General features: G+C 60.9%; 51 protein-coding genes and 1 pseudogene (1 of these 52 running past the window's edge). 31 read left to right on the top strand and 21 right to left on the bottom strand.

Annotated features, from left to right (window positions below):
• The 3 genes and pseudogenes from aroQ to gcbA all read right to left on the bottom strand — a co-directional run.
• Window positions 1-435 (bottom strand): type II 3-dehydroquinate dehydratase (gene aroQ, locus ACIOWA_RS10105; RefSeq protein ID WP_401159610.1); only part of this gene is annotated, 435 nt, incomplete at its 3' end.
• A 237-nt stretch (window positions 436-672) separates the two neighbouring features.
• Window positions 673-1,179 (bottom strand): annotated as a pseudogene (locus ACIOWA_RS10110) (methyl-accepting chemotaxis protein); the annotation flags it as partial.
• 1,491 nt (window positions 1,180-2,670) lie between these two features.
• Window positions 2,671-4,341, bottom strand: a complete 1,671-nt coding sequence (gene gcbA / locus ACIOWA_RS10115) for a diguanylate cyclase GcbA (RefSeq protein ID WP_339431849.1) — start codon at window positions 4,339-4,341, stop codon at window positions 2,671-2,673.
• Between the two features lie 436 nt (window positions 4,342-4,777).
• Here gcbA and ACIOWA_RS10120 point away from each other — a divergent pair, with 436 nt between their 5' ends.
• The 7 genes from ACIOWA_RS10120 (at window position 4,778) to ACIOWA_RS10150 (ending at window position 12,364) form a co-directional block, all read left to right on the top strand.
• Entirely contained in the window at window positions 4,778-5,845 is a 1,068-nt protein-coding gene (locus tag ACIOWA_RS10120; RefSeq protein WP_339431850.1) for a DUF2333 family protein, read from the top strand.
• Window positions 5,846-5,848: 3 nt separating this feature from the next.
• Window positions 5,849-6,406 carry an NUDIX hydrolase gene (locus ACIOWA_RS10125; protein WP_339431851.1) on the top strand — a complete coding sequence of 186 codons (558 nt, stop codon included), beginning with the start codon at window positions 5,849-5,851 and terminating at the stop codon, window positions 6,404-6,406.
• Between the two features lie 187 nt (window positions 6,407-6,593).
• A complete protein-coding gene (locus ACIOWA_RS10130; RefSeq protein ID WP_007914613.1) occupies window positions 6,594-6,965 on the top strand; it encodes a translation initiation factor Sui1 in 372 nt (123 codons plus the stop codon).
• A gap of 218 nt (window positions 6,966-7,183) precedes the next feature.
• On the top strand, window positions 7,184-9,097 hold the full coding sequence (speA, locus tag ACIOWA_RS10135) for an arginine decarboxylase (protein WP_401159615.1): 1,914 nt from the start codon (window positions 7,184-7,186) through the stop codon (window positions 9,095-9,097).
• A 233-nt stretch (window positions 9,098-9,330) separates the two neighbouring features.
• The gene (locus tag ACIOWA_RS10140) at window positions 9,331-10,680 is read left to right on the top strand and encodes a contractile injection system protein, VgrG/Pvc8 family (protein ID WP_339431853.1); all 1,350 of its coding nucleotides are present in this window, start codon (window positions 9,331-9,333) and stop codon (window positions 10,678-10,680) included.
• A complete protein-coding gene (locus ACIOWA_RS10145) occupies window positions 10,677-11,471 on the top strand; it encodes a DUF4123 domain-containing protein (protein WP_339538194.1) in 795 nt (264 codons plus the stop codon). Before ACIOWA_RS10140 ends, ACIOWA_RS10145 begins: the two co-directional genes overlap by 4 nt.
• 17 nt (window positions 11,472-11,488) lie before the next feature.
• Window positions 11,489-12,364 (top strand): alpha/beta hydrolase, encoded by an 876-nt coding sequence (locus tag ACIOWA_RS10150; protein ID WP_401159620.1) that lies wholly within the window; start codon window positions 11,489-11,491, stop codon window positions 12,362-12,364.
• Here the strand turns inward: ACIOWA_RS10150 and ACIOWA_RS10155 are convergent.
• Both ACIOWA_RS10155 and ACIOWA_RS10160 read right to left on the bottom strand, forming a co-directional pair.
• Window positions 12,358-13,707, bottom strand: coding sequence for an MATE family efflux transporter (locus ACIOWA_RS10155; protein WP_401159623.1), 1,350 nt, complete (start codon window positions 13,705-13,707; stop codon window positions 12,358-12,360). The two genes, ACIOWA_RS10150 and ACIOWA_RS10155, sit on opposite strands and share 7 nt — an antisense overlap.
• A 100-nt stretch (window positions 13,708-13,807) precedes the next feature.
• Window positions 13,808-14,101: a hypothetical protein gene (locus ACIOWA_RS10160; RefSeq protein ID WP_339431857.1), complete on the bottom strand. Its 294-nt coding sequence runs from the start codon at window positions 14,099-14,101 to the stop codon at window positions 13,808-13,810.
• Window positions 14,102-14,249: 148 nt separating this feature from the next.
• Between ACIOWA_RS10160 and ACIOWA_RS10165 the strand changes: the two genes are divergently transcribed.
• The 5 genes from ACIOWA_RS10165 to ACIOWA_RS10185 all read left to right on the top strand — a co-directional run bounded on the left by ACIOWA_RS10165 (window position 14,250) and on the right by ACIOWA_RS10185 (window position 18,676).
• Window positions 14,250-14,552, top strand: a complete 303-nt coding sequence (locus tag ACIOWA_RS10165; protein WP_221732792.1) for a MazG-like family protein — start codon at window positions 14,250-14,252, stop codon at window positions 14,550-14,552.
• Window positions 14,552-15,301, top strand: coding sequence for a methyltransferase (locus ACIOWA_RS10170; protein ID WP_339431858.1), 750 nt, complete (start codon window positions 14,552-14,554; stop codon window positions 15,299-15,301). Before ACIOWA_RS10165 ends, ACIOWA_RS10170 begins: the two co-directional genes overlap by 1 nt.
• Window positions 15,302-15,313: 12 nt before the next feature.
• A complete protein-coding gene (locus ACIOWA_RS10175; RefSeq protein ID WP_339464617.1) occupies window positions 15,314-15,925 on the top strand; it encodes a DUF4136 domain-containing protein in 612 nt (203 codons plus the stop codon).
• A gap of 54 nt (window positions 15,926-15,979) precedes the next feature.
• On the top strand, window positions 15,980-16,537 hold the full coding sequence (locus tag ACIOWA_RS10180) for a DUF4136 domain-containing protein (protein WP_401159628.1): 558 nt from the start codon (window positions 15,980-15,982) through the stop codon (window positions 16,535-16,537).
• Window positions 16,538-16,678: 141 nt separating this feature from the next.
• Window positions 16,679-18,676, top strand: coding sequence for a pilus assembly protein TadG-related protein (locus ACIOWA_RS10185; protein ID WP_401159631.1), 1,998 nt, complete (start codon window positions 16,679-16,681; stop codon window positions 18,674-18,676).
• Here ACIOWA_RS10185 and ACIOWA_RS10190 read toward each other — a convergent pair.
• Both ACIOWA_RS10190 and ACIOWA_RS10195 read right to left on the bottom strand, forming a co-directional pair.
• The gene (locus ACIOWA_RS10190) at window positions 18,661-21,408 is read right to left on the bottom strand and encodes a PAS domain-containing protein (RefSeq protein WP_401159634.1); all 2,748 of its coding nucleotides are present in this window, start codon (window positions 21,406-21,408) and stop codon (window positions 18,661-18,663) included. The two genes, ACIOWA_RS10185 and ACIOWA_RS10190, sit on opposite strands and share 16 nt — an antisense overlap.
• Window positions 21,405-21,845 (bottom strand): TadE/TadG family type IV pilus assembly protein, encoded by a 441-nt coding sequence (locus ACIOWA_RS10195; protein ID WP_339431863.1) that lies wholly within the window; start codon window positions 21,843-21,845, stop codon window positions 21,405-21,407. The genes ACIOWA_RS10190 and ACIOWA_RS10195 overlap by 4 nt, the downstream gene beginning before the upstream one ends.
• A gap of 75 nt (window positions 21,846-21,920) precedes the next feature.
• Here ACIOWA_RS10195 and ACIOWA_RS10200 point away from each other — a divergent pair, with 75 nt between their 5' ends.
• Window positions 21,921-22,391 (top strand): prepilin peptidase, encoded by a 471-nt coding sequence (locus tag ACIOWA_RS10200; protein WP_401159637.1) that lies wholly within the window; start codon window positions 21,921-21,923, stop codon window positions 22,389-22,391.
• Window positions 22,392-22,516: 125 nt separating this feature from the next.
• Window positions 22,517-23,293: a response regulator transcription factor gene (locus ACIOWA_RS10205; RefSeq protein WP_339431865.1), complete on the top strand. Its 777-nt coding sequence runs from the start codon at window positions 22,517-22,519 to the stop codon at window positions 23,291-23,293.
• Between the two features lie 37 nt (window positions 23,294-23,330).
• On the opposite strand, the gene ACIOWA_RS10210 is transcribed toward ACIOWA_RS10205, so the two are convergent.
• Window positions 23,331-23,738, bottom strand: a complete 408-nt coding sequence (locus ACIOWA_RS10210) for a response regulator (RefSeq protein WP_401159640.1) — start codon at window positions 23,736-23,738, stop codon at window positions 23,331-23,333.
• 59 nt (window positions 23,739-23,797) lie between these two features.
• Window positions 23,798-24,001, bottom strand: a complete 204-nt coding sequence (locus ACIOWA_RS10215; protein WP_221732782.1) for a Flp family type IVb pilin — start codon at window positions 23,999-24,001, stop codon at window positions 23,798-23,800.
• 339 nt (window positions 24,002-24,340) lie between these two features.
• Here ACIOWA_RS10215 and cpaB point away from each other — a divergent pair, with 339 nt between their 5' ends.
• The 9 genes from cpaB to ACIOWA_RS10260 all read left to right on the top strand — a co-directional run bounded on the left by cpaB (window position 24,341) and on the right by ACIOWA_RS10260 (window position 34,524).
• Entirely contained in the window at window positions 24,341-25,288 is a 948-nt protein-coding gene (cpaB, locus tag ACIOWA_RS10220; RefSeq protein ID WP_339538189.1) for a Flp pilus assembly protein CpaB, read from the top strand.
• A gap of 21 nt (window positions 25,289-25,309) precedes the next feature.
• Window positions 25,310-26,560 carry a type II and III secretion system protein family protein gene (locus ACIOWA_RS10225; protein ID WP_339431869.1) on the top strand — a complete coding sequence of 417 codons (1,251 nt, stop codon included), beginning with the start codon at window positions 25,310-25,312 and terminating at the stop codon, window positions 26,558-26,560.
• A complete protein-coding gene (locus ACIOWA_RS10230; RefSeq protein ID WP_221732779.1) occupies window positions 26,557-27,747 on the top strand; it encodes a pilus assembly protein in 1,191 nt (396 codons plus the stop codon). The genes ACIOWA_RS10225 and ACIOWA_RS10230 overlap by 4 nt, the downstream gene beginning before the upstream one ends.
• Window positions 27,744-29,015 (top strand): CpaF family protein, encoded by a 1,272-nt coding sequence (locus tag ACIOWA_RS10235; RefSeq protein ID WP_339431871.1) that lies wholly within the window; start codon window positions 27,744-27,746, stop codon window positions 29,013-29,015. The genes ACIOWA_RS10230 and ACIOWA_RS10235 overlap by 4 nt, the downstream gene beginning before the upstream one ends.
• A 10-nt stretch (window positions 29,016-29,025) precedes the next feature.
• Window positions 29,026-29,910, top strand: coding sequence for a type II secretion system F family protein (locus ACIOWA_RS10240; RefSeq protein ID WP_339431872.1), 885 nt, complete (start codon window positions 29,026-29,028; stop codon window positions 29,908-29,910).
• The gene (locus ACIOWA_RS10245) at window positions 29,907-30,797 is read left to right on the top strand and encodes a type II secretion system F family protein (protein WP_221732776.1); all 891 of its coding nucleotides are present in this window, start codon (window positions 29,907-29,909) and stop codon (window positions 30,795-30,797) included. Before ACIOWA_RS10240 ends, ACIOWA_RS10245 begins: the two co-directional genes overlap by 4 nt.
• A gap of 10 nt (window positions 30,798-30,807) precedes the next feature.
• The gene (locus tag ACIOWA_RS10250; RefSeq protein ID WP_339431874.1) at window positions 30,808-31,497 is read left to right on the top strand and encodes a hypothetical protein; all 690 of its coding nucleotides are present in this window, start codon (window positions 30,808-30,810) and stop codon (window positions 31,495-31,497) included.
• A gap of 11 nt (window positions 31,498-31,508) precedes the next feature.
• Complete coding sequence (locus ACIOWA_RS10255) at window positions 31,509-31,787, top strand: DUF3613 domain-containing protein (RefSeq protein WP_339464623.1); 279 nt, start codon at window positions 31,509-31,511, stop codon at window positions 31,785-31,787.
• A gap of 340 nt (window positions 31,788-32,127) precedes the next feature.
• Window positions 32,128-34,524 (top strand): autotransporter outer membrane beta-barrel domain-containing protein, encoded by a 2,397-nt coding sequence (locus ACIOWA_RS10260; protein WP_339464625.1) that lies wholly within the window; start codon window positions 32,128-32,130, stop codon window positions 34,522-34,524.
• A gap of 138 nt (window positions 34,525-34,662) precedes the next feature.
• On the opposite strand, the gene ACIOWA_RS10265 is transcribed toward ACIOWA_RS10260, so the two are convergent.
• The 4 genes from ACIOWA_RS10265 to ACIOWA_RS10280 form a co-directional block, all read right to left on the bottom strand.
• The gene (locus ACIOWA_RS10265; protein WP_401159648.1) at window positions 34,663-36,333 is read right to left on the bottom strand and encodes a ShlB/FhaC/HecB family hemolysin secretion/activation protein; all 1,671 of its coding nucleotides are present in this window, start codon (window positions 36,331-36,333) and stop codon (window positions 34,663-34,665) included.
• A 134-nt stretch (window positions 36,334-36,467) separates the two neighbouring features.
• Window positions 36,468-38,024 (bottom strand): collagen-like triple helix repeat-containing protein, encoded by a 1,557-nt coding sequence (locus ACIOWA_RS10270; protein WP_401159651.1) that lies wholly within the window; start codon window positions 38,022-38,024, stop codon window positions 36,468-36,470.
• Window positions 38,025-38,327: 303 nt separating this feature from the next.
• Complete coding sequence (locus ACIOWA_RS10275) at window positions 38,328-39,182, bottom strand: MaoC family dehydratase (RefSeq protein ID WP_401159654.1); 855 nt, start codon at window positions 39,180-39,182, stop codon at window positions 38,328-38,330.
• 2 nt (window positions 39,183-39,184) lie between these two features.
• Window positions 39,185-40,537 (bottom strand): 3-oxoacyl-ACP reductase, encoded by a 1,353-nt coding sequence (locus tag ACIOWA_RS10280; protein WP_339431879.1) that lies wholly within the window; start codon window positions 40,535-40,537, stop codon window positions 39,185-39,187.
• 171 nt (window positions 40,538-40,708) lie between these two features.
• Between ACIOWA_RS10280 and ACIOWA_RS10285 the strand changes: the two genes are divergently transcribed.
• The 3 genes from ACIOWA_RS10285 (at window position 40,709) to ACIOWA_RS10295 (ending at window position 44,547) form a co-directional block, all read left to right on the top strand.
• Window positions 40,709-41,986: an acetyl-CoA C-acetyltransferase gene (locus ACIOWA_RS10285; RefSeq protein WP_339464630.1), complete on the top strand. Its 1,278-nt coding sequence runs from the start codon at window positions 40,709-40,711 to the stop codon at window positions 41,984-41,986.
• A gap of 232 nt (window positions 41,987-42,218) precedes the next feature.
• Window positions 42,219-43,115, top strand: a complete 897-nt coding sequence (locus ACIOWA_RS10290) for a PA4780 family RIO1-like protein kinase (protein WP_339431881.1) — start codon at window positions 42,219-42,221, stop codon at window positions 43,113-43,115.
• Between the two features lie 223 nt (window positions 43,116-43,338).
• On the top strand, window positions 43,339-44,547 hold the full coding sequence (locus ACIOWA_RS10295) for an MFS transporter (protein WP_401159658.1): 1,209 nt from the start codon (window positions 43,339-43,341) through the stop codon (window positions 44,545-44,547).
• Here ACIOWA_RS10295 and cueR read toward each other — a convergent pair.
• The 3 genes from cueR to ACIOWA_RS10310 form a co-directional block, all read right to left on the bottom strand.
• Entirely contained in the window at window positions 44,501-44,914 is a 414-nt protein-coding gene (gene cueR, locus ACIOWA_RS10300; protein ID WP_339431883.1) for a Cu(I)-responsive transcriptional regulator, read from the bottom strand. The two genes, ACIOWA_RS10295 and cueR, sit on opposite strands and share 47 nt — an antisense overlap.
• Entirely contained in the window at window positions 44,911-47,304 is a 2,394-nt protein-coding gene (locus ACIOWA_RS10305) for a heavy metal translocating P-type ATPase (protein ID WP_401159662.1), read from the bottom strand. The genes cueR and ACIOWA_RS10305 overlap by 4 nt, the downstream gene beginning before the upstream one ends.
• 194 nt (window positions 47,305-47,498) lie before the next feature.
• The gene (locus ACIOWA_RS10310) at window positions 47,499-47,882 is read right to left on the bottom strand and encodes a hypothetical protein (protein WP_221734181.1); all 384 of its coding nucleotides are present in this window, start codon (window positions 47,880-47,882) and stop codon (window positions 47,499-47,501) included.
• Window positions 47,883-48,030: 148 nt separating this feature from the next.
• Here ACIOWA_RS10310 and ACIOWA_RS10315 point away from each other — a divergent pair, with 148 nt between their 5' ends.
• Both ACIOWA_RS10315 and ACIOWA_RS10320 read left to right on the top strand, forming a co-directional pair.
• A complete protein-coding gene (locus ACIOWA_RS10315; RefSeq protein WP_221734180.1) occupies window positions 48,031-48,228 on the top strand; it encodes a cation transporter in 198 nt (65 codons plus the stop codon).
• Between the two features lie 89 nt (window positions 48,229-48,317).
• Window positions 48,318-49,520, top strand: coding sequence for a multidrug effflux MFS transporter (locus ACIOWA_RS10320; protein WP_339431885.1), 1,203 nt, complete (start codon window positions 48,318-48,320; stop codon window positions 49,518-49,520).
• 7 nt (window positions 49,521-49,527) lie between these two features.
• Here the strand turns inward: ACIOWA_RS10320 and ACIOWA_RS10325 are convergent, their stop codons facing one another.
• From ACIOWA_RS10325 to ACIOWA_RS10335, 3 genes are all read right to left on the bottom strand, one after another.
• Entirely contained in the window at window positions 49,528-49,701 is a 174-nt protein-coding gene (locus ACIOWA_RS10325; RefSeq protein ID WP_339431886.1) for a hypothetical protein, read from the bottom strand.
• A 165-nt stretch (window positions 49,702-49,866) separates the two neighbouring features.
• Window positions 49,867-50,880 (bottom strand): zinc-binding alcohol dehydrogenase family protein, encoded by a 1,014-nt coding sequence (locus tag ACIOWA_RS10330; RefSeq protein WP_401159666.1) that lies wholly within the window; start codon window positions 50,878-50,880, stop codon window positions 49,867-49,869.
• A 32-nt stretch (window positions 50,881-50,912) separates the two neighbouring features.
• Window positions 50,913-51,206, bottom strand: a complete 294-nt coding sequence (locus tag ACIOWA_RS10335; RefSeq protein WP_339431888.1) for a putative quinol monooxygenase — start codon at window positions 51,204-51,206, stop codon at window positions 50,913-50,915.
• A 120-nt stretch (window positions 51,207-51,326) separates the two neighbouring features.
• Here ACIOWA_RS10335 and ACIOWA_RS10340 point away from each other — a divergent pair, with 120 nt between their 5' ends.
• From ACIOWA_RS10340 to ACIOWA_RS10350, 3 genes are all read left to right on the top strand, one after another.
• Entirely contained in the window at window positions 51,327-52,256 is a 930-nt protein-coding gene (locus ACIOWA_RS10340; RefSeq protein ID WP_221734175.1) for a LysR family transcriptional regulator, read from the top strand.
• 316 nt (window positions 52,257-52,572) lie between these two features.
• Window positions 52,573-53,304 (top strand): helix-turn-helix transcriptional regulator, encoded by a 732-nt coding sequence (locus ACIOWA_RS10345; RefSeq protein ID WP_339431889.1) that lies wholly within the window; start codon window positions 52,573-52,575, stop codon window positions 53,302-53,304.
• A 129-nt stretch (window positions 53,305-53,433) separates the two neighbouring features.
• Complete coding sequence (locus ACIOWA_RS10350) at window positions 53,434-54,816, top strand: MFS transporter (RefSeq protein WP_339494004.1); 1,383 nt, start codon at window positions 53,434-53,436, stop codon at window positions 54,814-54,816.
• 115 nt (window positions 54,817-54,931) lie between these two features.
• Here ACIOWA_RS10350 and ACIOWA_RS10355 read toward each other — a convergent pair whose 3' ends face one another.
• Window positions 54,932-55,885, bottom strand: a complete 954-nt coding sequence (locus ACIOWA_RS10355; protein ID WP_401159671.1) for an adenosine deaminase — start codon at window positions 55,883-55,885, stop codon at window positions 54,932-54,934.
• An 80-nt stretch (window positions 55,886-55,965) separates the two neighbouring features.
• Window positions 55,966-56,432 carry the end of an isopenicillin N synthase family dioxygenase gene (locus ACIOWA_RS10360; RefSeq protein WP_401159674.1) on the bottom strand. Its footprint extends 499 nt past the window's final position, so 467 of the gene's 966 nt are visible here — the last part of the coding sequence; its start codon lies off the right edge, out of view; the stop codon is at window positions 55,966-55,968.

Below are 56,432 nucleotides of genomic sequence, written 5' to 3' on the forward strand. Positions count from 1 at the left end.
TTCAAGCTGCTCTAGTGCAGCCTCCAGGGCCAGTCGGTAACCGCTGGCGCCAAGGCCGCAGATCACTCCTACCGCTACGTCGGAGAAGTAAGAGTGATGGCGGAAAGGTTCGCGTTTGTGCACGTTGGACAAATGCACTTCGATGAATGGGATGCTCACTCCCAGCAGCGCGTCACGTAATGCGACACTTGTGTGCGTAAAAGCCGCTGGATTGATCAGGATGAAGTCCACCCCTTCGCCGCGAGCGGCGTGGATGCGGTCGATCAATTCGTACTCGGCATTGCTTTGCAGATACAGCAGATGATGGCCTGCTTCGCGGGCGCGGCGTTCCAGGTCCTGATTGATCTGCGCCAGGGTCGTCGACCCATAGGTGCCCGGTTCACGGGTGCCGAGCAGGTTCAGGTTGGGGCCGTGCAGCACCAGTAGGGTTGCCATCCGCGTAGTCCTTGTCATGAGTGAGCAATCGTCAGAACCCGGCGACTATGCCGCAAAGGCTTTGTGACTGTCCAGTTCTATGCAATAGCCAGCACGATGGCCGATGTTTGCGCGAAATTTGTGACCGTGTCATTAAATCCGGTCATTTGTGATGGTTGGACGCCTTCGTGAGCAAGCTCGCACAGGATTGTGAACAACACCGATTGATTGTGGGAGATTGCCCGCAAAGGCGATCGATCAAACGCGGAAGGCCTGAACGGCTGTATGCAGTTGCCCGCCCAGCACCAGCAGGTTCTCACCCTGTTCACGTCCCTGACCGATTCGCAGCAAGTTATCCCCACCCAGTTGATGAATCCGTTCGCTGTGATCGCGAATCTCGCTGACCGCGCCGCTCTGCTGGGCGGTGACATCGGCAATGCGAATTGCCGTGTCGGAAATGGTCTGGATCGCGCCAACGATTTTATCCAGCGCGCCATCCGCCGCTTGCGCCTGATTGGCCGTGGCTTCGGCGTGTTCGACCTGCGCGCGCATGCCTTCGACCGATTGCCGGGCGGCGGTTTGCAGGCCAGCGATCAGTGTTTGGATTTCTGCCGTCGCTCCCGCCGTCCGCTGCGCGAGCGAGCGCACTTCCTCGGCCACCACGGCGAAACCGCGGCCCATTTCTCCGGCGCGTGCCGCTTCAATCGCTGCGTTCAGCGCCAGCAGGTTGGTCTGGTCGGCAATCGAGCGGATCACCGTCAGTACGCCGCCAATGGTCGCCGACTCTTCGGCCAGATGCTCGATCATCTGCGCGTTGCCCTGCACTTCACCCACCAGCGCGTGCAGTCCCGTCAGGCTCTGGCCGATGACGGTCTGGCCGTGTTCGACGGCCAGGCCTGCATGGCGACTGGCATCTGCTGCCTGCTGAGCATCGTCGGCGACTTGCTGGATGGTGGCCTCAAGTTCGCCGAGAGAGTCACGGATCAGCGCCGTATCACCGGCCTGATGTTCGGCGCCGCTGTGCAAATCGTTGCTCAGTTCGGCGAGGGTCCGACTGCTGCCCGCCACTTGCTCGGCATTGCCGCGAATGGTGCCGACCAGATCGACCAGATAGGCACGCAGGCGGTTGAGCGAGGCTTCGATGTCGTGCAGTTCGCGGTTGGTTTTGCCCAACTGAATGTCACGGCTGAAATCGCCTTCGGCCCAGGTCGACAGTGCAGGTGCCAGGTGGGTCAGGGTGCGGGCCAGCCGTCGCTGCAGGGTATCGATCAGCAGCGCAATCAACAGAATCAAGCCGATCATCGCGCCCTGCATGAGTCGCACTTCGCCCTGGATTTGTCCGTGCTGGGCGCGCACCACCGGCTCCAGTCCGGCGATGGCTTGCTGCACGGCGGCGATTTTCAAGTGTGTGGCGCTGCTCAGGTCCGTGCGTTTCTGGATCTGCTCGCGGGTGCGTTCCAGCTCCGCCGGGTAGCGGCCGAGCAGGCTGTTGAGTTCACGCTTGAGGCCGACACCGGCGTCTTCGGCGACGGTTTTTTCGGTGTTCTCGATGCCCATCATCGCGGCGAAGTCATCGCTGTTCGATTCATTGCTGGCGACCACGCCGAGCAGGGGCAGGGCGTCGATCACCTGCGCCTGGGCGCGGATGTTGCTGACTTCTCGCTCAACGTCGGCGGCTAGTTCGCTGCGTCCGCTGCTGACCAGTTTGTCCCGCGCCAACGACAGTTTGCCCACGTGCTGAGACGCGACGAGGAGCGGCGTCAGGTAGGCCGCGTTGCCATTGGCGTAAGAGCTGAGTTGCTCGAGGCTGGCGCTCAGTTCGCGTTCGGCCTGCAGCAGTAATGCCTGCGGATCACCGGCCAGTTTGCCGGCAGCGAGCAGATCGGTTTTGCTGAATTCTTCGAGGCTCGACAGGCTCGGGTGCAGCGTGTCGGCCAGTGCCTTAGGCCAGTCGCCGAGTTCTTTTTGCAAGCCTTCGATGGCCTGGCTGGCGCTGCTCAGGCGCAGTGCATCGCCACTGGCAAGGTAGTCCTCGACATTGCGCGCCACCTCGTTCTGAAATTGCTGCGACAGTCCCAGATAACGCTCCATCAGCAGATACGGACGCTCCAGGGCTTTTTGCGACCACCACAGGGTGGCGCCGAGTGCCACGCACACGGCGACCAGCAGCAGAGTATTGAGATTGGTGAGCAACTTCAGGCGCATGACGGCTACCAACGGCAGAAATGGTAAGCGCCTGAATTTATTGCGGTTCTATTACAAGGTTATGACCGAATCGGTTGATTCCGATGAAAAGATGGCACTTTGCTTTGAGTCCCGCGCGGCCTGCACCCGATTACGTCCCGCACCCTTGGCGCGGTACAGCGCTTCGTCGGCTTGGCTGGCCATCATCAGGCTGTCGGAATCGTCATGCATTTCCACCACGCCCGCGCTGAAGGTGCACCACAAGTCTTGCGGTTGCGCAGGGTAGTGGATTTCGGCAAAGCGTTGACGAATCTCGTCGAGCACTTTGTGCGCGGCTTCGATATCGGTGTCAGGCATGACGATGGCGAATTCTTCGCCGCCGTACCGGCCGATGAAATCGGTTTTGCGCAGACGTTGCTTGAGAAACAGTGCGAGGCTTTTGATCACGCGGTCGCCCATTGGGTGGCCGTGGCTGTCATTGACCCGTTTGAAGTGGTCGATGTCGAGCATCGCAAAGCTCAGCGGCTTGTTCTCGCGGCGGGCGCGGAACGAGCAGTCTTCGAGCAACTGCAGAATGTGCGTGTGGTTGTACAAACCGGTCAGGCTGTCGCGCACCATCCGCGCCTTGAGGTTGCGCGCTCGGGCGGCGCGGTTGCGCACGGTGGTGATCAGGTGGCGTGGCTTGATCGGTTTGGTCAGGAAGTCGTCGCCGCCCTCGCTCATGGCGTCGAGCTGTTTATCCAGATCGTCTTCGGCCGACAGGTAAATGATCGGCACACTGACGTAGCGGTCGTTGTGGCGGATCACCTTGGCCAACTCAGTGCCTGTGCAGGCCGGCATGTACATGTCGAGGATGATCAGGTCTGGCTGGAAATCCGCCAGTTCGGCCATGGCCTGAATTGGTTCGATCAGCGTGCGGGTGACGATCCCGGCGCTGTTGAGCAGGCGTTCGGTGTGCAAGGCCTGGGCGCGGGAATCATCGATGATCAGCACTTTATAAGGTTCGTACTGAGCGACGCAGGTGAGGACTTCGATCTTCTCCAGCAGGCTCGACGCTTCGAGGGTGCCGGTGAGAAATTCCTGACCGCCGGCGCGCACGGCGGCGAGACGGGTCGGGGTGTCGGTTTCGTGCAGGCTGAAGAACAGCAACGGTAGCGGCTCGTCCAGGCCCACTTGCGCTTCGGCGGCGAGCTTCAGACCCACGCCAGCGCCGCTGAAATCCACGTCCATGACGATCGCGGCCGGCAAACGCTCGACCATCGAGGAGCGAAACGCTGGCACGCTATCAAGCGCCTGAGCGCTCAGGCCGAAAAATTCCAGTTGTTTGGCCAGCCGCTCTGCGCGGTCGTGGTCCTGCAGCATGACGTAGATCGGTTTGCGCAGCGGCGGCAGAAAGGTCTGGTCGAGTTGGTCGCCATGGCGCAGGCCGGTGCGCGACAGGCGCTGCATCAGGCGATTGAGTTCAGTGATCAATCCGCTGCTCAGTCGGCCACGATTGGCATCCACCGCTTCCAGCGATTGACCGATGTGGCGCGCAAGCTGGGTGTGTTCGGGCTGTTCGAAGCGCTCGGCAAAACGCAGCAGGCGCAAGTTGGCCTCGCTCAGTTCGGCGAGGTCGACGGTGGACCACTCACTGCGTTGCAGGCGCTGCCATATCTCAAGAATCTGACGTGCCTGATGAATTACCCGCTGGGCAAAGTGGTGCTTGAGACGCTCACGGCTGGGGTCTTCTGGCTCGGTCATATCCTGACTACTAGTTAGGCTGCATGCTGAGATCGACTGGTGGCTCTATGCTAGCACCTCTTTTCCCTTAGACGAGTGTCATGAGTCAATAATCTGCAGTGCGTCACTATTCAGTTCCTGACCCGTTGGTTTTGTTTTTGACCTGTTCATCGGCGAAGTCCCGTTGAATCGGCAATTTGCTGTGTGATCTGCTTAACTCTGAGTGATTTTCAGGTGCCCATCTCATCAGTGCAGTGAATGCGCTGTGCGAGGGTTTTCACTGCCCTGAGACGCTATGGATGTGGGGAGTCGGTATCAGGGAAACCCTTAGTTCAAATGTTGCTTCATTCGCTCGAACGAATTACTGCTTATCTTTAATGGCGGGTGCCGGCCCAAGGCACGTTGTTGTATGGTTGTGGTCGAACCGTTGAACCCAAGTGATTGAAAGGATATCGCCATGCTGGACTGGAAAAACCGCGCGGGCAGCGCGCCTGAACGTGCTGCCGAGCCGAAGTCGGCAACCCGCAGCTATGCCGGCGGGGTGTTGTTCAGCCGTGCGCTGGCCACGCTGGTCGGCATCTATCTATTGGTGACCATCGGCCTTGGCTGGTACTGGAGCCAGGAGCCGGCGCTGTTTGCGGTGGCACAAAACGCGCAGGTGGCTGCCGAGAAAGAAGGCAAGCAAATGGTGATCGGCTACACCACCGTCGAAACCCTCAAGACCGTTGCCAGCACCTTGCTCGACAAACCGGGCGGTTACATTTCCAATGACCGCTTCCCGCCAGGCCTGTGGATGGACAACACGCCGAGCTGGGAATATGGCGTACTGGTGCAAGTGCGCGACTTGACCCGTGCCCTGCGCAAAGACTTCGCCCGTTCGCAATCGCAGTCGGCGGAAGATGCCGATCTGGCCAAGGCCGAACCGCGTTTCAACTTCGACAACAAGAGCTGGATCCTGCCATCCAGTGAGTCGGAGTATCAGGAAGGCATCAACTCCTTGAGCCGTTATCAGGCACGCTTGTCTGATCCGACCCAGAAAAACGCGCTGTTCTACGCCCGTGCCGATAACCTGAACAACTGGCTGGGCGATGTCGGCACCCGCTTGGGTTCGCTGTCGCAACGGCTTTCGGCAAGCGTTGGCCGGGTCAAACTCAACACCGCGCTGAAAACCGAAGCGCCGGCCGTTGGCCAAGTGCCGCAGGTCGACGAAGAAGTTGTCGAAACCCCGTGGATGCAGATCGACAATGTTTTCTACGAAGCTCGCGGTCAGGCCTGGGCGCTGTCGCACTTGCTGCGCGCCATCGAAGTCGACTTCGCCGACGTGCTGGCGAAGAAGAACGCCACCGTCAGCGTGCGTCAGATCATCCGCGAACTGGAAGCCTCGCAGGAGCCTGTCTGGAGCCCGATGATCCTCAACGGCAGTGGCTTCGGCGTGTTGGCCAACCATTCGCTGGTCATGGCCAACTATATTTCCCGGGCCAACGCCGCCGTCATCGATTTGCGTCAACTGCTCAATCAGGGCTGATTCATGACTCAGAGCGCCAAAGAGGCGGCGCATCGCGCTGCCTCGGATGCCGAACACATTGCCTGGGTTGACGAGCAGGACAACCTGCTCGGTGCCTTGGTACGTGCCGATTTGCGCGATAGAGGGCTGATCGGTCGCGGCACTTACATCATGCTGTTCAATTCTGCCGGCGACCTTTGCGTACACCGGCGCACGTTGAGCAAGGCCATTTATCCCGGTTACTGGGACGTGGCGGCCGGCGGCATGGTTCAGGCGAATGAGACTTACGCCGAGTCGGCGGCCCGTGAGCTGGAAGAGGAACTGGGTGTGAGCGGCGTTGAACTTACCGCTCACGACCATTTCTACTTCGAAGACACCGGCAACCGTCTGTGGTGTTCGGCGTTTTCCGCGGTGTGGGATGGTCCGCTGATCCTGCAGCCCGAGGAAGTGCTGGAAGCGCGCTTCATTCCCGTCGAACAAGTGATGCGCGAAATCGAGCAAAAGCCTTATTGCCCGGACTCTTTAGCTGCGCTCAAGCGCTATCTGAAGGCTCAGCAAAGCGACGTCGCAAAGAACACATAAATTGGCGCTGATTGGCTCTTAGCAATCGGCGTTTTTGCCGTTACACTGCGCGACCTTTTCAAGCTGTACCGGACTGCTTTCAGTGAAGCGTCGGTGCAGTAGCGCTGCCCCTGCCTGAGTGGGGCTTCGCGGTCGATAACCTTGCCCAAGGTTGCGATCAGTCTTTGTCCTCCCAAGAGGATTGCCGGTGGCCAAAAAAGCCGCATCCTTCGCCGCCCTAGGTGGCCTGGTATTTTCCACCGACGCAGGTCGTCATTGCCCGGAATGCAGTAAACCGGTGGACGCCTGTATCTGCAAACAAACCGTGATCCCGGCCGGTGACGGCATTGCCCGCGTGCGTCGCGAGAGCAAGGGCCGTGGCGGCAAGACGGTGACCACCATCACCGGCGTGCCGCTGGCTGAAGACGCGCTCAAAGAGTTGGCGACAACGTTGAAGAAACGTTGCGGCACCGGTGGGGCGTTGAAAGACGGGATCATCGAAATCCAGGGCGATCATGTCGAGCTACTCTTGGCTGAGCTGATCAAGCACGGTTTCAAAGCGAAGAAGTCCGGCGGCTAGCAGCCTCTGTGAAACCCACCTGCGGCTTGATCCGGTTCTGAACAGTTTCAGCATCGGCGTCGTCTCCATGGTTTCACAGAGCCTGTTCATGACCGGTTTCTAAACTCCACGCTGTCAGCGCGGTCTACCGCCGCGCTGACGAACCGTCATTTTCATTCTTTAGACTGCGCCGGCCTGAGATCAGGCGACGCACTATGACTTCTTTATAGGGGACTTCGATGTCCGTAAGACGCACACGCAAAGAAGATGGCAGCCAATGGACAGTTGCGGACAGCCGCAGTGTTTACGGGATTCGCCATTGGGGGGCCGGGTATTTCGCGATCAATGACGCCGGTCGCGTCGAAGTTCGTCCGAACGGCCCGAACAGTTCGCCTATCGACTTGTTCGAGCAAGTCGACCAACTGCGCCAAAGCGGTTTGTCCTTGCCGTTGCTGGTTCGCTTCCCCGACATCCTGCAAGACCGTGTCCGTCAACTGACCGGTGCTTTCGATGCGAACATCGAGCGCCTGGAGTACCAGAGCAAGTACACCGCGCTGTACCCGATCAAGGTTAACCAGCAAGAAGCGGTGATCGAGAACATCATCGCCACTCAGGACGTCTCCATCGGTCTGGAAGCCGGCTCCAAGCCTGAGCTGCTGGCCGTGCTGGCACTGGCGCCGAAGGGCGGCACCATCGTCTGCAACGGTTACAAGGACCGCGAGTTCATTCGTCTGGCGCTGATGGGCCAGAAGCTCGGTCACAACGTGTTCATCGTCATCGAAAAAGAGTCCGAAGTCGCGCTGGTGATCGACGAAGCCGCCTCGCTCAAGGTCAAGCCACAGGTCGGCCTGCGCGTGCGTCTGTCGTCGCTGGCGTCGTCCAAGTGGGCGGACACCGGTGGTGAGAAGTCCAAGTTCGGTCTGTCGGCGGCGCAACTGCTGTCGGTGGTCGAGCGCTTCCGCGCGGCCGGCCTGGATCAAGGCATTCGCCTGCTGCACTTTCACATGGGTTCGCAGATTGCCAACCTGGCTGACTATCAGCACGGCTTCAAGGAAGCGATCCGTTACTACGGCGAGCTGCGCAATCTTGGTCTGCCGGTCGATCACATCGATGTGGGCGGCGGTCTGGGCGTCGACTACGACGGCACGCACTCGCGCAACGCCAGTTCGATCAACTACGACATGGATGATTACGCCGGTGTCGTGGTCGGGATGCTCAAGGAGTTCTGCGACGCGCAGAGCCTGCCGCACCCGCACATCTTCTCCGAAAGCGGCCGTTCGCTGACCGCGCACCACGCGATGCTGGTGGTGCAGGTAACCGACGTCGAGAAACACAACGACGACGTGCCGAAGATCGAGAACAAGGAATCGCTGCCGGAAACCGTGCAGTGGCTGGTTGACCTGCTGGGTCCGACCGACATTGAAATGGTCACCGAAACCTACTGGCGCGCCACGCACTACATGAGCGACGTGGCAGCTCAGTACGCCGACGGCAAACTGACCCTGGCCGAGAAAGCCCTGGCCGAGCAGTGCTACTTCGCCGTGTGCCGTCGCCTGCACAACTCGCTGAAAGCCCGTCAGCGTTCGCACCGTCAGGTACTCGACGAGCTCAACGACAAGCTGGCCGACAAGTACATCTGCAACTTCTCGGTGTTCCAGAGCCTGCCGGACACCTGGGCCATTGATCAGGTACTGCCGATCATCCCGCTGCACCGCCTCGACGAAGAGCCGCTGCGTCGTGCCGTGCTGCAGGATCTGACCTGCGACTCCGATGGCAAGATCAACCAGTACGTCGACGAGCAGAGCATCGAGACCAGCCTGCCCGTGCACGGCCTGAACGAAGGTGAAGACTACTTGCTGGGTGTGTTCCTGGTCGGCGCCTATCAGGAAATCCTCGGCGACATGCACAACCTGTTCGGTGACACCGATTCGGTGAACATCTACCAGAACGCCGATGGCAGCGTGTACCACGCCGGCATCGAAACCCACGACACCATCGAAGACATGCTGCGTTACGTGCACTTGTCGCCGGAAGAACTGATGACTCACTACCGCGACAAATGCGCCAGTGCCCGCATCAGTGCCAGCGAACGTACGCAATTTCTCGATGCCTTGCGTCTGGGCCTGACCCGCTCCTCCTACCTGTCCTCCTGAGGCCAGGTTGCAATCTCGCCGGGTTGTCTGAAATTTTCCCAAACGCTGCGGAAAAATCGGATGGCTCGGTGGGATACATCCCAAAATCTTCGCGAAATGCTTGGCTATCCAGGCCGGCAAAGTCATCCGGTCTGCTTTTCGCGTAGGTCATTTCCTAAGTTGTACTTCGGCACTCTACTCGGCACGGGGTCTCGGCGAGAATCCCCGACCGCCCCTCCTGTAGAGATCCGCCCATGTTCGATCCAGTCAACGAGTCGTCGTTTCGTCTCGATGTAGCGGGCCTGTCCGCCCCTTTCGAAGTCCTGGCCTTTACCGGTAGCGAAGCCCTCAGCGAGCCTTTTGCGTTCGAGATCGATGTGTTGATCGACGATCCGCAGCTGGATCTCGCCGGCCTGCTTTACCGTTCGGCGTTCCTGTGTTTCGGACCGTCGGGGGAGGGCTTGCACGGGCAGTTGCAGAGTCTTGTCCAGCATGAGCACGGGCACGGTTCGCGGCTGAGCCGGATCCGTCTGGGGCCGAAACTCGGTTGCCTCGATCTGCGTATCAGTCAGCGGATATTCAGTGGCCGAACGGTGCCGCAGATCATCGATCAGGTACTCAGGGAACACGGGATTGTCGGCGCTCAGCGACGCTTCGCGTTGCGCGGCGACTACCCGGCCCGCACGTTCTGCACGCAATACCGTGAGTCCGATCTGCAACTGCTCCAGCGCTTGTGCGCGCAGGCACGGATTCACTATTTCTTTGAACACGCGCACGACCGGCATTGCCTGGTGTTCGGCGATGATCCGGCACAGTTGCCATTGGCTGACGTCGCGCAGTATCAAGGCGAGCACGCCGATCCTTTTTCTTCTCCCGCGGTACACCATTGGCAATTGCTGGAATCGTTTCAGGGCGAGGGCGCGTGGCAGGCGCCAAATGCCGAAGGACGCAGTGATTTGGCGGCGTTGCGCAGCGGTCAATGGCTGCGCCTGGCCGATCATCCGTTCGCCGAGTGCAATCGCCATTGGTTGTTGACGCGGATTGAACATAGCGCGGATCCGGCCCTTGATCTGCCCTATGCCAACCGACTGTTCGGCGCGCTGCAGTTGCCGCCGTCTGCGGCGGCCGCAATGCCGTCGAGACCACGCATGCACAGCCTGCAGCGGGCCTGGGTGGTGACGGTCGATGAGCCGCAGCCTGACTGCAGGCGGCCGGTGGCGGTGCAGTTCGATTGGCTCTATCAGGGCGAAGGTGCGGCGCCGAGTCATTGTTGGCTGCCGCTCGCACCGGCCTTGGCCGATGCGCCGTTGGCGGCGCTGAGCGATGGCGTGGAAGTGGTGGTGAGTTTCTTTGAGGGCGATCCAGATCAACCGGTGATCAGCGGCGTTCTCCTGCCGTCGGTCATGGAGGCGCAGATCAGCGATGAGCCGCCGGTGCCTGTGCCGGACCGGCTGGTGAGTGAAGGCTTGCAGCAACTGCTGACGTCGGGCGAACCATTATTGCTGCTGTGCCTGATTCCGGGAGGTGGCAGTTTCAGCCACTGCGCAGAGTCGGTCTGCAGTTGTCGGCTGGTCGCGGCGCTTGAACAGAGCGGCGCAACATGAGTGGCGCGGCGCATGAGCCGACGGCGCAATGGCTGTTGCTCGACGGCGCGGATGCCGCGCGGGCATTGACGGTATTGCATCAGGGCTTCCCCGGAGTGCGGCGCTTCAGGCTGTTTGACGGTACCGAGTTTCAACCGGTCAGTGAGCACGGTCCGGTGCTGGTCGACTTGCACGATTGCCCGGCATTGGCGTCGTTGTGTCACAGCGACCCGGATACCTGGCGCGGTCTGCTGCTGGGCAGCGAGGCAACGGCGCAGGAGCTGCTCAGCCACTTGCAGCGCATGCTCACGGTCTCGTTCGGCTTGAGCCATCGGGCCTTGCTCAGCTATTACAACCGCCAGACCGCGAGCTATTTTTTCGACGCCTGCGACGCTGGCGAATTGAGTCGCTGGCTCGGGCCGATCCGCCTGTTGCGTTGGTTCGGTGGCACCTGGGCCGACTACGCGATTGGCAGTCAGGGTTGGCAGCAGTTGCGTAACCCCGGGCTGGCCGTCGAGCCACTGAACATCGAAGAAAACCTCACCCGTCGTCAGCGCGAGCGCCTGCAAACCTGCCTGCTGGAGCAGCACATCTGGCGCTGGTGCCAATCGTTGGGAACCGATTACGCGGCAATGGCCTCCCATGTCCAGCAAGGCCTGGAGCTGGGGTTCAGCGACCGCACCGTGCTCGATGGCTGGTTGTGGCTACGCTTGCTGCATCCGCGTGCCGTGCTGGTGCCTCCCCCGGTGGGGCTGACCCAGCAGGAGCGGCTTGACCATGTACGTCGCCAGTGGCACGGCGATCAATTTTGAGATGAGGTTCTGCGCGTATGGCAGGTTTTTTCCGGCAAGGGTTCGGCGCAATGCTGGGGGGCGTGTTGCTGTTGGCACTGAGCGGTTGTTCACCGGTCAAACTGCTCAATGCGCTGACCCCGGACACCACGTTCGACAAAACCACGGGCATTGCTTATGGCGACGATCCCCGGCAGAAGCTCGATGTGTATGTGCCGCATCATGCGTTGCCGGATGCGCCGGTGGTGGTGTTTTTCTACGGTGGCAGTTGGAACAGTGGCGAGCGTGAAGACTACACGTTTGTCGGTGAGGCGCTGGCATCGCGGGGGATAGTCGCGGTGGTGGCGGATTATCGCTTGTATCCGCAGGTGCGTTACCCGCAGTTCTTGCAGGACGGCGCCCGGGCGGTTGCCTGGACCAAAACGCACATCCGCGAGTTTTCCGGCAATCCGCAGCGCTTGTATCTGATGGGCCACAGCTCCGGTGGCTACAACGCGGCGATGCTGGCGCTGGACAAGGACTGGCTCGCGGCGGTGGGCATGTCGCCCGGTGACATCAGCGGCTGGATCGGTCTGGCCGGGCCTTATGATTTTCTGCCGATCAAGAATCCAGACGTGCGCCCGGTGTTTTTCTGGCCGGACTCACCGCCGCAATCGCAGCCTATCAATCACGTCAGTCGCCACGCTCCACCGGCTCTGCTGATCGCCGCGAACAAAGATGATCTGGTCAACCCGACACGCAACACCGGCGGCCTTGCGCGCAAACTGCGCGAGGTCGGGGTGCCGGTGCAGGATTTGTATTACTCGCGGCCCAATCACATAACGCTGGTGGCGACGCTGTCACGGCCACTGCGTCGACTGGCGCCGGTGCTTGATCAAGTGGTCGGGTTCATCGAACACACGCCGACTCAGTGAGTCGCGCCGCTGAACCAACCGTCGTTGCGCTTGAGCCAGAGGGCTTGCGCGCCGAGGGTGAGACTGCGCAGCACCATGAACAACAGAAACGTTATCCACAGACCGTGATTGCCCAAACCTTGCAGCGCCCACGCGAACGGCACCAGCAGTAGCACTGTCAGCAGCATGCCGTTGCGCATTTCGCGCGCACGGGTGGCACCGATGAACAGACCGTCGAGCAGGTAACTCCAGACCGCAATCAACGGCAGCACGGCGAGGTAGGGCAGATAAACGAACGCCGTGTCGCGCACGCTCTGGATGTTGGTCTGCATTTCGATAAACACATGCCCCGCCAGCAAAAACAGCGTGGCGAATCCGAGGCTGGCGATCAGCGACCAACCGCCGGCCACCACCAGAGAACGGCGCAACGCGAGGCGATCACGGGCACCGATGGCGTGTCCACACAACGCCTCGACCGCGTGTGCCAGACCGTCCAGCGCATGAGCAGTCAGCAGCAGGCCGTTGAGCAGCAATGCGTTGGCCGCGACAGTGGCATCGCCGAGACGAGCGCCTTGCACGGTGATCATGAAAAACACTGATTGCAGCGCCAGGCTGCGGATGAAAATGTCGCGATTGACCGCCAGTAGCGGGCGCCAGCTCTGCCACACCTTGAGGGCGGCCCAGACAATATGCCCCGGATAGGCGCGCAATGCTTTGCGGGTCAGCATTAGCCCCAGAAGGGCACCGCTCCATTCGGCGATCACGGAAGCCCGAGCCGAGCCGACCACGCCCCAGTCCAGCCCCATGACGAACCACAGGTTTAGCACGATGTTGATCAGGTTGGTGGTCAGCAGTATCGCCAGCGGCGCCCGGGCGTTCTGCGTGCCGAGGAACCAGCCGACCAGCGCGTAACTGGCCAGCGCGGCGGGCAAGCCGAACAACCGGGTGTGGAAAAAGTCGCGGGTCAGTTGATCAAGTTCCGCCGACGGTTGCATGAAGTGCAACGCCACGCCGCTGAACGGTACGCCCAAAGTGCCGAGCACCAGCGACAGTCCCAGCGCCAGCAGCAGACCTTGCAACAGAATTTGCCGCAACGCCGCGCCATCACTGCGCCCGGCCGCTTGCGCGGCGAAGCCTGTGGTGCCCATGCGCAGAAAACCCATGGCCCAGGCGAGAAAGGTGTACAGGCTGGCGCCCACCGCCACCGCACCCAATTGATGGGCGTGAGGCAGGTGGCCGATGACGGTGCTGTCGACCAGCGCCACCAGTGGTACGGAAATATTGGAAAGGATCATCGGCGCAGCAAGCGCCCAGACCTTGCGGTGAGTCGGGCGATCACGCCAGTCGGCAATCAGGTTGGACATGCGGGCTCCTTGGGGGAGCGGGGATTGTAGCGATTGATGCGGGTTGCAAGGCGATCAATTGTGGGGGCGAGCCTGCTCGCTCCCACAGGGTTTTGCGGTGTCAGTGGATGATCCAGCTCAGCAGCCATAACCCCAGCAGCAACCAGATGATCCCGGCAATGATCGATGCATTCATGAATGCGCGGATCGCGGACCACAGCAGCATCAAGCCGACGATCAGCGCGATGATGCTGATGATCGACGTATCCATGCCCAAGGTCCTGGCCAAACCGTCGACAAAGTTGCCGCCGGCATTGCTCAACAGGTTGAACAGCCCGCTGAGGCCATCAACGATAAAGCGGATGACCGAGCCGAGTGCCTGGCCGAGCCATTCGAAAAAGCTTTCTACCTGCATGTGTGCATCCTGATGAAAGAGCTGAGCCTTGGGCCACAACGTGGGTGGCCGAGTTCCCTGCAACTATAGAGGGTTTGCCTCAATCCTGTGACAGCCCCTTGCCTTCAACCGGCATCCCCCCGAAGCTATACGCCTTCAGGAGAGCCCGATGAACCTTGTTGAACTGACCGAACGCCTGCACGCCATTCGCGACCGCAATGACTGGCGGCAATTTCACAGCCCGAAAAACCTCGCCATGGCCGCCAGTGTCGAGATGTCCGAACTGGTGGAAATCTTCCAGTGGCTGAGCGAAGACCAGTCGCGTCAGTTGCCGGCGGACAAACTGGCCCACGCCGGGCAGGAAGTCGGCGATATCGTCCTGTATCTGTTACTGCTGTGCAGCGAGTTGGGGTTGGACATGAATGACGTGGTGCGCAGCAAGCTCGCCGACAGCGAACGGCGGTTCAGCTGATGAGCGACCGGCATTTCGATCAGTTGGCGACCCGTTTCGCCGAAAAAATCTACGGCGGTGCCAAAGGCGCGATTCGCCTCGCAGTGTTGCAGGCGGACCTTGCCGAAGCGCTGCCGGATCGACCGTTGCGCGTATTGGACATCGGTGGCGGGTTGGGCCACATGTCGCTGTGGCTGGCCGAGCGCGGGCATGATGTGACCTTTACCGAGCCGGCCGAGCCGATGCTTGAAGGTGCGCGCCAGCGGTTTGCCGATGCCGGGCAAACCGCGACGTTCATTCAGGCGCCGTGGCAGGAACTGCTCGGGCAACTGACCGAACCCTATGATCTGGTGATCTGCCACGCGGTGCTGGAATGGCTGGCCGAACCCCACGCGATCCTGCCGGTGTTGCATCAACTGACCACGCCCGGCGGCTGGCTGTCCCTGGCGTTCTACAACCGTGATGCGCTGATCTACCGCAACCTGCTCAAAGGCCATTTCAAGAAGATGCGCAAGAACGTCATGGCCGGCGAAAAACAAAGCCTGACCCCGCAGATGCCCCTCGACCCACGGGAACTGGCGACGCAACTCGCAGGCCTGTGGCAGGTCGAAACCCAAAGCGGGGTGAGGGTGTTCCACGATTACATGCCGGTCGAATTCCAGGCCCGCGCCGAACTCGTGGATTTGCTCGAGATGGAACTCGCTCACCGTCGTCACCCAAGCTTCGCCGGGCTTGGGCGTTACTTGCACTGGATCTGCCGGCCGATCTGATCGGAGCCTGAAATGAACGCTCAATGCGGGTTATTGCTGATGTGTCTGGGGTTGGCCGCCTGCCAGGGCAACAACCCCTATGTGGCGCAGTCGCTACCCTTGCCGCCCGCGCCGCCGCAAGCGGCCAACACCTTTGATCGCAGCGCCTACCCGGCGCCACCACGCGATTACGGGCGTTATCGCAGTTGGGCGTGGCTCAACGGACAATTGCCACCCGGCACCGCGTGGGCCGATTCGGCGCAAGTGGCCGAAGCGGTCAGCAATGGGCTGGACCAGCGCGGCTTGCGCCCGTTGCATGACAACCGCCCGGCCGACCTGTTGGTCAGCGCCCGTCTGAGCCTGCAAACCCGCCTGCGCCAGGTGCAGGACAACAGCGGTTACTACGGCGGATACGGCGGCTATGACCGTTATGGTCGCGGTTACGGGATGTACAACACGGTGCCCATCGTGCGCACTTATCAAGAGCAGGTAGTGGTGGTGCAGGTCGACTTGTTCGATGCCGGCACCGGTCAACCGGTCTGGAGTGCCAGCGCCGAAACGGCGGACAACGGCAGCCAGATCGATCGCACCGATGCCATTCGCGAGGCTGTGGAAAAAGCCTTGTCGGCGTATCCTCCGAGTTAGCGCTCAGCAATGGGGGCGCTGTCGCAGGTTCATGTCTTCAACCGGAGAAATTCCATGTTCCGCCGTCTCGTTTTACTGGCCATGGCCGCGCTGCTCAGCGCCTGCGCCGTCAACCCGGTCAATCATGACTTCGATGCCAGCCGCGACTTTGCCGCGTATCGCAGTTGGAGCTGGAAAGAGCCCGCCCTGCAATACCGCCCCGATGACCCTCGGATCAGGAGCGACCTGACCGAACAACGCATTCGCCAGGCGGTCGCCGATCAACTCGATCAGCGCGGCTTGCGCCCGGCCACGGCCGGCGCCAAGGGTGATTTGAGTGTGCAGACTTACCTGATCGTCGAGGATCGTCAGCAGCAAGTGACGACCAACTATGGCGGCGGTTGGGGTGGGCCGTGGAATGGTTACTGGGGCGCGCCGATGTACAACGAAACGCGCAACATCACCTACAAGGTCGCGACCCTCCAGATTGACCTGCTCGATGGCAAGGACGGCAAACTGGTGTGGCGCGGCAGCGATGAGCGCATGCTCAGCAGCACCCCCAACCCGGCGGATCGCAGCGCTGCGGTTCGAGAAACGGTCGGCCGGATTCTGGCGAACTATCCACCGCGCTAACCCATCCTCAGGTTGACGCCATCCCACAGGGTTCGTCGTCAGGTGACGTGGCGTTCTGCCAGCCGTCTCGCTCAGCCCCGTCTACACTCAACTCCATCAATGGAGGTAGCGCTCGGCAGTGCGCCGGCAAAGGAGTGCGGCATGTCGCCTCGTTCGCAGTTCAATGGTCCGGCCCGGCAGCGGGGGGCAATCGGTTTGATGGCGGCGCTGACCCTGGGGTTGGCGCTGGTGTTGATGCTGGTGGTGGTCGACAGCGGTCGGCTGTACATGGAACAGCGCAAGCTGCAGCGAGTCGTCGACACCGCGGCGCTTGAGGCCGTGAGTCGCGGTGGTAGTTGTCAGTCCGGTCTGACCGCTGCCAGTTACGCCGGGCAAAGCGCCGTGCGCAATGGCTTCGCCGTCAATGCCAGTAACACTCTGGCGACGACTTGCGGCACTTTGCTTACCGGGCCAACCGGTCTGCGTACCTTCACCGTCAGTGCAACCCAGGCGACCGCCATCAAAGTCGCCGCCAGTCACACCGTAGCCACCAGTTTTGCCAATGCTGTGTATGCGTTGTTCAGTGGGGCGTCGGTCAGCCTCAATACCGTACTTCGTGCTGCTGCCGTTGCTGCCCAGCCACAGCCACCGGTTGCCCAATTGAGCATCCGCAGTACGCTGGGCAGTATCAACACAGCGCGATCGAATATTCTGAACCCAGTGTTTTCGGGGTTGCTCGGAGGCAACGTCAACCTGACGTTACTCGGCTGGGACGGGTTGCTCCACACGGACATCAATCTGCTCAAATACCTGGACCAACTGGCGATCAACCTTAATGTGGCCGCCGGCGATTACACCCAGCTACTCAACACCCAAGCCTCGGTGACCCAGCTGATTCAGGCCGCTGCGACCGTAGTTCAGGCCAATGGTGCGACTGCCGAAGTGATTACCGCTCTAGGCAACCTGCAAGCGGCGGCGCTCAGTGCCGCCCCCGTCAAACTGGGAGACATTTTACAACTGCAGACCGGCACCACATCGGCCGGGCTGGATGCCGACGTGCAGTTGCTGCAGCTGATTCAGGGCGTCGTGCAACTGGCGAACAGCAAAAGCGCGGTGGCTGCGACATTGCCAATCAGCGTGCTTGGGCTGGCGAATGTCACGGTGCGGGTCAAAGTGATCGAGCCGCCGCAGTTTTCCGCCATCGGCAATCCGGCGTTGGCCAAGATCAACCCCACCGGGCCTGACCGGATTTATGTTCGCACTGCGCAGATCCGCACGATGCTGTCAGTGAATCTGCCGGTGCTGACTGGTGTGAGCGGGCTGAGCAACGCAGTGCTGGGGCTGGTCGGTACTTTGACCCCGACTCTCAATTCACTGTTGAGTCTGAACCTGGTCGCTACGCTCAACTCGGCCGCTTGCCTGCTGGGTGCCGGTTGTCAGCAACTGGATCCGAAATTGTTGCCGTCGCCCCAAATCGATATCAGCCTGGATGCCGGTGGCGCCACCAGCTACGTCACTGACTACACATGCCCAACCGGCACCAGCGGCACCAAGAGCCTGACGGCTCATACCACCACGTCTATTGCTGATCTCAAGGTCGGCAAAATCGATCCGACCAATGCCTTTTCATCGGCCGCCGAACCCACGGTTACGCCTTTGCCGTTGATCGACCTCGGCATTGTGACCTGCCACAAGATTCTGGGGATCGGCAGTTGTGATGCCAGCACCCATGTTCAGTATGGCGCCGGCGGCATCGCGATCATGGCCAGCACCAGCGTGGCGGGCAGTACTCAAGATCTGCTTTATTCCAGCACTACACCTTTCCCAATACCGGCCAACCTTAAACTGCCGCCGAGCACGTTGTCCGCCACGCCCTCCAGCAATGTTGTCGGTAGCCTGGCGAGCACTCTGGCCGGTATTAATCTGATTGTTTATAAGCCGCAAGGCGGTAACCCGTTTGGTGCCATCGTTGCGGGCGTTGCCAGTTCGATAAGTGATGTCGCCAGCATTCTCCAACCGCTGATCACCAACCTGTTGAGCCCGCTGCTCGATCCGTTGCTCAACAACTTGCTAAATAGTCTTGGCATCAACCTGATGGCTGTCGATGTCGGCGCCAATATGACCTGTGGCCAGACCGGCAAGGCCTATCTGGTGATCTGATCGTCCTCGGCCATCGGCAGTTCGATACAAAACCGCGCGCCCTCGTCACCATTGCGCACGCTCAGGCGTCCGCCCATGTTGTCGACGATGCCGTAGCTGACCGACAACCCCAACCCGGTGCCGACGCCGACCGGTTTGGTGGTGAAAAACGGTTCGAAAATCCGTTCAATCAAGCGCGGGTCAATACCGCCACCGTTGTCCTCGACCCATAGCCGCACCACATGCTCATCGCACTCGGCATAGACCGCGATCCATGGCTGGAAGTCGCGGTCAGCCTCGCGTTTGCCGAGCAAGGCGTCGCGGGCGTTGACCATCAGATTGATCAGCACCTGCTCAAGTTGATCGACGTAACCGCGCACCTGGACTTCAAAACCGGCCTCTTTGATACGCAACTCGACGCCTTTACCGCGCAAGCCCTCGGACAATAGCGACAACGTGCCTTCAATGGCGTCGAGGGGGTTGAACGGATGCTGTTCGATTTCCGAGCGGCGCCCGAACACGCGCATGTGATCCACCACCCGCGCTGCCCGTTGAACCTGGGCATCGATGCGATTGAGCTTGTCGGTCAGGTAGTCGATCTGCGCGTCGCCATTGTTCAAGCGCTTGAGCACATTGACGATGGCCATGCGCATCACGTTCAGCGGCTGGTTGATCTCGTGGGCCAGGCCGGTGGCCATTTCGCCGAGGGTGGCCATTTTCGCGCTCTGGGTCAGTTGTTGTTGCGAGCGGCGCACCTCGGTGTTGTCGCGACCCACGGCTTGTACCTCGATCAGTTGCCCGTGTTCATCGAATACCCCGCGATCCGACCAGACCCACCACGCGTGTTCGCGGCCGGGCAGGCGCAGATTGATCTCGGCGGTGCTCACTGGCAGTTGCGGGGTCAGTTGCGCCAGGCGCTGGACGAACGCCTGGCGCTGTTCGTCCGACATCCAGTTGCCCAGATTTACCCCGGGCAACTGCTCCGCTGTGCATTCCAGATAAGTCGCCAAGGGCCGGTTGCCGAAGGTCAGGGTCAAGTCCGGGCGATAGCGGCAAATCATCGCTGGGGAATCTTCCACCAGCATCCGGTAGCGCTCTTCGCTGGTCTTGATTTGCTCGGCGGCGAGGGTCGCTTCGGTGACGTCCAGCCATAAACCCACGGCCTCGACCGGCAGGCCCAAGTCGTCGCGCAGCAGTTTGGCTTCGTCGAGCAGCCAGTGTGCGTTGCCTTGGCGGTCGAGCATCCGATATCGCGCGCTCACCGAGCCTTCGCGCAGCAACTGCCGCGTGCGTTCGAAATAGCGAGGACGGTCTTCGGGGTGTATGTGTTCCACCAGTCGGCCATCGTCACAGTCGGTCAGCGTCCAGCCCAGCAAGGGTTGCAGGCTGGCGCTGAAGAAGGTGGGTTGCAGCGCCCCCTCGACGTAGCGTTGCACGTAGATCACGGCGGGGGCGCTGGCGATCAGATTGTCCAGGCGTGCATGGGCGGCGGCGGCCTGTTGCTGTTGATTCTTGATGTCGCTGATGTCGAGCATGAAACCCACCAGCCTTCGCTCGGCGCCGATGCCCAAAGAGCGACCTTGCAGGCGATACCACAGCGGCTGCGGTTGATCGCTGCGTTGCAGGCGCACGCATACTTCCAGCGGAGCGCCCTCATCCTGCAAGGCTTGCAGGCGACTGCGCAGCTCATCGCGGTCGGCAGGATGCACAGGGGCGAACCATTCCTGAATCGGCAACCGTTCAAGCGTCACACCCAGGCTGGCAGCCAGTGCCGGGGCCAACTGTATTTCGCTGCCGTCGTGGGTCATCTCCCACCAACCCGTACCGAGCAATGCTTGCAGAATCTCCAGGCGCTCCAGTTGCTGGTGATGGTGATGCTCGCGCAGGCGCTCCAGCAGAGGGGCGGCGACGGCAGCGGCCAACAGCAGCCAGTCGTGATCGTTCAGGTCCGGCGCCTGTTGCTTCGCGTTGTAGCCTGCGCAAAGCAACCACGCCGCCACACCTTGGGCATCGCGGTAAGGCACGGCGAAGCTTTCGTCGAGACCGAACAGCGCACTCAGGCGTGGTTGTTCGCTGGCCAGCAAGCGTTGTGGTAACGCACCGTTGAGGCTGTCGAGCCCGGTCCCCAATCGTTGCTGGTCATGCCACATCTGCGGTGCATCTGGCGCGGCGTAGTGCTGATGAATCTGCCAACCCAGGCCTTGCTCATCGAGCAGGGCCACTGCCAGACATGGAATGTGCAACTGCTGGCTCAAGCGTTGCAGTTGTTCGCCAAGCACATCGGGCAGGCGCGCAAGGCTGCACAAACGCAACTGATCGCGCATCTGCGTGGCCAGCCACTGGCATTGCTCACGATTGCGCGCCTGAAGCCGCTCACCCAGCAAGTCACCGATGTCCAGCAACTGCAAAAGCCAGCCATCGCCCTGGGCCTGCACCCAGCCGCGCAAGTGCAGCGGTGCACCGTTCTGGCTGAAAAAATCGAGGTCGAGCAATTGTCCTTGCCAGTCGGCGGGGCGACCTTCTATCGCCAGGCTGCTGTAGGGCAACACATACTCCAGCAGATGCGCGGGCTGGGGGCCGGACATCCGCTGCGCCAGCACATGGCGCAAGGGGCCGCTCAAATGATTGACGTGGCCTTCGCCGTCCAGATACAGCTGCAGGCCGACACTCGGCACCACAGGGCTGTCCAGAGGCTGTGGCGTCTCGGGTTGTCGATTGAGCAGGCGAGCGAACAGCTTGTCACCGGAACTCAAAATTGCAGGCTCGAAGACGCGCTCAATGTCACTGGCAGACGCGGCACCGAACCGATGCCGGGCAGCACCAGAAACGGCAGCGCCTGATTGAGCTTGGCGGTGGGGTAGTTGACGGTCACCGTCAGCACGCCGCCGACATAGGTGATGTTGCTGTCGGTGGCCGCATCGAAATTCAATGCGCCGGGCAGCCAAGCCAATTGGCGGGTCAGCTCGGTACGGGCGGTGGTGATGACGGTGGTTGAGTAATCGGCAGAGGCCGGATCCAGCGCCACGCTGCGGCGCACGGCCTCGGCAGTGGACTCATTGAACGACTGCATCAGCAACAGCGGCAGGCTGTAGCTGACCAAGCCATAAAACACGGCGAAGAACACGATGAACACCAAGGCGAACTCGATGGCGACAGCGCCTTTTTGCTTGCGGGGGAGGCTGGATTTCATGAGTGCGTCTACCCTGACATTCACTGCTTAATATCAGCATAGAATCATTCAGCCAAAACGGACGTTTTTTACCGCATGCACAGCTTTGTCCTACTGATCTGGCTGACACTTTGCGCGGCGCAGGATGCCCGACAACGGCATATCGGTAACGGCCTGACTTTGGGTGTTGGAGGGTTGGCCACCGTTTATCTACTGACGACCGGCAACACTTGGCTCGGCGCCGAACCGGTTCAGGGAGCCTGGGCGGTGCTGCTGGCCCTGGCGTTCACCCTTCCCGGTTATGCGCTGAAACGTTTTGGCGCAGGCGATGTGAAACTAATGACAGCCTTTGGCGTTGCGACGGACGGTGCTCACTTGCTCGGCGTGTTTATCGGCGCAGCGCTTGCCAGTGCACTCTGGGTCCTGTTGGCGCCAAGGCTCTGGTTGCATATGAGTCAAAGGCTTAGAGAACGTCTTCGATATATGAGGCCTGAAGCGTCAAAAAAGCTGCCATTTGCACCGTTCGTGCTGGCAGGCTCAATGCTCACCTTGTTGTGGCTCCATTAGTCGCGCCTTGCCACTACTGCTATGTACATAGTCGGAAAGTGGGTCTACTTTCAAATCAGTGTTTGTACGGCAGCGTACTGTAAGTACAGGAACGGTCAGCCTTTGGCCCGAGCATGGAGTGGCATGTGAACGAGCTTACATCTGTTGTAAAGGTGCTGGTGGTCGACGATCAACCGCTGATTGTCGAGGAACTCTGCGAATTCATCGAGAGCAGTGGCTACCGATGTGTGCCTTGCGAGTCGAGCAAGCAGGCCATTGAACAATTCACCGAGGACACCGCCATTGGCCTGGTGCTGTGCGACCTGCACATGCCGGACATGGACGGCATTGAACTGGTGCAGGAACTGCAGCGTTTGTCGGGTAAACATCGGGTCTTCGAGGCCATCATGCTGACCGGGCGCGCCGACAAGCAGGACGTGATCAAGGCCTTGCGTGCCGGCATTGCCGATTACTACCAAAAGCCCATTGACCTGGACGAACTGCTCGAAGGTTTGCAGCGTCAGGAAGCGGCATTGCGGGAACGGCAGAAAACCCTGCAGTTGGGCCACCTCAATCAAAAGCTGCAATACCTGTCCGAGTCGATCGACGATCTTTACCAGGACCTCGACAAAGTACGCCGCGGGCCTTCGACGGTGAGTGAAGAGGCGTCGGGTGATGGCGAGGGGGTGGAGATACCGGAAATCTTCAATCAGTTGTCGCCCCGCCAGATCGATGTCGCACGGTTGGTCGGCAAGGGCCAGACCAACTATCAGATTGCCTGTGAACTGGGGATTACCGAGAACACGGTCAAGCTCTATGTCTCGCAGGTCTTGCGCCTGACACACATGCACAATCGCACCCAATTGGCGCTGGCGTTGTCGCCGAGCAATTCGGGTATGCGTCATCGGGTGACTGCGCATTGATCCCCTCTGACCCCGGTGTTATGCGGGGTCAGCTACCTCAAACGATGTGGGCTTTGGACTTGGGAAACAGGTTGTCCAGGGTTTCCAGCAACCGTACGTGATAGATCGGTTTACGGAACAGGTCCAGCACCTGCAGGCGCAGCATATCGCTGACATCCTCCATGTCCGCATGCCCGGACGTGACGATCACCGGCAGATGCTGGCGTGAGGTGTGTTCACGCAGCCGCTTGATCAGCGACATGCCACTTTCTTCGGGCATGCGCAGATCAGTGATCACCAGGGCGATATCCGGGTGGCGGGTCAGATGGTGCAGGGCCAGCTTCACCGACGTGGCGGTATGACAGGTGAAGCCTTCACCCTCCAGCAACTCTGCCAGCTCCAGCAGTGCGTCTTCTTCATCGTCGACGAGGAGCAACTGCTGGCGCGGGGAGTATGAAGAGTTCATGGGCAACACCTGCAATGGACTGAGTGCTGACGGTAGAACCCAATGGGCGCGTTTACAAGTTATCCGCCCAGCGCGGTCTGGATCGAGGTCAGAATCGCCGTGACCTGAGTACCTATGCCCGTCCCGAATGCGGCAATCACCAGCGCCACCAAGCCGACGACCAGCGCGTACTCGATGGCGGACGCACCTTCAGTGTCTTTGCCCAAGCCTTTGAAGAGGGCGAGGTGAGATTTGATTTTTTGAGCAACCTTGGAATACGACATAAGCAATCTCCTTGGGGCACACCAGGTGTTGCGCGTTCGCAACATGATTTCCCTGTGCCACCCTCAGCATTGTTGGCAATTGCCACCCCTTCAACTGTAAGAACGGATTAACACCTAAGTAGTAGGGCGCCGTTTAACGGCAGAAAACGACATTTGGCGCGTTAGACCTCTACTTTTGCTGGATATTTCCCACTTCGTAATGGCGTTTTGTTCTGCCTGCGCTACGGTTAAATAGCGAAATAGTTACTTGTTCATAGCTGCCTGATTGCGAAGTTATCTCGTTGGAATTCACGGGACATTGCATGAGAGACAAAGCGATGCGGGAAAGGGAGAGCCGTCATGAACAGTCGCGTCACTCTGGGTCTGGCCGGGTTGTTACTGGCGGGCGCCATCATTGCCGGATATTGGGGGCTTACCTTGAGCCGGGCACCGGTCGCTGAACCGGTCGCTACCCCCGCCACTGAGCCTGTGGTGCCGTCAGCCGTCAAAACCGAACCTGTGGAAGACCCGACGCGTCAGCCCGTCGTCGTACTGCTGCGAGACATCCCGCCGTTCGTGAACATCACCGCCGCCGACGTTGCCGTGGAAAAACTGCGCACTGCGCCTGCCGGCAGCCTGGGCAATGTCAATCAAGTCATCGGCCGTGCGCCTTGGCGGCACTTGAGCGCCGGCAGTTGGCTGAGTGACGAAAGCTTCGAATCCGGCAGCTCACTGGCCCGCATGATTCGCCCCGGCGAACGGGCGGTGGCGGTGGCGGTGGACGAAGTCATCAACGCCGGCGGGCAATTGGCCCCCGGCGATTACGTCGACGTGCTGCTGTTTCTGCGCAAGGACGAAAACAATCCACAGCCCTCGGCACAACAAGTGGTGTCGGCGGTGCGTGTGCTCGGCGTCGGCAACCAGTTGGGCCTGACCAACGACGGCCAGCCTGCAGATCCCGCACGCAGTGATGAGGAGCGACTCAAACAGGAACAACAGCGCCTGGCCGCCCGCAGCGTGCTGCTGGCCGTGCCAGAGACGCTGGCCAGCCGCTTGATGCTGGCGTCCAGCGCTGGTGTCTTGCGCCTGGCCGTGCGCAGCGCCGATGAGCAGCAACTGGCGAAATACTGGGCGGGCGAAAACAATGTCGCAACCCAGCTCGACACGCCTCGCCGCGAACTGATCGAGTTCAGTCAACTGTCCCAGGCCCCGCCGCCCAAACCCATGGCCGTGGCCGGCCAGCCCGGCCCACGCAAACCCACCGTTGAAGTCATCCGCGGTGCTGAAACCGCCCAAACCACACCCTGAATCGAGCAAGGACGCCTTTACATGCGCATACGCTTTACGCCTCTGTTCAACGGTTTGCTCTGGGCCTCGCTGCTGAGTGTCACCTCGATCGGCAGCGCCGTCGCCGCCACCGGCAATTGCGCCGCGCTGGGGCCATTGCCCTCGGTGCTGGAAGTCGGCGAAGGTTTGCAGCAGGCGTTGCAATCGCCGGTGGCGATCACGCGGGTCGCTGTAGGCGATCCGAAAATCGCCGACGTGCGTGCCACCGGCGATAAGGCCGTGTTGCTCACAGGCGTTGGGCCCGGCGCAACCACGCTGATGATCTGGACGGCCTGCGCCAGTGCTCCACGGCAAAGCATGGTGTTCGTGCAAGGTAAGGCCAGTGCAGCGATGAAGACCGTTTCCCTGCCGGCCACGGATGATCCGACCTTGCCCTCGCAGGTGCAGACTGACATACGTTTTGTTGAAGTCAGCCGTACCAAACTCAAAGAGGCCGGCACTTCGATTTACGGCAAGGGTTCGAACAACTTCCTGTTCGGCACTCCGGGCACGGTGCCCGGCACCGGAGTCAGGCCGGGTACGGTGCCGATCACTGCGCCGAACATTCCCTTGGCCAACGACATGTTCAACATTGTCTGGGGCGGCGGCAGCAGTAAATTTCTCGGCATCGTCAATGCATTGGAGGGCAGCGGTTTCGCCTACACTCTGGCGCGACCCAGCCTGGTGGCGTTGAGCGGTCAGAGCGCGAGTTTTCTGGCCGGTGGCGAAATCCCGATCCCGGTGCCCAGTGCCAACAGCAACAGCTATTCCATCGAATACAAGGAATTCGGCATCCGTCTGACGCTGACCCCGACCGTGGTCAGCCGTGACCGCATCGCCCTCAAGGTCGCCCCGGAAGTCAGTGAACTGGACTACAACAATGGCGTGACCATCGGCGGCACCACGGTGCCGGCCTTCACTATCCGCCGCACCGATACCAGCATCTCGCTGGCCGACGGCGAGAGCTTCGTAATCAGCGGCTTGATCAGCACGCAAAATGCTTCCCAGGTGAGCAAATTTCCAGGGCTGGGTGACATTCCGGTGATCGGCGCGTTTTTCCGCAATTCATCGATCAACCGCGAGGAGCGTGAACTGCTGATGATCGTCACCCCGCACCTGGTTCAACCCCTGGCGGTCAATGCACCACTGCCTTCGCTGCCCGGGGAAAAACTGCGCAACTACGACCCCAACTGGTATCGCCTGTACTTCCTTGAAAACGGCAACTTCGATAAACGCAGCGGATTATCGCAATGAGCCAGAGCCTGAATCAGACCTTCCTCGCCATCACCCGAAACGACACCGATCTTGAGTGGCTGCAAGGCGCGCTAGCACCGCTGGGGCAGGTGGTCAGTGCCGGTGGCGGCAGTCTTGATGAGCTGCTGGCGCTGGTCGACGTCACCTGCGCCAGCCTCGTCTTCGTCGGGCTCGACCCCGAACATCTGGTGGCCCAGAGCGCGTTGATCGAAGGCGTTCTGGAAGCCAAACCGATGCTCGCCATCGTCGCCCTCGGTGACGGCATGGACAATCAGCTTGTACTCAATGCCATGCGGGCCGGCGCGCGAGACTTTGTTGCCTACGGCTCACGTTCCAGCGAAGTCGCCGGGCTGGTGCGGCGCCTGAGTAAACGTCTGCCGGCGGTGACGCCGAACACCCCGTTGGGTGGGCTGACGGTGCTCTACGGTGTGCAAAGCGATGCGGACGGCGCACTACTGGCCAACCATATGGCGCTGGTGGTGCACAAGAGTGGTCAACAAACCCTGTTGCTGGATCTGGGGCTGCCCCACGGTGACAGTCTGGCCTTGCTGGGGCTGGAGAGTTCCTTCCATTTCGGCGATGCGTTGCGCCACTTGCGACGCCTCGACGCGACCCTGATCGACAGCGCCTTCACCAGCACCGAAGCCGGTCTGCGCATTCTCGCCTATGCCCCTGCCGATGAGCCGCTGGAGCGCACCAGCACTGCGGAGCTGTACATGTTGCTCAGCGCCTTGCGCCAACACTTCCAGCACATCGTGGTCAACCTCACCGGCCAGCCTGACAGCGAAGCGCTGCGCACCTTTGTCAGCCATTGCGACAAGTTGCTGTGGTACACCGACCAGAACGTGCTCGACTGCCGGCGCAATCTGGCGGTGCTGAACCAGTGGCGCGAGAAAGGCGTGAAACTCGACCACGGCCGCTTGCTGGTGGATCGCTACCTGCGCAACGTTGCGCCCGACTCAGAGGCACTGGGCAAAACCTTCGGCCTGGAAGTGATCGCCGTGCTCGCCTACAGCCCGGAACTGCGCCTCAACGCCAAAAATCAAGGCGTGACCCTGTTCGAACTGGCGCCGCGCGAAGCCCTCAGCCAAAGCCTGCGCACCCTCGGCGAGCGATTGGCAAAACGCTCTGAAGGCCTGACCAAACCGAAGGTCACCTGGTTCGACCGCTTGCGAGGCACCTCATGAACGGCGAGCAATTGTTTGGCGGCCCACAGCGCCAGGCGACCGGTAATACCGATCACGATGGCCTGAAACTGGTGCTGCACCGCTACATCATCGACGCCATCGAAGAGTCCGGGAAAAACCTGCTGGAGGGCTCGCGGCAGGTGCTGGCGCAATTCGTCATCGACAAAGTCGCCGAATACATCGCACGCCTGCACCTGGCGATTTCCCGTTATGAAATGGAGCGTCTGGCCGAAGAAATCGTTGATGAACTGACCGGCTTCGGCCCGCTCGAAGTGCTGCTGCGCGACAGTTCGGTGACGGAGATTCTGGTCAACGGCCCGCACAAAGTGTTTATCGAACGCGATGGCCTGCTGCACCTCAGCGACCTGCGTTTTATCGATGCTCACCACGTCGAGCGCGTCATGCAGCGCATCCTGGCGCCGCTCGGTCGGCGTCTGGACGAGTCGTCACCGATGGTCGATGCGCGCCTGCCCGATGGCAGCCGGGTCAACGCCATCATCCCGCCGATTGCCCTCGACGGCCCATGCCTGTCGATCCGCAAGTTTCGCAAGGACATGCTCAAAAGCACTGACCTGATGGCGATGCAAACCATCGATCAGGCGATCTACGATTTCATTCAGGAGGCGGTGGGCAAGCGCTGCAACATTCTCATCAGCGGCGGCACCGGTACGGGCAAAACCACGCTACTGAACATTCTCAGCCAGTTGATCAACCCCAGCGAACGTCTCGTCACCATTGAAGATGTCGCCGAATTACAGCTCGGCCACCCGCATGTCGTGCGTCTGGAAACCCGGCCACCGAATGCCGAGGGCCATGGCGAGGTCAAGGCCAGCGACCTGATCCGCAACGCCCTGCGGATGCGTCCCGACCGGATCATCCTGGGCGAGATCCGAGGCGTCGAAGTGGTTGATGTACTGACGGCGATGAACACCGGTCACGACGGCTCCATGAGTACCGTGCACGCCAACAATGCCCAGGATGCCTTGCTGCGCCTGGAAACCCTGGTGGGCCTGACCGGTCGCGCCATCGCCGAACGCACCCTGCGCCAGATGATCTGCGCCGCGCTGGATGTGGTGATTCAACTGACGCGCCTGCCCGATGGTCGGCGCTGCGTCAGCGAAGTGGTGGAAGTGGTGGGCGTGCGCGAGGACGTCTATGTCACCAACACCTTGTTCCGCCTCGACCGGCGCACAGGCGTCGGTTTTCTGCGTGAGGCGGTCAACCCGGCCGGCGACAAGCTGCGCCACGAATCGACGCTCGCGCACTGAGGGCCACGGCATGCTTAAACCGCTGCTGCTGTACTTGCTCAGTCTGGCGTTGTTCGGGCAATCCATGCGTCTGTTCTATAAGGCATGGCGTCTGAGCGGTGCCACTCGTGTAATGGAGCGATTGAATGAGGGACTGCCGCATGAAAACGCCCCCCCAACGCGTTGGGCTGGCCTTGAACGGGCCTTCTTGCGCGCGGGCCTGGGGCGGCCGACCGAACGTCTTGGTGCATGGGTCTTGCTCTGGATGTTCGCCATCGTGCTGGGTCTGGCGCTCGCCGGATGGATCGGCGTACTGGTGATGGTGGTGTTGCCGCCAGTGGCCGTGCGGTTGTACGTCAGTTGGCGCTACCAACGGCGCTTGCGACGGATGATCGAGCAACTGCCGCAACTGCTCGACTACACCGTGCGCAGCCTGAAGTCGGGTCGCACGTTGGCCGACGCGGTGCTCGGTGGCATCGAGGCCAGCGAAGAACCGCTGAAAAACGCCATGGGCCGGGTGCAGCGCAACGTCCAGTTGGGGGTGAGTTTGCCGGACGCGGTGTCGGATCTGGCCGAACTCTACGAGCGAGACGAGTTTCGTCTGTTCGCCCTCGGCCTCAAGGTCAATCATCGCTATGGCGGCAATGCCAGTGAGTTGCTGGAAAACCTGATCAAGATGATCCGCGAACGCGATCAGGCTGCGCGCCAATTACGCGCCATGACCGGTGAAACCCGCCTCACCGCGTGGGTGCTGGGATTGTTGCCGATTGCCATGGCCGGGTATTTCCTGATGGCCAATCCGGTTTATCTGGTCGCCATGTGGCACGACCCGTCCGGGCAGCGAATGCTCGCCACGGCGTTCGGCATGCAGGTGATCGGCAGTCTGTTGCTCTGGCGGATGTTGCGCAGCCTATGACGACGCCTCTGATGATCAGCGCCTTGTTGTTGCTCGGCGCCGCCGTGTTACTGATCGCCCATCTGCTGGAGCAGCGTCGCCGCGCGCGGCAAATCATCCGGCGACTGGACGGCGACCTGATTCGCGAAAACAGCCTCGGCAACCTGTTGCAGTCGCTCGGCGAGAGCAAGGTCGGGCAGCACAGCGTCAAGCTCGACAACGAAACGCAAACCCTGCTCAGCCGTCTCGGCTGGCGCAGCGCACGCCAGCGTTCGCTGTTCGCTGCGTGTCAGATCGGTGCGCCGTTGTTGATGCTGGCCCTGGCAGTGCTGTTGCAATCGGTGTTTTTCCCCACCGTGGAAAAACAATGGATCGCGCCGTTGTTCGCCCTCGGCGTCGGCTACCTGCTGCCCAAGCGGTTGCTGGTGATGGCCGTTGCCCAGCGACAGAAACAACTGGCCAGTGAGATCGGCACGTTTATTCCGTTGCTGCGCATCCTCTTCGAGTCCGGCATGGCCGTGGAGCAGGCACTGCGTGTGCTGAGCCATGAAGGCCAAGCGTTGCTCCCCGTGCTGACTCATGAGTTGCGCCTGGTGCTGGCCCGGGTCGACTCGGGCCTTGAACTGGGCGAAGAACTGAACAAGGCCACGCAACTGTTGGCGGTGGATGAGTTCACCGACACCTGCGTGATTCTCCAGCAGTTGCTGCATCAGGGCGGTGGGGCGATGAAATCGCTGTTGTCGCTCAAGCAACTGCTCGATGACCGGCGCCTCACGCGCCTGCAGGAATACATTTCGAAGATGTCGGCAAAAATGTCCGTCGTGATGATGCTGTTTCTCTTCCCTGCATTATTGATCGTCCTGGCCGGCCCGGGCTTCACCGCCCTGGCCAAGGCATTGGGGGCATGAAGGAGTGGTGATGAAAGCAATGATGGCTGGTGTTTGCCTGTTGTTGCTCGGTGGCTGTGCCAACACCGGGCAAAACCCCTGGGAGGCGCTGACCAGCAGCGCCAGTTGCGGCAAGTTGAGTTCCGATCAGCAACTGTCGCTGAACCTGGCCGACGACATGGCCAACGAAGGCAAGCTCCACGCCAGTCTGGCCAACCTGCAAAGCCTGCCGGACAACCTCGCCGATGTGCGTCTGCGCAAGGCCAGGGTTTACCGCTTGCTCGGTCGCAGCGAGGCCCAACCGTTGTATCGCAGCTTGCTCGGCACCTGCCTGGCGGCCGAAGCCGAACATGGTCTGGGCCAACTCGCGGCCGCGAAGTCCGACTACGGCCAGGCGCAGGCGCACCTGCAACGCGCCGCACGCCTGGCCCCGACCGACGAAAAAATCCGCAACGATCTGGGAGTGGTCTACCTCAATCAATTGCGTATCGAAGATGCGCGTTTTGAGTTTCTCACCGCCATGGAACTCAAGCAGAGCGATCAATTGGCCGCACTGAATCTGGTCACGCTGTTGCTGTATCAGGATGACTGGAACCGCGCCGCCGAACTGGTCAGCCGTCTCGGCCTGAGCCCCGCACAGTTCAGCGAAGCACAGAGCCGCGCGGAAAAACTCAAAGTGCCGAGCCCATCTCCCGCCGCCGTTACGGCGATGCTCAAATAAGGAGACCCGCGATGAAAGCCATCATTGTTTGCCTGGGCTTGCTGGCCCTGCCGCTCACCAGTCACGCCATCGACGCCGGCCCGGCCTCGGCCCAGCAACAGGAAACCGAAGGCTGGCTGCTGCTGCAAAGCCGCAACAAAGTGGCCTCGCCCAAACCTCAGACCCAGACGCCGACTGAGCGCGAACTGGTGATGCAGCGTTGGCTGAAAAGCTACCAGCATGAGATCCCGCCGTTTTTCGATCAGGAGCAGGGTGGCAAGGTCAGCAGTGGAACGGGTGGCGGCGGCTGACAGTATTCAACAGGCTCGCCGCGTCATCGTTCTTCGCGAGCAAGCCCGCTCCCACAGGTTGAAATGCATTCCACGATTTGAAATGCATACCCCTGTGGGAGCGGGCTTGCTCGCGAAGAGGCCCGTCCATACGATCCATCTCATGCTGGATGCATTCCGATATAGATACCGCCTTAAATATTGACGCCATCGCATTGACGTTTTAGTGGTGTCAAAGTGATGGCTCGTGTAGATTTCACCGCGCCCGAACCAGGTGGTCTGGTGGGGTCGGTAGGGATGCCTGATTGAATGTGTGAGCCCTGCTGAAACTGTTTTTTGGTTGTTTCGGAAGGGAATCTCTTTGAATACCGTTCGCTTGCGCCACTCGTTGCTGGCGCTCTCCATTGCCGCCGCTGTGCACACCGGCAACGCTGTCGCCGATATTGATTACGACATCAGCACCACGCCGTTGGACAGCAATCTGCTGAACACCACCGGATTGGTCGACCTGCACGGCAACTTGAACGCCACACCCGTGGCAGCGCCGGGGCTGACTTTCGGCGCTCAATTCAAGGGGCTCAGAGCACGGCAGTTGCGCAACAATGACAGCATCCGCATTGACGGCGCCACTCACGGTGTTGGCATCAACCTTGGTTCCTCAGGTTCGGTGGACAGCAACATCACGCTGAGCCTGATCAACGACGGCTCGATTTCTGTACATGGGTTGGCTGGGGCGGGGAGCTCAACCGGTATTTCCGATATCGGCAGTACGGTGGGCAGCGCCGTTATGAATACCGGCAGTATCGATGTCAGCGGCGCTACCTCCAGCGGCGTGATGCTGGTGCATACGAACATGGGCTCGTTCCTTAACACCTACAGCGGCACCATCAGTGCCAGCGGCACGGATGCGCTGGGGGTATTTCTCGATGGCGCGACAGTCAAGGGCAGTATCAGTAACTACGGGACGATTCGTGCCAGCGGTGCCAATGCCGAAGCGCTCAATCTGGAGGGGGTCACCTTCGATCGTGCGTCGAGTCCAGGCACGTTCATGTTGTTCAACTACGGCACGATTTCCGGCGAGTCCATCGGCGTGCACGTCAGCGGCCAACCGGCCGGTGGCAGTCCTTTCAGCATTTACCAACTGACCGGTTTGATCGAGGGTGGTAAAGCAGCCATTCAAATCGATGACGGCGAAAGCTATTTCAATTTCTTTGGCGGCACCGTGAAGGGTGATCTGTTAGGGCTGACCGGTGTAAAAATCGACGGCGATGCAATTTTTGACGGTTCGACCATCAAGTCCGGCTACGTCACGATCGAAGATGGCACGCTCACCTTGATGCGACCGCATACCACGATCATTGGCGACTTCGACATGGAAGAGTCCGACTCCGTGCTTGAAATGTACCTGGGTAATGACACCAACCCGTCGCTGCCAGTGTTGAAGGTCACGGGCACTACCGATATCGCACCGGGCGCACAACTGCGACTTCTCGCACGCTCCGGTGATTTTCGCGTGACCCCGGGCGGCACGCGTTACACGTTGATCAGTTCGGGCAATCTGATTGGTGGCAACAACCTGACCGTGACGTCCTCCTCTGCGTTGCTGGATGTGAAGAGTTTCGGTGTCACGAATAACGACATTACGTCCGTGGTGACGACCAAGTCGAGTGAGGTCTTGGCCCAGAACACCTTGGCGGTTGGCGGCAGTCGCAACGCGGCAACAGCGATTGGGCGCTTCTCCAGCGTCATGTCGCAAATCGATGAGCAGGACCCGGTGTTCCAGGCTTTCGCCAACGCGAGCACAGATGCGCAACTGGCACAGTTATCCGAGTCCCTCAGCCCGGACGTCAGCCGTGGTGTGCTGCACGCCGCCACCAACAGTCAGACGCTGGTTTCTGGCGTGATCAACGAGCGCTCCAGCCGTGCGCGTAATGCAATCGGTTCGACGGAGAGAGGCGTGTGGCTGCAAGCCTTGAGCAACGACGCCAATCAGGACGAACGCCGTGGCGTGGCCGGTTATGACGCCGACAGTCACGGGATTGCCGTGGGTGCAGACGGCCAGTTGAACGCCGACACGATGGTGGGCCTGGCTTACAGCTACCTCGACTCGAATGTGAAGTCTGATTTGGGCAGTAAGACCAAAGTGACTGGTCACGCGCTGACCGTGTACGGCAACTGGGTGCATGACAACTGGTTCGTCGATACCTCGTTGATGTACGGGTGGAACGACAACGAGTCCAAGCGCTACATCGCCGGCACCCGCGCCAAGGGTGATTACCACAGTGATGTATTGGGCGTGAGTGCCTTGGCCGGATACAGCCTGCGCCTGATCCCGGATGTGGTGCTTGAGCCGCAGGTCGGCGCGCGCTACGCCCATGTGGGGATGGACTCGTACCGCGAGAAGGGCAGTGCTGCGGCGTTGAATGTCGGCAGCCAGCGTTACGAAGTCGGTGAGCTGGGCATGGGCGCGCGTCTGGCTGCCGCGTTTGCTGTTGGCACCGGCAGTCTTGAACCTGAAGCGAAGCTGATGGCCTGGCATGACGTGATTGGCGATAAGGTCTCCACCACCTCATCGTTTGTCCTGGGCGGTGACTCTTTTACTAGTCGCGGCACTACGCCTGTGCGTGACAGCTATGAACTGGGCCTGGGCGCCAACTACCGAATGGGCGCGTGGAGCGTCGGTGGTTCCTACAACTACGTGACGGCCAGCGGGTTTGACTCCGATGGTTTCACGGCGAAAGTGCGCTACGCGTTCTGACCCCGCCTCGACACCGCGTCATCGTTCTTCGCGAGCAAGCCCGCTCCCACAGGTTGAAATGCATTCCACGATTTGAAATGCATACCCCTGTGGGAGCGGGCTTGCTCGCGAAAGCGTTCTGACAGGCGCCAGCCGTTTCTATAGCTGATAACTGAAACTGATGCTGTACCGTGCCCGGCGGTTGAACGTGTCCAGTGCTTCATCCGACATTGCCTTCGCTGCCTCCAGCGAAATGTTGTAGTACTTGGCATCGCCGAACCTCAGCCCGACTGCCGCCGACGACAGATTGTTGGCCTGCACCGGCAGTTTATTGAACCAACTGCGCGAGCGATCGAGCACCACGTAGGGTTGCAGGATGCGCAGCCAGTTGCCGTCGCGGTTGAAGCTGTAGTTGACCTCGTACGCCACCCCCCAGCCCTTGTCGCCGGACGCCTGATCGTCGGGGTAGCCGCGACCGAAATTCTGCCCGCCAAATACCGCGCGTTCGCTGTCGGGCAAGGTGTCGTCGCTCCAGTACAACGCGGCCGAGAGCACGCCTTGCCAGTTGTCGAGGAACTTGTCGCTTTGCACCCCGGACAGGCGCAGACGCAAGAAATTGAGGTCCAGCGCGCTGTTGTTGGTTTTCGCCCCCATGCTGTCCAGCCCTTGATACAGGCCGCCGCTGAGGATGCGCAGTTGCCGGGCATCGGCCTTGCGCCAGTCGCTTTCGAAGGCGAGGGCGCGGATGTCGGTGCGCTCCTCGACGCTCAGCGGGTAGCCGATCACTTTATAGCGGGTCTTGTCGTTGACCGCGTAGAGCCGCGAGCCGGCGGTCAGCAGTTCGTTGGACGCTGCAATCAGCGGCAGGGTGAAACCGATCGAGTAGCGATCATTCTCACGGTGCGGTTTGAGTTGCAGGCCATTGTCGAGCAACACGTTGGTGCCGGGGTCGGCACGGTAGCGTGAGGCGGACAGGGCGAGTTGCGTACCCTCGCTGTCGAGGAACTGGTTGTAGTCCAGGCGATAGTAATGCTCGTGGTCGTCACCCGGTGGGAACAGACCGCTGAGGGTCAGTTGTTCGCCCATGGACGTTTGCGAGTTGCTGCTGACGCCGAGCAGGGCCTGCGTGCCGTTGCGGTTGTCTTCGGTGGTGCTGAGTGTGCTGGTGAACGGTTTGCGGCTGGCCTGGGCGACCAGCGTCGTGGCGCCATCGGTGGTGCCGGGTGGCGGCACCTGGGCCTGAATGGTGACGCCGGGAATGCGCGTCATCAGCGTGGTGTAGCGCTCGAAAGTCTTGCGGGTCAGTGGCCGTTCGGCCTGGATTTTCGCCGCCAGTTTGTCGAGCAGGCCTTTGACCCGGCCGACGTCGCCCTGCATTTGTATGTCGCGAACATAGCCTTCGACCAACACAACGCGCGCCACGCCGTCGTCGAAACTTTGTTGCGGCAGGAACGCGTAGGACAGCAGATACCCATCCTGCTGGTAGCGCCGGGTGATGTTGCGCGTGGCTTCGATCAGGTCGGCGAGGCTGCTCTGGTGACCGATCAGCGGTTTGTAGATGTCGGCCAATTCGTTGAGCGGATAGATCGTGCCGCCTTCGATCTGCACGGTCTTGAGATTGACTTTGGTCTGCATCATCAATGGCTGTGCGGCGGCTGCGCCGGGGTCAGGCACTTGCAGCGGCGTAGCCGTCGGACGATAGGCGTCTGCCGGTAGATTGGGTACGGGCAGGTTGCGAATGGTTTCGTTGCTATTGAGGAAGCTGGGGAGGGTGTCGGCGAGGGCGGCGGAACTGAGACTGAGGAACAGCAGGGATGCCATAAAGCGCATAGGACACTCCGTGGTCAGATCACAGCGCAGGGCTGATGTTCTCCTAAGAAAAAAGCGGAAGACTCGTAGGAATCTTCCGCCCTCAACCAAGCGTAGGCGCTGTAGGTGCGGCCGTCGAATCGGCCAGGTGCAATTCAGAGGTTCTTGCCGCTCAAGGCGCCCGTCAGGCCACCCAGAACACCGCCCAGACCACCGGTGGTGCCGCCGCTGGCGGTGCCTCCGTTGACCAGACCGCCAGCGGCAGTGACGACACCGCCGACGTTGCTGACCAGGCCCCCGACAGCGGTGGTGACCGGGTTATTAGTGGCGGCAATCGCACCGCCGAGATTGCTCACCGCGCTGCCGGCCTGGCCGGTGAGGCTGGCCACAGGACTGCCCAGACCCGTGGCGGCGCCCACCTGTTGCGTCAGGCCGGTGACTGCGCTGGTGACCGGGCTGAGTGCGCCGCCGACATTGTTGCCGAGCGCGGCCAACGGCGCGGTGGTGGAAGTGATCGGACTGCCCGAGCCACCGAGGACAGTGTTCAGCGAGGCGACAGCATTGCCCAGCCCGCCCGCCGTCACGCCACCGGCACTGACCGCGCCATTGGTGCTGCCGGCGTTCAAGCCTGTGCCCACGTTGACGACGGCGCCGCCGACCGTTTGCAGCAGGCCAGTACCGCCCAGGCCACCACCGAGACCGCCAAGGCCACCACCCACGCCGCCACTGGAACCGGTGCCGTTGGACACCAGGCCGCCACCCTTGCCGGCAGCGGTGCCTACGTTGCTCAAAGCACCGCCGAGGGTGTTGCTCAGCGCATTGCCATTGCCGGCACCAGTCACCTTGTCGCCGACACCGTCAACGGTGCTGCCTACTTTCTGGATCACGCCTTGGAGTGGGTCACCCAGGCCGGTGGCATCGCCGACTTTGTCGGTGGTGCTTTCGACCATGGCGATCACTGGTACCAGACTGCTGCCGAGTTTATTGGTCAGTTGGCTGGTCGGGCCGTTGCTGAGGGTGGTGTTGAGGGTATCGCCGAGCATGGTGACTTTCTGGCCGACACCGTCGAGCACCGGTGCGACTTTGGTGACCACGCCACCGACCACTGGAACGCTGCTGGTCGCGGTCGCCAGTTTGCCACTGAGGTCGGACACGCCGTCGCCGACATCCTGCACCACGCCACCGACCGAAGCCACGGTGGTGGTCAGGCCGTTAGGGTCGGTGGCGAGTTTGCCGATGCCGTTGGTGACGCCGTCACCCAGGGTCGTGACCACATTGCCGGCGGTTCTTGCCGCGCTCTGCACGACGCCACCGACCACAGGAGCGGTGCTCAAAGAGTCGCCAATCTGGCCGACGCCATCACCGAGGCCACTGACGGTTGTGCCGACATCCTGTACGAGGGTGGTGGTCACCAGTCGTGCGGCGGGCGGATTGGTCGGGGTGGTCGGATCGGTTGGGTCAGTCGGATTGGTAGGGTTGGTCGGATCGGTGCCGCCCGTGCCGCCAGTACCACCGGTTCCACCTGTGCCAGCGGTATCACCGCTGCCACCGCTGCTACCAGTCCCGCCAGTGCCGGCGGTTGAACTGTCTGGCGAAGAACTGCCGGAGCTGCTGTGATGGCCGCCACCGCCGCTGCTGCAGCCAGCGAGACCAAGGGAGAGGATCAATGCCAGAGCGATTGCTGATTTGCACCACACGTCTTGAGTTTTCATGATTGAGATTCCTTGCACCTGGTACAACGTTCGTTGTCTTCGATGGCTTGCCGGTCTGTCGCTGGCAATGCCTCGTCCGTGGTGCCAATCTCGATCCGGGCGCTGATTCACGCCATTCTCTAGATGGTATTAACGCCTTTATATATAGGCTGTTCGCAGTGCCTAAGGACTAATACCCAAGCGATAAGCGCGCAAAAAAAAGCCTTGAAAATCAAGGCTTGGTGTTCTTCGAGTCAGGGCAAAAGCCGGAAGAAAACTTAAGTTATATATATACAATTTACGGGTGTTCCCCGGCGCATGAGGTCACCCCATCGGCTGCCAGTGCCCGACCATATGCTCCAGATTCTGCGTGCCGACCAACTGCAACTCTCCGCTGGAGCCCGCTGCTGTGGCGAGCAGTGTGACCTCGCTGGGCAGTCGCACCGGTTTGCGAAAGTACACGGTGATTTCAAGGTTGGCCTTGGGCAAGTGATCGGCCAGCGCCGCGAGCGTGCGCGCCTTGTTCCACAAGCCATGGGCGATAGCGGTTGGGAAACCGAACAGCTTGGCGCTGGGCGCACTCAAGTGGATCGGGTTGTAGTCGCCCGAGACCTTGGCATATTGCCGGCCGATGTCTGCCGGGGCTTTCCACTTCGCCACCTCCACCAGCGATTGCGAAGGCTCCCAGTGCTGCTCCAGCGGTTCGCCATCGAGCTTAACGCCGCGACAGAGCATCTGGCTTTCGGCTTCCCATAACGGCCCGAGTTGATCATCCAGCGTGGTCAACACATCGAACGTCGCGCCTTTGGGATGCGGTTGCAGATTGTGCACCCGCACGCTGATTTGTGCGCGACTGATCCCGCCCATCGGCCGCAACACACGAATGCGGTTGCGCAAATGAATCAGCCCCAGCAGCGGAAACGGGAAGTCCTTGGCCGTGAGCAATTGCATCTGCAACGCGAAGGCGAGGATGTGTGGATACGTTGGCGGCAACAGGCCGTCGTCGGCAAAACCGCAGACCTTGCGGTAGGTGGCCAGCCGTTGGCCATCGACATCAACGAAGCAACGCAAACCGCTGTCGGGTAATTGCGTGCCGGTGATCTTGCGTCGCGTCGCTGCCCGCGCATACAGCCCGGGAAGGCTCGGTTCACGGTCCAGTGTGTGCCATTCGATGCTCATGCCTAAGCCCCCAGAACACTTTGTCCACAGACCCGCAACGCCTGCCCGGTGAACGCGCCGGTACCCGGTTGCGCCAGCCACGCCACCGCCTCGGCGACGTCCTGCGGCAAGCCGCCCTGGCCCAGCGAGCTCATGCGGCGCCCGGCTTCACGCAGGCCAAACGGGATGTGGGCAGTCATCTGGGTTTCGATGAACCCCGGCGCCACGGCGTTGATGCTGATGCCGCGTTCCAGCAGCGTCGGCGCCCAGGCTTGCGCCAGACCGATCAATCCGGCCTTGCTCGCGGCGTAGTTGGTTTGCCCACGGTTGCCGGCGATACCGCTGATCGAGGCGAGCAAAACGATTCGCGCGTTGTCGTGCACAGTGCCGCTGTCGAGCAGAGCCTTGGTTAGCACTTGTGGCGCGTTGAGGTTGACCGCCAGCACGGCGTCCCAGAATTCCGGGGTCATGTTGGCCAGAGTTTTGTCACGGGTGATCCCGGCGTTGTGCACCAGAATGTCGAGGCCGTCGGGTAGCTGTTCGATCAGTTGTGCGCCAGCGTCTTCGGCGCAGATGTCGAGGGTAATGCTTCGCCCGCCAAGGCGCGCGGCGAGGGCGTCGAGATCAGTCTTGGCCGGCGGCACGTCAAGCAGGATGACGTCAGCACCGTCGCGGGCCAGGGTTTCGGCGATGGAGGCGCCAATGCCTCGCGCAGCACCTGTCACCAAGGCTTTGCGTCCAGCCAGTGGCCGTGTCCAGTCGGTGACCGGTGTCGCACAGGCGGTCAGGCGAATCACCTGCCCGGACACGAACGCACTTTTCGGCGAAAGGAAAAACCGCAGCGGACCTTCCAGTTGATCTTCGGCCCCTTCGCCAACATAGATCAACTGCAGCGTGCCGCCGCTGCGCAACTCTTTGGCCAGCGAGCGGGAAAACCCTTCGAGTGCCCGTTGGGCGCTGGCGGCGAACGGATCTTCCAGGGTTTCCGGCGCTCGGCCAAGCATCACCAGATGGGCACTGTGCTCAAGATTTTTCATCAACGGCTGGAAAAACTCGCGCAGTTGCTTGAGGTGGTCGGTGTGCTGCAAATGACTGGCGTCGAACACCACGGCCTTGATTTTCGGGCCATGGCCGGGAATCCACGCGGTGGCCATCGACGGTTCGGTGCCATAGCTGTAGATCGCATCGGTCAGGCGGTTGGCGAACGCATTGACGCGCTCAGTCAACGGCCCGCCCCCGATCAGCAGTGCACCATCCACCGGCCGCAGGCGGCCGCCCTGCCAGCGTTCCAGCCGCACCGGCGACGGTAGGCCCAGAGCCCCGACCAGACGATGGCCGATGGACGAATTGGCGAAGTCGATATAGCGGTCAGACATGGAACGCTCTCCAGAAGTTGGGGTTCAAAGTGTGGACTACCCACGGCAATCAATCGTTCGATCCAGGCAATAAGGCCTACGCTAGAACAGCAGAGTAGTTTGCCCAGGCTGTTTTGTTGCCGGCTCCCACAAGGTTCCAGGTGAAACAGGATATTCAATAAGGAGTTTTTCATGAGTCAGTTGCGCCGCGTCGCGATCATCGGCGGTAACCGTATCCCTTTCGCCCGTTCCAACGGCCCGTACGCCACGGCCAGCAATCAGGCGATGCTCACCGCTGCCCTCGAAGGCCTGATCGAGCGCTACAACCTGCACGGCCAGCGCATGGGCGAGGTGGTGGCAGGCGCGGTGCTTAAATTGTCACGGGATATGAACCTGACCCGCGAGTGCGTACTCGGCTCACGTCTTTCGCCGGCTACGCCTGCCTATGACATCCAGCAAGCCTGCGGCACGGGCCTTGAGGCCGCGTTGCTGGTGGCCAACAAAATCGCCCTCGGGCAGATCGATTGCGGCATCGCCGGCGGTGTCGACACCACCTCGGATGCGCCGATCAGCGTCAACGAAGGCCTGCGCAAAATCCTCCTGCAAGCCAATCGCGCCAAAACCACGGGTGACAAACTCAAGGCTTTCCTGCAACTGCGGCCCAACCATTTGATCCCGGAGTTTCCGCGCAATGGCGAACCGCGCACCGGCCTGTCGATGGGCCAACACTGCGAATTGATGGCGCAGACCTGGAACATTGCTCGCGAAGATCAGGATCAACTGGCGCTTGAAAGTCATCACAAGCTCGCCGCGTCCTACAGCGAAGGCTGGCACAACGACCTGATGACGCCGTTCCTTGGCCTGACTCGCGACAATAATCTGCGCCCGGACCTGACCCTGGAAAAACTCGCCTCGCTGAAACCGGCCTTCGAAAAAAGCGCCAAAGGCACGCTGACGGCGGGCAACTCCACACCGCTGACCGATGGAGCCTCTGTGGTCTTGCTGGGCAGTGAGGAATGGGCGAAGGAACGTGGTTTGCCCATCCTGGCCTACCTGCGCGATGGCGAGGCGGCGGCGGTGGATTTCGTCAACGGCGCCGAGGGCCTGTTGATGGCGCCGGTGTATGCGGTGCCACGGTTGCTGGCGCGTAACGGCCTGACCCTGCAGGATTTCGACTACTACGAGATTCATGAAGCGTTTGCCGCGCAGGTGTTGTGCACGCTAAAGGCCTGGGAAGATCCCGAGTACTGCAAAACCCGTTTGGGGCTCGATGCGCCGTTGGGCTCGATAGACCGCAGCCGTCTCAATGTGAAGGGCAGTTCGTTGGCGGCCGGGCACCCGTTTGCCGCGACAGGTGGGCGGATTGTCGCGAATTTGGCGAAGTTGCTGGACGCGGCTGGCAAGGGCCGGGGGCTGATTTCGATTTGTGCGGCGGGTGGACAGGGGGTTACCGCTATTATCGAGCGTTGACGCCCATTTCACCGTGGGAATGGCGTCATGTCAGATTCTGTCGCAAATGCCCTCAACGCCATTTGCCAATATTCATGACCGGCTCCGCTATGATTGGCCGCGGTCGATTTTCCGGCACAGTGTGTGCATCTTCAACGTTCACAGGTCGGCACCCCCTCCCCGAGATGCGAGGATTGCCGTATAACGAGTGACATTCGCGTGTTTGGTAATAAAGGACCCACAATAAAAGCTGATGAAGACTCCAAAACGCATTGAACCCCTGATCGAGGACGGTCTGGTCGACGAAGTGCTGCGTCCACTGATGAGTGGTAAAGAAGCAGCTGTTTATGTGGTGCGCTGTGGCAATCAGTTGCGTTGCGCAAAGGTCTACAAGGAGGCGAACAAACGCAGTTTCCGTCAGGCGGCCGAGTATCAGGAAGGCCGCAAGGTGCGCAACAGCCGACAGGCTCGCGCCATGGCAAAAGGCTCCAAGTTCGGTCGCAAAGAGACCGAGGATGCCTGGCAGAACGCCGAGGTGGCGGCACTGTTCCGTCTGGCCGGTGCCGGGGTGCGAGTGCCCAAGCCGTACGACTTCCTCGATGGCGTGCTGTTGATGGAGCTGGTGGCCGACGAATTTGGCGAGGCCGCGCCGCGTCTGAATGACGTCGTGCTGGAGCCCGATCAGGCCCGCGAGTATCACGCGTTCCTGATTTCGCAGATCGTGCTGATGTTGTGTACCGGTCTGGTGCACGGTGACCTCTCCGAGTTCAACGTGCTGCTGACACCGACCGGCCCGGTCATCATCGACCTGCCGCAAGCGGTGGACGCGGCGGGCAACAACCACGCGTTCAGCATGCTCGAACGTGACGTTGGCAACATGGCTTCGTACTTCGGCCGTTTTGCGCCGGAGTTGAAGAAGACCAGGTACGCCAAGGAAATGTGGGCGCTGTACGAAGCCGGCATCTTGCACCCGGGCAGCGTGCTGACCGGCGAGTTCGACGATCCGCAGGATCTGGCCGACGTCGGCGGGGTGCTGCGTGAGATCGAAGCGGCGCGGCTGGACGAAGAGCGCAAGCAAGCGATTCGGGCAGCCGATGATGAGCCCAAGGGCAAGTCAGAGGAACCACCGCCACCACCGTGGATGCAATGATCGTTTAGAAAAACCGGCTTCGGCCGGTTTTTTGTGCCCGCCCCATTCTCGCCTGCACCGAAGTTCCCCTGTGTGCGGGCTGGCTCGCGAAAGGGGCGTGTCAGTCGTCATCAATGTTGCCTGATACAACGCGTTCGCGAGCCAGCCCGCTCCCAAAGGTTCTATGGTGTTGCTCCAATGTGTATGGGAATCTTGTTCGCCTGCGCGCACTCAAGGACTGAATGTGACCCCTCCTCGCAACGCCCACCTGATCATCACTGCCCGGCTGATCTCCGATTTCGGCGCCTTCCTCAACATGGTCGCGCTGGCCACTTACGTCTACTTGCTGAGCAACAGCGCCATGAGCGTGGGGATCTTCCTCGCCAGTCGCGTCGGTGGCGGGATTTTCGCCAGTCTGATCGGCACGCGGTTTTACCGACGCTTCAGCGGGCGTGTACCGCTGATCGCGTTCGATCTGTTACGCGCCGCTGTGCTCGGTTTGCTGTTGATCGTGCCGGTCGCTCAGCAAGCGTTGCTGTTGCCGTTTATTGCGTTCGGCCTGGGCCTGGGCAATTCGATGTTCGCCATCGGCCTCAACAGCCAGTTGCCGCGTTTGATTCCTCAGACGCAGTTAATCAAGACCAATGCCTGGATCACCTCGGCCTCGTCGGCGGCGATGGTCGGCGGCAGTCTGGTCTCGGGGTTATTGGTGGCAGGCTTCGATTTTGAAACGGTGTTCGCCCTGAATGCGCTGACCTATTTGCTGGCGGCTTTGTTGATTGTGCCGCTGCGTTTCGCCCCATCGACCCTCAATGAAGCGCCTGAACGCGGCGAATGGTCAGCCCTCAAGCAAGGTCTGCGCAGTGCCCCGGTGATTGCCGCGATGCTCGCCGTGACGATGGCCGACACCTTGGGCAGCGCCGCGCACAACGTCGGTTTCCCGATCATTTCCAAACTGCTGTCGCCCGATTCGGCCAGCACAACCCTGGGCTTGATGCTCGCGGTGTGGGCCAGCGGCAAGCTGCTCGGCGCACGGATCGCCAGTCGCCTCAAAGGCTCGGACAACAGCCATCTGGAGCGGCGGTTTTTCTTTGGCGTGGCGCTGATGTCCTGCGGGTTCATCCTGATGTTCCAGCAACACAGCCTTTTGGGATTGTTGCTGTTTTCATTGCCGGCGGGATTGGGCGACGGCTTTTCCGAGGTCGGTCTGCTGTCGCGTCTGCAACGTGAGCCCGAACACCTGCGCCTGCCGATCTTCAGCTTTTTGACCTTGCTGCAAATGACCGGCTTCGGCGTGGGTATGCTGATCGCCGCCCCGTTCTATGGGTGGTGGACGCCGGGGGCTGTGGTCATGCTGTTTCACGGCATTCCCTTGGGCACGTTGCTGGCGGTGAAAGGGCTGGCGATCAGGCGCGAGCGGGTTGCGCGCAGCAGCCCGACGCCAGTTCCTTGAGGATCGGGCAATCGGGGCGATGGTCACCGTGGCAGTGCTCGACCAGATCCTGCAGGGTGTCGCGCAACTGGCCAAGCTCGCGGATCTTGTGGTTCAACTCGTCGATGTGCTGACGGGCCAACGCCTTCACATCGGCACTGGCCCGTTGGCGATCCTGCCAGAGGGTCAGCAGTTTGCCGACCTCTTCCAGTGAAAAGCCCAGGTCCCGCGAGCGCTTGATGAACGCCAGCGTGTGCAGATCATCGTCGCCGTAAATCCGATAGCCGCTGTCGGTGCGATGGGCCGCTTTAAGCAAACCGATCGACTCGTAATAGCGGATCATTTTCGCGCTCAGGCCACTGTGCTTGGCTGCTTGGCCGATGTTCATCGGTGCTCCTCCAGATCCTTGGGCTTCCAGGTTTTCAACAGTAGCGCATTGCTCACCACGCTGACGCTCGACAGCGCCATCGCCGCGCCGGCCAACACCGGGTTGAGGAAGCCGAACGCTGCCAACGGAATGCCGACCAGGTTGTAGACGAAGGCCCAGAACAGGTTCTGGCGGATCTTCGCGTAGGTCTTGCGGCTGATGTCCAGCGCCGCCGGCACCAGCCGTGGATCGCCGCGCATCAGGGTGATGCCCGCCGCATGCATGGCCACGTCGGTGCCGCCTCCCATGGCGATGCCGATGTCGGCGGCGGCGAGAGCCGGGGCGTCATTGATGCCATCGCCGACCATGGCGACGACGCCGGTTTTCTTCAGTTCGGTGACGGTGGCGGCTTTGTCGGCTGGCAGTACCTCGGCGTGCACGTTTTCAATGCCCAAGGCCTGGGCCACCACGCGGGCGCTGCCACGGTTGTCGCCGGTCAGCAGATGACTGTGGATGCCTCGTGCGGCCAGTTGTTGCACCGCTTCCAGTGCCCCGGGTTTCAACGTGTCACCGAAGGCAAACAACCCGAGAATACGCGGCTCGGGGCTTTGTTCAATCAGCCACGACAGGGTGCGGCCTTCGGCTTCCCAGGCTTTGGCGGATTCGCCCAGAGTCCCGGCGTTTAAACCGTTGTCTTCGAGCATCCGCCGATTGCCCAGCGCCAGACGCCGACCTTCGAAAGTGCCGGCAATGCCGCGACCGGTCAGCGATTGGCTGTCGCTGACGTCGGGCACCGTCAGATCACGTTCGGCAGCGGCGTCCAGCACGGCTTTGGCCAGCGGATGTTCACTGCCGCGTTGCAGGGCGCCGGCCAGTTTCAGCAGGGTGTTTTGATCACCGTCGACCGCGTTGAAATGCGCGATGCGTGGCGCGCCGGAGGTCAGCGTGCCAGTCTTGTCGAACACCACGCTGCTGACTTCATGGGCGCGTTCCAAGGCTTCGGCGTCCTTGATCAGGATGCCGTGACGCGCTGCCACGCCGGTGCCGGCCATGATGGCGGTGGGCGTGGCGAGGCCCAAGGCGCAGGGGCAAGCGATGACCAATACGGCGACCGCGTTGATCAGCGCGGTTTCCATCGGCGCGCCGTACAGCCACCAGCCGATCAGCGTTGCCAGGGCCAAAACCAACACGGTTGGCACAAACACTTGGCTGACTTTATCCACCAGTTTCTGGATCGGTGCTTTCGCCGCCTGAGCGTCTTCCACCAGACGAATGATCCGCGCCAGTACGCTTTCGGCGCCCAGGGCGGTGGTGCGCACCTGCAACCGGCCTTCCCCGTTGATCGCGCCACCGGTGACCTTGTCGCCGGGTTGTTTCGGCACCGGCAGGCTCTCACCACTGATCAGGGCTTCGTCGGCGTGGCTCTGGCCCTCCAGCACTTCACCGTCGACCGGGAAGCGCTCGCCGGGTTTGACCAGAACCACGTCGTTCAGATGCAGGGCGCTGATGGCGACGTCCTGTTCGCGACCGTCGATCAATTGAATCGCCCGTTCCGGACGCAAGGCTTCGAGCGCGCGGATGGCGCTGGCGGTCTGGCGTTTGGCGCGGCTTTCCAGGTATTTGCCGAGCAACACCAGGGCGATGACCACCGCCGATGCTTCGAAGTACAGGTGCGGCATGCGCCCGGCAGCGGTGGCCCACTCGTAAAGGCTCAAGCCATAACCGGCGCTGGTGCCAAGGGCGACAAGCAAGTCCATGTTGCCGGCGCCGGCGCGGACGGCTTTCCACGCCGCGATATAGAAGCGTGCGCCGAAAATGAATTGCACCGGAGTAGCGAGAGCAAATTGCGCCCAGGCGGGCAGCATCCAATGAATGCCGAACGGTTGCAGCAGCATCGGCGCCACCAGTGGTAGGGCGAGGGCGATCGCACAGATCAGCGCCCAACGTTCGTGTTGCAGGTGTTGATGCTGTTTGTCGGTTGGCGGGTGTTCGGCTTGCCAGACGCTGGCCGAATAACCGGCCTTGCTCACCGCGTCGAGCAGGGTTTGCTCATCGACCTGCCCAAGCAGCTCAAGGTGGGCGCGCTCGTTGGCCAGGTTGACGCTGACGCTTTTCACCCCGGGAACTTTGTTCAGGGCGCGTTCGACGCGACCCACGCAGGACGCGCAGGTCATGCCGTCGATGCTCAGTTCGAGTGTCTGCTGCGGCACGCTATAGCCGGCGCGCGCTATCGCGTCCATCAAGGCCGGCAGACTGTCGGCGGGGGCCTGGACGCGGGCCTGTTCGGTGGCGAGATTGACACTGACGGCACTGGCGCCGCTGACTTTGCTCAAGGCCCGCTCGACACGTCCGGCGCAACTGGCGCAGGTCATGCCGGCAATCGGCAGATCGAAAGTGATGGATTCGGACATCGGTCGTACTCCCTGTAGAGGATGCCTACAAGGATCAACCTTGCCATGCGGGCAAGGTCAAGCGCCAATCGGCACGATGTCGCAGGGCAAAAAAATGCGAGCGGGCTGGCTCGCGAAGGGGCGTGACATTCAAGGTCTTTGTTGAATGACACAACGCTTTCGCGAGCCAGCCCGCTCCCACATTCTGGACGGGCTTAATATTCGAGGGCGGCGGGCCGCAGGTACAAGCCTTTGGCGGATGAGGCGATACGGTACTTCACCACATCGCCAGCCTTGAGCGAGATCTCCTGCGCCGGTGGTGCCAGCATGCCGGGCTGACAACCCGATACTTGACCTGGCTCCAGTTTCAGACGAATCGAAAAAGTACCATGGGGCAGGTTGAACGAGGTGGACTGCTCTTGAAGCAGTCGCCCTGCAAACTGATCCTGGATGTACACGCCAATCTCGCAAGACGTCGGCACTTCCAGACGCTCGCGCGAAATGATCAGAACGGCGTAGTCCTCCCCGGTCGCGTTGGCCTGAGGCAGGAAGGCGAAGAGGCTGAGCAAGCCAAACAGGCTGAAAGCTGACCAGCGCATGGCTGAATCTCCTGAATTTAGGTCATTGATGCACGCAGCTTGGCCGAGCGCGGCGCCGATTGCCAGCCCGGCCGTTTATTCAAGAACTTGACCTTGTCACCATGGCAAGCTCAAAACTGCTGGCAACCTCACTCAAAGGAGTCATCCCATGCAAGTGTTCAACGTTCAAGGCATGTCCTGCGGCCACTGCGTCAAAGCGATCACCAACGCGGTGCAAGCCAAGGATCCGGCGGCCGTTGTGCAGGTTGATCTGGCAGCCAAAGAGGTCGGTGTCGACAGTGTAATGACGGCCGATCAGGTGATCGCCGCCATCAGCGAGGAAGGTTACGCCATCAAACTCGTCTGATTTTTAATAGTTAGCGAGCTATCGGAATGTTCAAGGCGTCCGGGCGCGGCTAAACTGTCGGGCTGCCGACTTGCCAACCTGGATGCCTGATGAACTTCCGTACCATTCTGATTCTCGGTGCCTTGACCGCCTTCGGTCCCTTGGCGATCGACTTTTATTTACCTGCGTTTCCCTCCATGGCGCTGGCATTCGCTACCGATGAAAAACACGTCCAGATGACGCTGGCCGCGTACTTCCTTGGTCTGTCGATTGGCCAACTGGCTTACGGCCCGGTAGCGGATCGCTTTGGTCGACGGGTTCCGTTGCTTATTGGTCTTGCGCTGTTCACGCTGGCGTCCCTGGCCTGCGCTTATGCGCCAAATCTGGAATGGCTGATCGGCGCACGCTTCGTGCAGGCGCTGGGTGGTTGTGCGGGGATGGTGATTTCTAGGGCGGTGGTCAGCGACAAATGCGATGCGGTGGGCTCGGCGAAGGTCTTTTCGCAGCTAATGCTGGTGATGGGCCTGGCCCCCATCCTGGCGCCGATGCTCGGCGGCCTGCTGGTCAACACCACGGGTTGGCAGTCGATCTTTCTGGTGCTGACCGTTTTCAGTGCATTGGCCGGCTTGGCGGTGGCCCTCGGTCTGCCGGAAAGTATGCCGGCGCATATACCGCGCCAACCGTTGTCCGGTGCCTTGCGCCAGTATGGACGCCTGTTGAAGGATCCGGTTTATATCGGCCATGCCCTGACTGGCGGCATCGCCATCGCCGGGATGTTTGCCTACATTGCGGGCTCACCGTTCATCTTTATCAAACTGTATGGCGTGCCGGCGGAGCATTTCGGCTGGCTGTTCGGCACCAACGCGGCGGGGTTCATTCTGGTGGCGCAAATCAATGCGCGGCTATTGGCCAAGCGAGGCCCGGCGTTTCTGCTGTCGCGCGCGGTCTGGGTTTATCTGGCCGCCGGTCTGACTTTGCTAGCGGTCGCGGCTTTGCACACCGAGGCACTGTGGCCGCTGCTGATCCCTTTGTTCATCTGTGTGGCCAGCCTTGGCTGCATCAGTCCCAATGCCGCAGCCTGTGCAATGAATGGGCAGGGTGGCCGCGCCGGCAGTGCGTCGGCGTTGCTCGGCTGCATGCAGTTCAGCGTCGCCGCTGGGGCTTCGGCGCTGGTGGGCGTGTTGCACGATGGCTCCGCCGTGCCGATGGCAATGGTCATCAGCCTGTGCGGTTTGTTGGTGGTGAGCGCCGCGATGCTCACCCGGCGTTTACAGAATGCCCGAACACTGGCGCAAGCCCGGGCCGAGGCATAAGAAAACCTCAACCGGCAGCGCGTTGCTGGCTGAGGTCGGGGATCTGATGGGGCGCGCAAATGCGCGCTTCGAGGGTGCGGATGAAGGCCAAGGCTTCGGCTTCACTGCGGAATGTCACGGCGTGCTGGTCCAGGCGAACCTGCCATTGAGACTTTGCCACTTCTTTTATCAGGATCTTCATTGCTGACCTCCCTTGCGTAAAAGATGTATCGCAGAGGCGTCGATTGTAGACCTGAATACGATCGCAATTGTGACAAGGATCAACTGTCAGACTGACGGCCCAAAAAATATCGCAGCCCCCGCCAGCCCGTTATTGGCGCTGCCGAAGACTGCGATTTTTTGCTGTTTAGAAACCTTCTAAAACAATTTTTCCCTTGGCTTTGCCGCTCTCCAGCAATTCATGCGCCCGACGCAGATTCGCCGCATTGATGCTGCCAAAGTACTCGCCAACCGTCGTCTTCAAGGTTCCGGCATCAACCAGTTCGGCCACGCGGTTGAGCAGGTTGTGCTGTTCGATCATGTCCGGCGTCTCGAACAGCGAGCGGGTGTACATGAACTCCCAGTGCAGTGACAGGCTCTTGCGCTTGAGCTTGGTCACGTCCAGCGACTTCGGATCGTCGATCAGCGCCAGCTTGCCTTGCGGCGCCAGGGCTTCGATCAGTTGGTCCAGGTGCTGCTCGGTCTGGGTCAGGCTGGCGACGTGGGTCACTTGGTTGATCCCGGCACGCTTGAGCGCTTCGCTCAGCGGCTGGCTGTGATCGATCACCAGGTCCGCGCCCAACTCGCTGACCCAATCGCGGGTCTGCTCACGGGAGGCGGTGCCGATCACGTTCAGACCGGTCAGTTGCTTGGCCAGTTGCGTGAGGATCGAGCCCACGCCGCCCGCCGCGCCGACGATCAGCAGGCTCTGGCCTTCGGCGGTTTTACCTTCGCGAATTTGCAGGCGTTCGAAGAGCAACTCCCACGCGGTGATCGCGGTCAGGGGCAGGGCGGCGGCTTCAGCGAAACCCAGGGATTTGGGCATGTGCCCGACAATTCGCTCATCCACAACGTGCCGTTCGCTGTTGCCACCCGCGCGGGCGATGGAACCGGCGTAGAAGACGTTGTCCCCAGCCTTGAACAGCGTCACTTCACTGCCCACAGCCTTGACCACTCCGGCCACGTCCCAGCCCAGCACTTTCGCCGCGCCGCCTTCAGGGGCGACGTTCTGGCGAATTTTGGTATCCACGGGATTGACCGAAATGGCTTTGACTTCCACCAGCAAATCGCGCGGGCCAGCCACCGGTTCCGGCAGTTCGATGTCTTGCAGGGATTTTGCGTCGCTGATCGGCAGGGAGGCGTAATAAGCAATGGCTTTCATGAGGGGCTCCGTAAAGGTAATAAAAGAAAGGTTCAGGCGATGCTGCCCAGACGTTTGAGTTCGAAGTGTTCGATGCACTGGCCGGCAGTGGCCTGGAAATTCTGAAAGTGTGCGCTGGCGTTGTGCGCTTGCAGGATGGCTTCGCTGGCCCAGTGTTCGATTACGTAGAACACCTGCGGGTCGGTCAGGTCGCGATGCAAGTCATACTGACTGCAACCGTCCTCGGCACGGCTTGGCTCTACCAGTGCGCGCAACGCCTGCTCAAGGGTGTCCTGCTGGCCGGGTTTGGCGGTCAGGGTGGCAATAGCAGTAAATGGCTGGGACATGCTCGGCTCCATAGAAGCGGGATGAATTCGATGGCGCAGATGATTGGCTATTTCTCTGCAAGATAAAACCGGCTAAAAGAGCAGTCTCTTTCAATATTTTTTTGATAGTCGAGGCTGTGGATGCTGCGTTTCGATGACTTGCAGTTGTTTGTTCGGGCGGCGGATCTGGGCAGCCTGTCAGCGGCGGCGCGGGTGATGGACATGTCCGCCGCGGTGGCCAGTGCGGCGTTGAAGCGCATTGAGCAGCAACTCGGCGCACGGTTGCTGGCGCGCTCCACGCGCAGTCTTCGCCTGACCGCCGAGGGTGAAGGCTTTCTCGAATACGCCCGGGCCGCGCTGAGCAACCTCGATGAGGGCCGACGTCTGTTGGCCAGCGGGCAGGAGCAGGTCAGCGGGGTCTTGCAGTTGTCGGCACCTTCGGATTTCGGGCGCAACCTGTTGTTGCCCTGGCTCGACGAGTTCCAGCGTGAACATCCGAAACTGACCGTACGCCTGTTGCTCGGCGACCGCATCGCCGACCTGTTTCGCCAGCCGGTGGACATCGCCCTGCGTTATGGCGAGCCGGAAGACTCCAGCCTGATCGCCTTGCCCATCGCCCCGCATAACCGCCGCGTGCTTTGCGCATCCCCGGCCTATCTGGCGCGGCACGGCGAACCGCGCCAACTCGAACAACTGGCTCAGCACAATTGCCTGTTGTACATGCTCGGCAGCCGGGTGCATGACCACTGGAGTTTTCACGACGGTAAGCGCGAAGTCGGTTTGACCGTCAGTGGCGATCGTTTCAGTGACGACGCCGACGTCGTGCGGTTGTGGGCGGTGGCCGGCGCGGGCATTGCCTACAAATCCTGGCTGGACGTGGGCGCCGATGTCCTCGCCGGGCGCCTCAAAGTGCTGTTGCCGGAGCTGCTTTGTGAGCGCGCTCCGCTGAATCTTTTGTGCGCACATCGCGCACAATTGAGTAAGCCGGTGAACCTGCTGAGGGAAATGCTCGCCAGCCGTTGCGCTGATTTGAGTAGTCAATTTCCCGTTTTCCAGAAACTTGATCATTAGTCGCAGGTAAATAGAGAAATTTCTGTCAGGAACAATCACCACACGTGCAGGCCGCGACGCGGGACGGGGCGTGCATCCCGCTTATACTAGCGCCCGCCTCATGCCAGTACCGAAACCCGGCCCGGACGACGTCACACCCAGCAGTCCCTGTTCAATTCAGGGCTGTGCAAGGGTGGCGGGTTCTATGCCGGAACATGTTGTGTCAATGGCCTGCCTTGCCCCGGCTCAGGGCGATTTTCACGTCTTGGCCGCCGACCCATTACTGGTCAAGATGTCTCCGAGCAGTAGACGATACGATTCCACAGGGAGTGAATACATGGAACATGCACCTTGCATCAGCCAGATCGCCACGTTGCTGGCCGACCCCAAGCGCAGCGCGATGATGTGGGCGCTGATGGACGGCTCGGCCCGGCAGACCGAGGAGCTAGCGCTACTGGCAGGACTGTCGCCGTCGTCGGCCAGCGCGCATCTGGCACGCTTGTCCACCGGCGGTCTGTTGAAGGTTGAAGTTCGTGGTCGCAAGCGGTTTTTCCGTCTTTCGGCACCGGAGGTGGGGGCGGCGATAGAAGCGCTGGCCAGCGCCACCATTGCCAGTGCTCCGCGGGAAGTCGCCGAAGTGTTCAAGCGCGCCACACCCATGGCCAAACCTCAGACGGCACCCTCATCGCTATTGCGCGCACGTTTTTGTGATGACCATTTGGGCGGCACGCTGGCTGCCGATCTGTACCAGCGACTGCTCGACGCCGGCTGGATCGAACAGCTTGAACAACGCGTGGTGGTGACCCATAAAGGCGCTAAACAGTTGGCCAGTCGCGGCGTGTTCATCCAGGCGCTGGCCCATCGCAACGTGCAGGTGGCTTGCGCTTGCCCGGACTGGAGCGAGCGTCGTCCGCACATGGGCGGTTCACTCGGTGCGGCATTGCTGCAGTTGTTCATGCAGTCCGGTTGGCTGACATTGCCCAATGATTCAAGAGCCCTGCAACTGACGGACACCGGCCAGCGGGAATTGCATCGATTTGCCAAGGAAACCGAGCTGGAGATGGCGTGATAGAGCATTCGAGATCGACGTCAGGCGTGTCGACGTCGTCTACGACTGCGAGCAGGTCGCATCCAGTACGGCCTCTGTATCACCATCGCGCACACTCAATCCGGGGATATTTCGGATGGGGGAGGCGATATGGACACTCAAGGCTTCAGCGCGGCAGAACGCTTGGAAAGACTGCCGATCAGCGGTTATCACCGGATCATTTTCATCATCATCGCCCTGGCGTTTTTCTTTGACTCCATGGACCTGGCGATGATGACGTTCCTGCTCGGCTCGATCAAAGCCGAGTTCGGCCTGAGCAGTGCGCAGGCAGGGCTGCTCGCCAGTTCGAGTTTCTTCGGTATGGTGCTCGGCGCGTCGTTGTCCGGCATGCTCGCCGACCGTTTCGGACGCAAACCGGTGTTTCAGTGGAGCATCGTCCTGTGGGGGCTGGCCAGTTATCTCTGCTCGACGGCGCAAACGATCGAGTCGCTGACGCTGTTCCGCATCCTGCTGGGGATTGGCATGGGCATGGAGTTTCCGATTGCCCAATCGATGTTGTCGGAGCTGATTCCGGCTCAGCGACGCGGGCGCTACATCGCCTTGATGGACGGCTTCTGGCCGCTGGGTTTTGTCGCGGCCGGGGTGCTGTCGTATTTCCTGCTGCCGCTGATTGGCTGGCGCGACATCTTTCTGGTGTTGGCGGTGCCGGCGGTGTTTGTGCTGGCGATCCGTTTTTTCATTCCCGAATCACCGCGCTGGCTGGAACAGGCCGGAAAACATCAGGCCGCCGATAAGGTCTTGAGCGGGATCGAAGCACGGGTGCGCGCATCGCTCGGTGGCGCCGCGTTGCCGTCACCGCTTCGTATACCGCGCACTGTGACGCCCCCGGGCGACTTCTTTTCGGCGCTCAAGCAGATCTGGTCGCCACAGTATCGCCAGCGCACAACGATGATCTGGAGTGTGTGGTTCTTCGCGCTGCTGGGTTTTTATGGCCTGACGTCTTGGCTCAGCGCATTGCTGCAACAGTCTGGTTTCGCCGTGACGCAGTCGGTGTATTACACGGTGCTGATTTCCCTGGGCGGGATTCCCGGTTTCCTGATGGCGGCGTGGCTGGTGGAACGCTGGGGACGTAAACCGGTGTGCATCGTCACGCTGCTCGGCGGGGGGGTAATGGCGTTTCTGTATGGGCAGAGCGCGGTGTTCGGCGGGAATGTGGCGCTGCTGATCAGCACAGGGTTGCTGATGCAGTTCTTCCTGTTTGGCATGTGGGCAGTGCTCTACACCTACACGCCGGAGTTGTATCCGACGTCAGCCCGGGCGACGGGCTCGGGATTCGCCTCGGCGATTGGTCGGGTGGGGTCGCTGCTCGGGCCTTTGGTGACCGGGCTGGTGTTCCCGGTGACCGGGCAGGGTGGGGTGTTTGCGCTGGGTGCGCTGTGCTTTGCGATTGCGGCAGGGGTGGTGTGGCTGTTCGGGATGGAGACGCGGGGCAAAACGCTGGAAGAGCTGACTGAAACACAAGTCGCAGGCTGAACATAAATGCCATGGTGGGAGCGGGCTTGCTCGCGAAGGGGGGGTGTCATTCAACAACCATGTCGACTGATACGACGCCTTCGCGAGCAAGCCCCACTTTAGCTCTTCAGTGTTGTTACGGTTTTACCAACCGTGCATCCAGGCTGTTCTGTGCCAGACGCTTGGCCTGATCCTGGGTCATGCCCAGGTGCTCGTGCAGCGCGTGGAAGTTCTCGGTCACGTAGCCGCCGAAGTACGCCGGGTCATCTGAGTTCACCGTAACCTTCACGCCACGCTCAAGCATGTCGAGAATGTTGTGCTGCGACATGTGATCGAACACGCAAAGCTTGGTGTTCGACAGCGGGCACACGGTCAACGGGATTTGCTCATCGATGATCCGCTGCATCAGGCGCTCGTCTTCGATGGCGCGCACGCCATGGTCGATACGCTGGATTTTCAGCAGGTCGATGGCCTCCCAGATGTACTCCGGTGGCCCTTCTTCACCGGCGTGGGCGACGGTCAGGAAGCCTTCGTGACGAGCGCGGTCGAACACGCGCTGGAACTTGCTCGGCGGATGACCCATCTCGGAACTGTCCAGACCGACAGCGACAAACGCGTCACGGAACGGCAGCGCCTGATCGAGGGTTTTCTGTGCTTCGTCTTCGCTCAGATGGCGCAGGAAACTCAGGATCAAACCGCTGGTGATGCCCAGTTGCTGCTCACCATCTTTCAAAGCGGCGGCGATGCCGTTTAACACCACTTCGAACGGGATACCCCGATCGGTGTGGGTTTGCGGGTCGAAGAACGGTTCGGTGTGAATCACGTTCTGCTCTTTGCAGCGCAGCAGATAGGCCCAGGTCAGGTCGTAGAAATCCTGGGAGGTGCGCAGCACGTCGGCGCCCTGGTAATACAGGTCGAGAAATTCCTGCAGATTGTTGAAGGCGTAAGCCTTGCGCAGGGTTTCAACGTCGTTCCACGGCAGGGCGATCTTGTTGCGTTCGGCCAGGGAGAACAGCAGTTCGGGCTCCAGCGAGCCTTCCAGGTGCAGGTGCAGTTCAGCCTTGGGCAGGGCGTTGAGCCAGTCGTACATAGTCTTTTCTCATCAGGTGCAATGACGGCATTCTACAGATGCTTGCCGAAACAATTGGCAAAACCTGACCAAGCGATCCATCAGATCGCCTCCTGTTCCCGCCGATAGGCGTAGGTATCGGCGAAGCGCGAGAGCAGGAATTCGGCGCAAGTAGTGGTCGGATATTTCGCCGGATGCTGTGCGTCCCGGCAACCGGGCAGGCATTCGATGCGCGTGTCCGGGTGTGGCTCGGCGAAGAACGGCATCGAGTAGCGATCCACGCCCAGCGGGCTGATCACCCGGTGCGGTGTCGAGCGATATCGGTCGTTGCTCCAGCGCGCCATCATGTCGCCGAGGTTGACCACGAAGGTGCCGTCAATCGGCGGTGCGTCGATCCATTGGCCTTTGACGTTCTTCACTTGCAGACCACCCGCCGCGTCCTGATAGAGCAGGGTGATGCAGCCGTAATCGGTGTGCGCGCCAGCGCCTTGTTGCTCGGCAGAGCTGGCAGTGTGGCGTGGCGGGTAATGGATCATCCGCAACACGCTGACCGGCTCATTGAAACGGC

Origin of the sequence: Pseudomonas sp. NPDC087614, from assembly GCF_044743485.1 — a bacterium.
GTDB classification, from domain to species: Bacteria; Pseudomonadota; Gammaproteobacteria; order Pseudomonadales; family Pseudomonadaceae; genus Aquipseudomonas; species Aquipseudomonas baetica_A.

Bases quoted from the DNA above. Each gene is read 5' to 3' on its own strand.
- ACIOWA_RS10330 (WP_401159666.1), bottom strand. From the start codon at position 50,880: ATGAAAGCCATTGCTTATTACGCCTCCCTGCCGATCAGCGACGCAAAA.
- ACIOWA_RS10280 (WP_339431879.1), bottom strand. From the start codon at position 40,537: ATGTCTGACCGCTATATCGACTTCGCCAATTCGTCCATCGGCCATCGT.
- ACIOWA_RS10340 (WP_221734175.1), top strand. From the start codon at position 51,327: ATGCTGCGTTTCGATGACTTGCAGTTGTTTGTTCGGGCGGCGGATCTG.
- ACIOWA_RS10225 (WP_339431869.1), top strand. From the start codon at position 25,310: ATGCGCATACGCTTTACGCCTCTGTTCAACGGTTTGCTCTGGGCCTCG.
- ACIOWA_RS10275 (WP_401159654.1), bottom strand. From the start codon at position 39,182: ATGAGCATCGAATGGCACACACTGGACCGTGAACCGAGCCTTCCCGGG.
- ACIOWA_RS10165 (WP_221732792.1), top strand. From the start codon at position 14,250: ATGAACCTTGTTGAACTGACCGAACGCCTGCACGCCATTCGCGACCGC.
- ACIOWA_RS10235 (WP_339431871.1), top strand. From the start codon at position 27,744: ATGAACGGCGAGCAATTGTTTGGCGGCCCACAGCGCCAGGCGACCGGT.
- ACIOWA_RS10240 (WP_339431872.1), top strand. From the start codon at position 29,026: ATGCTTAAACCGCTGCTGCTGTACTTGCTCAGTCTGGCGTTGTTCGGG.
- cueR (WP_339431883.1), bottom strand. From the start codon at position 44,914: ATGAACATCGGCCAAGCAGCCAAGCACAGTGGCCTGAGCGCGAAAATG.
- ACIOWA_RS10160 (WP_339431857.1), bottom strand. From the start codon at position 14,101: ATGCAGGTAGAAAGCTTTTTCGAATGGCTCGGCCAGGCACTCGGCTCG.
- ACIOWA_RS10210 (WP_401159640.1), bottom strand. From the start codon at position 23,738: ATGAACTCTTCATACTCCCCGCGCCAGCAGTTGCTCCTCGTCGACGAT.
- ACIOWA_RS10140 (WP_339431853.1), top strand. From the start codon at position 9,331: ATGTTCGATCCAGTCAACGAGTCGTCGTTTCGTCTCGATGTAGCGGGC.
- ACIOWA_RS10255 (WP_339464623.1), top strand. From the start codon at position 31,509: ATGAAAGCCATCATTGTTTGCCTGGGCTTGCTGGCCCTGCCGCTCACC.
- ACIOWA_RS10270 (WP_401159651.1), bottom strand. From the start codon at position 38,024: ATGAAAACTCAAGACGTGTGGTGCAAATCAGCAATCGCTCTGGCATTG.
- ACIOWA_RS10195 (WP_339431863.1), bottom strand. From the start codon at position 21,845: ATGAAATCCAGCCTCCCCCGCAAGCAAAAAGGCGCTGTCGCCATCGAG.
- ACIOWA_RS10355 (WP_401159671.1), bottom strand. From the start codon at position 55,885: ATGTACGACTGGCTCAACGCCCTGCCCAAGGCTGAACTGCACCTGCAC.
- ACIOWA_RS10155 (WP_401159623.1), bottom strand. From the start codon at position 13,707: ATGTCCAACCTGATTGCCGACTGGCGTGATCGCCCGACTCACCGCAAG.
- ACIOWA_RS10185 (WP_401159631.1), top strand. From the start codon at position 16,679: ATGTCGCCTCGTTCGCAGTTCAATGGTCCGGCCCGGCAGCGGGGGGCA.
- ACIOWA_RS10250 (WP_339431874.1), top strand. From the start codon at position 30,808: ATGAAAGCAATGATGGCTGGTGTTTGCCTGTTGTTGCTCGGTGGCTGT.
- ACIOWA_RS10315 (WP_221734180.1), top strand. From the start codon at position 48,031: ATGCAAGTGTTCAACGTTCAAGGCATGTCCTGCGGCCACTGCGTCAAA.
- ACIOWA_RS10305 (WP_401159662.1), bottom strand. From the start codon at position 47,304: ATGTCCGAATCCATCACTTTCGATCTGCCGATTGCCGGCATGACCTGC.
- ACIOWA_RS10180 (WP_401159628.1), top strand. From the start codon at position 15,980: ATGTTCCGCCGTCTCGTTTTACTGGCCATGGCCGCGCTGCTCAGCGCC.
- ACIOWA_RS10335 (WP_339431888.1), bottom strand. From the start codon at position 51,206: ATGTCCCAGCCATTTACTGCTATTGCCACCCTGACCGCCAAACCCGGC.
- gcbA (WP_339431849.1), bottom strand. From the start codon at position 4,341: ATGACCGAGCCAGAAGACCCCAGCCGTGAGCGTCTCAAGCACCACTTT.
- ACIOWA_RS10215 (WP_221732782.1), bottom strand. From the start codon at position 24,001: ATGTCGTATTCCAAGGTTGCTCAAAAAATCAAATCTCACCTCGCCCTC.
- ACIOWA_RS10265 (WP_401159648.1), bottom strand. From the start codon at position 36,333: ATGCGCTTTATGGCATCCCTGCTGTTCCTCAGTCTCAGTTCCGCCGCC.
- ACIOWA_RS10170 (WP_339431858.1), top strand. From the start codon at position 14,552: ATGAGCGACCGGCATTTCGATCAGTTGGCGACCCGTTTCGCCGAAAAA.
- ACIOWA_RS10230 (WP_221732779.1), top strand. From the start codon at position 26,557: ATGAGCCAGAGCCTGAATCAGACCTTCCTCGCCATCACCCGAAACGAC.
- cpaB (WP_339538189.1), top strand. From the start codon at position 24,341: ATGAACAGTCGCGTCACTCTGGGTCTGGCCGGGTTGTTACTGGCGGGC.
- ACIOWA_RS10320 (WP_339431885.1), top strand. From the start codon at position 48,318: ATGAACTTCCGTACCATTCTGATTCTCGGTGCCTTGACCGCCTTCGGT.
- ACIOWA_RS10175 (WP_339464617.1), top strand. From the start codon at position 15,314: ATGAACGCTCAATGCGGGTTATTGCTGATGTGTCTGGGGTTGGCCGCC.
- ACIOWA_RS10200 (WP_401159637.1), top strand. From the start codon at position 21,921: ATGCACAGCTTTGTCCTACTGATCTGGCTGACACTTTGCGCGGCGCAG.
- ACIOWA_RS10345 (WP_339431889.1), top strand. From the start codon at position 52,573: ATGGAACATGCACCTTGCATCAGCCAGATCGCCACGTTGCTGGCCGAC.
- ACIOWA_RS10325 (WP_339431886.1), bottom strand. From the start codon at position 49,701: ATGAAGATCCTGATAAAAGAAGTGGCAAAGTCTCAATGGCAGGTTCGC.
- ACIOWA_RS10150 (WP_401159620.1), top strand. From the start codon at position 11,489: ATGGCAGGTTTTTTCCGGCAAGGGTTCGGCGCAATGCTGGGGGGCGTG.
- speA (WP_401159615.1), top strand. From the start codon at position 7,184: ATGTCCGTAAGACGCACACGCAAAGAAGATGGCAGCCAATGGACAGTT.
- ACIOWA_RS10310 (WP_221734181.1), bottom strand. From the start codon at position 47,882: ATGCGCTGGTCAGCTTTCAGCCTGTTTGGCTTGCTCAGCCTCTTCGCC.
- ACIOWA_RS10120 (WP_339431850.1), top strand. From the start codon at position 4,778: ATGCTGGACTGGAAAAACCGCGCGGGCAGCGCGCCTGAACGTGCTGCC.
- ACIOWA_RS10290 (WP_339431881.1), top strand. From the start codon at position 42,219: ATGAAGACTCCAAAACGCATTGAACCCCTGATCGAGGACGGTCTGGTC.
- ACIOWA_RS10350 (WP_339494004.1), top strand. From the start codon at position 53,434: ATGGACACTCAAGGCTTCAGCGCGGCAGAACGCTTGGAAAGACTGCCG.
- ACIOWA_RS10145 (WP_339538194.1), top strand. From the start codon at position 10,677: ATGAGTGGCGCGGCGCATGAGCCGACGGCGCAATGGCTGTTGCTCGAC.
- ACIOWA_RS10125 (WP_339431851.1), top strand. From the start codon at position 5,849: ATGACTCAGAGCGCCAAAGAGGCGGCGCATCGCGCTGCCTCGGATGCC.
- ACIOWA_RS10285 (WP_339464630.1), top strand. From the start codon at position 40,709: ATGAGTCAGTTGCGCCGCGTCGCGATCATCGGCGGTAACCGTATCCCT.
- ACIOWA_RS10245 (WP_221732776.1), top strand. From the start codon at position 29,907: ATGACGACGCCTCTGATGATCAGCGCCTTGTTGTTGCTCGGCGCCGCC.